41 protein-coding genes and 3 pseudogenes are annotated in these 52,044 nt (G+C 62.8%); 15 read left to right on the top strand and 29 right to left on the bottom strand.

What is annotated here, in order from left to right; all coding sequences use genetic code 11:
* Positions 1 to 107 precede the first annotated feature (107 nt).
* From ABS769_RS14235 to glgA, 8 genes are all read right to left on the bottom strand, one after another.
* Positions 108 to 740, bottom strand: coding sequence for an NAD(P)H-binding protein (locus ABS769_RS14235; protein WP_317063037.1), 633 nt, complete (start codon positions 738 to 740; stop codon positions 108 to 110).
* Between the two features lie 16 nt (positions 741 to 756).
* On the bottom strand, positions 757 to 2,919 hold the full coding sequence (gene glgX / locus ABS769_RS14230) for a glycogen debranching protein GlgX (protein WP_317063038.1): 2,163 nt from the start codon (positions 2,917 to 2,919) through the stop codon (positions 757 to 759).
* A 121-nt stretch (positions 2,920 to 3,040) separates the two neighbouring features.
* The gene (locus ABS769_RS14225) at positions 3,041 to 3,214 is read right to left on the bottom strand and encodes a DUF2934 domain-containing protein (RefSeq protein ID WP_006449754.1); all 174 of its coding nucleotides are present in this window, start codon (positions 3,212 to 3,214) and stop codon (positions 3,041 to 3,043) included.
* Between the two features lie 13 nt (positions 3,215 to 3,227).
* Positions 3,228 to 5,831 (bottom strand): malto-oligosyltrehalose synthase, encoded by a 2,604-nt coding sequence (gene treY / locus ABS769_RS14220; protein ID WP_317063039.1) that lies wholly within the window; start codon positions 5,829 to 5,831, stop codon positions 3,228 to 3,230.
* Positions 5,828 to 7,777, bottom strand: a complete 1,950-nt coding sequence (locus ABS769_RS14215; protein ID WP_317063040.1) for a 4-alpha-glucanotransferase — start codon at positions 7,775 to 7,777, stop codon at positions 5,828 to 5,830. The genes treY and ABS769_RS14215 overlap by 4 nt, the downstream gene beginning before the upstream one ends.
* Positions 7,774 to 9,531, bottom strand: coding sequence for a malto-oligosyltrehalose trehalohydrolase (treZ, locus tag ABS769_RS14210; RefSeq protein ID WP_317063041.1), 1,758 nt, complete (start codon positions 9,529 to 9,531; stop codon positions 7,774 to 7,776). The genes ABS769_RS14215 and treZ overlap by 4 nt, the downstream gene beginning before the upstream one ends.
* 2 nt (positions 9,532 to 9,533) lie before the next feature.
* Positions 9,534 to 11,765, bottom strand: coding sequence for a 1,4-alpha-glucan branching enzyme (locus ABS769_RS14205; protein WP_317063042.1), 2,232 nt, complete (start codon positions 11,763 to 11,765; stop codon positions 9,534 to 9,536).
* Positions 11,762 to 13,345, bottom strand: coding sequence for a glycogen synthase GlgA (gene glgA / locus ABS769_RS14200; protein WP_006449759.1), 1,584 nt, complete (start codon positions 13,343 to 13,345; stop codon positions 11,762 to 11,764). The genes ABS769_RS14205 and glgA overlap by 4 nt, the downstream gene beginning before the upstream one ends.
* A gap of 487 nt (positions 13,346 to 13,832) precedes the next feature.
* Between glgA and ABS769_RS14195 the strand changes: the two genes are divergently transcribed.
* Positions 13,833 to 15,461, top strand: a complete 1,629-nt coding sequence (locus ABS769_RS14195; protein ID WP_317063043.1) for a GGDEF domain-containing protein — start codon at positions 13,833 to 13,835, stop codon at positions 15,459 to 15,461.
* Between the two features lie 112 nt (positions 15,462 to 15,573).
* Here the strand turns inward: ABS769_RS14195 and ABS769_RS14190 are convergent, their stop codons facing one another.
* Positions 15,574 to 16,878 carry a glycoside hydrolase family 10 protein gene (locus tag ABS769_RS14190; RefSeq protein WP_317063046.1) on the bottom strand — a complete coding sequence of 435 codons (1,305 nt, stop codon included), beginning with the start codon at positions 16,876 to 16,878 and terminating at the stop codon, positions 15,574 to 15,576.
* 421 nt (positions 16,879 to 17,299) lie between these two features.
* Positions 17,300 to 18,241 carry a DUF808 domain-containing protein gene (locus ABS769_RS14185; protein ID WP_317063044.1) on the bottom strand — a complete coding sequence of 314 codons (942 nt, stop codon included), beginning with the start codon at positions 18,239 to 18,241 and terminating at the stop codon, positions 17,300 to 17,302.
* Between the two features lie 129 nt (positions 18,242 to 18,370).
* Between ABS769_RS14185 and ABS769_RS14180 the strand changes: the two genes are divergently transcribed.
* Both ABS769_RS14180 and ABS769_RS14175 read left to right on the top strand, forming a co-directional pair.
* Entirely contained in the window at positions 18,371 to 20,095 is a 1,725-nt protein-coding gene (locus tag ABS769_RS14180) for an ABC1 kinase family protein (RefSeq protein WP_317063045.1), read from the top strand.
* 369 nt (positions 20,096 to 20,464) lie between these two features.
* Entirely contained in the window at positions 20,465 to 22,573 is a 2,109-nt protein-coding gene (locus ABS769_RS14175; RefSeq protein WP_317063230.1) for a phosphoglycerol transferase I, read from the top strand.
* Positions 22,574 to 23,371: 798 nt separating this feature from the next.
* Here ABS769_RS14175 and ABS769_RS14170 read toward each other — a convergent pair.
* Positions 23,372 to 25,795: a DUF3772 domain-containing protein gene (locus ABS769_RS14170; protein WP_317063232.1), complete on the bottom strand. Its 2,424-nt coding sequence runs from the start codon at positions 25,793 to 25,795 to the stop codon at positions 23,372 to 23,374.
* A gap of 353 nt (positions 25,796 to 26,148) precedes the next feature.
* Between ABS769_RS14170 and ABS769_RS14165 the strand changes: the two genes are divergently transcribed.
* Positions 26,149 to 26,490, top strand: a complete 342-nt coding sequence (locus tag ABS769_RS14165; protein WP_006451224.1) for an HPF/RaiA family ribosome-associated protein — start codon at positions 26,149 to 26,151, stop codon at positions 26,488 to 26,490.
* 214 nt (positions 26,491 to 26,704) lie between these two features.
* Here ABS769_RS14165 and ABS769_RS14160 read toward each other — a convergent pair whose 3' ends face one another.
* Both ABS769_RS14160 and ABS769_RS22730 read right to left on the bottom strand, forming a co-directional pair.
* Positions 26,705 to 27,388 carry a thermonuclease family protein gene (locus ABS769_RS14160; protein ID WP_317063233.1) on the bottom strand — a complete coding sequence of 228 codons (684 nt, stop codon included), beginning with the start codon at positions 27,386 to 27,388 and terminating at the stop codon, positions 26,705 to 26,707.
* Positions 27,389 to 27,587: 199 nt separating this feature from the next.
* Positions 27,588 to 27,779: pseudogene (locus ABS769_RS22730) on the bottom strand (JAB domain-containing protein); the annotation flags it as partial.
* A gap of 371 nt (positions 27,780 to 28,150) precedes the next feature.
* Between ABS769_RS22730 and ABS769_RS14150 the strand changes: the two are divergent.
* Positions 28,151 to 28,510, top strand: a complete 360-nt coding sequence (locus ABS769_RS14150) for a helix-turn-helix domain-containing protein (RefSeq protein WP_317063231.1) — start codon at positions 28,151 to 28,153, stop codon at positions 28,508 to 28,510.
* Positions 28,511 to 28,631: 121 nt separating this feature from the next.
* Here the strand turns inward: ABS769_RS14150 and ABS769_RS14145 are convergent, their stop codons facing one another.
* From ABS769_RS14145 to ABS769_RS14135, 3 genes are all read right to left on the bottom strand, one after another.
* A complete protein-coding gene (locus ABS769_RS14145) occupies positions 28,632 to 28,946 on the bottom strand; it encodes a JAB domain-containing protein (protein ID WP_434801684.1) in 315 nt (104 codons plus the stop codon).
* A gap of 194 nt (positions 28,947 to 29,140) precedes the next feature.
* The gene (locus tag ABS769_RS14140) at positions 29,141 to 30,094 is read right to left on the bottom strand and encodes a DUF932 domain-containing protein (RefSeq protein WP_350498184.1); all 954 of its coding nucleotides are present in this window, start codon (positions 30,092 to 30,094) and stop codon (positions 29,141 to 29,143) included.
* An 83-nt stretch (positions 30,095 to 30,177) separates the two neighbouring features.
* A complete protein-coding gene (locus tag ABS769_RS14135) occupies positions 30,178 to 30,303 on the bottom strand; it encodes a hypothetical protein (protein ID WP_317062990.1) in 126 nt (41 codons plus the stop codon).
* Positions 30,304 to 30,927: 624 nt separating this feature from the next.
* Here ABS769_RS14135 and ABS769_RS14130 point away from each other — a divergent pair.
* From ABS769_RS14130 to ABS769_RS14110, 5 genes are all read left to right on the top strand, one after another.
* Positions 30,928 to 31,821: an SDR family oxidoreductase gene (locus ABS769_RS14130; protein ID WP_350498183.1), complete on the top strand. Its 894-nt coding sequence runs from the start codon at positions 30,928 to 30,930 to the stop codon at positions 31,819 to 31,821.
* 52 nt (positions 31,822 to 31,873) lie between these two features.
* Positions 31,874 to 32,986 (top strand): glycerol dehydrogenase, encoded by a 1,113-nt coding sequence (locus tag ABS769_RS14125; RefSeq protein WP_317062991.1) that lies wholly within the window; start codon positions 31,874 to 31,876, stop codon positions 32,984 to 32,986.
* A 61-nt stretch (positions 32,987 to 33,047) separates the two neighbouring features.
* Positions 33,048 to 34,010, top strand: coding sequence for a cyclase family protein (locus ABS769_RS14120; RefSeq protein WP_317062992.1), 963 nt, complete (start codon positions 33,048 to 33,050; stop codon positions 34,008 to 34,010).
* A 227-nt stretch (positions 34,011 to 34,237) separates the two neighbouring features.
* The gene (locus ABS769_RS14115; protein ID WP_317062993.1) at positions 34,238 to 34,774 is read left to right on the top strand and encodes a 2,4'-dihydroxyacetophenone dioxygenase family protein; all 537 of its coding nucleotides are present in this window, start codon (positions 34,238 to 34,240) and stop codon (positions 34,772 to 34,774) included.
* 90 nt (positions 34,775 to 34,864) lie between these two features.
* Positions 34,865 to 35,770, top strand: coding sequence for a LysR family transcriptional regulator (locus ABS769_RS14110; protein WP_317062994.1), 906 nt, complete (start codon positions 34,865 to 34,867; stop codon positions 35,768 to 35,770).
* 220 nt (positions 35,771 to 35,990) lie between these two features.
* Here ABS769_RS14110 and ABS769_RS14105 read toward each other — a convergent pair whose 3' ends face one another.
* The 5 genes and pseudogenes from ABS769_RS14105 to ABS769_RS14085 all read right to left on the bottom strand — a co-directional run bounded on the left by ABS769_RS14105 (position 35,991) and on the right by ABS769_RS14085 (position 43,121).
* Entirely contained in the window at positions 35,991 to 36,794 is an 804-nt protein-coding gene (locus tag ABS769_RS14105; protein WP_317062995.1) for an IS5 family transposase, read from the bottom strand.
* Positions 36,795 to 37,205: 411 nt separating this feature from the next.
* Positions 37,206 to 39,022: pseudogene (locus ABS769_RS14100) on the bottom strand (DUF885 domain-containing protein).
* A gap of 749 nt (positions 39,023 to 39,771) precedes the next feature.
* A complete protein-coding gene (locus tag ABS769_RS14095) occupies positions 39,772 to 40,695 on the bottom strand; it encodes an amidohydrolase family protein (protein WP_317062996.1) in 924 nt (307 codons plus the stop codon).
* Between the two features lie 147 nt (positions 40,696 to 40,842).
* Positions 40,843 to 41,589, bottom strand: a complete 747-nt coding sequence (locus ABS769_RS14090; RefSeq protein WP_317062997.1) for an SDR family NAD(P)-dependent oxidoreductase — start codon at positions 41,587 to 41,589, stop codon at positions 40,843 to 40,845.
* Positions 41,590 to 41,654: 65 nt separating this feature from the next.
* On the bottom strand, positions 41,655 to 43,121 hold the full coding sequence (locus ABS769_RS14085) for an aldehyde dehydrogenase family protein (protein WP_317062998.1): 1,467 nt from the start codon (positions 43,119 to 43,121) through the stop codon (positions 41,655 to 41,657).
* 552 nt (positions 43,122 to 43,673) lie between these two features.
* On the opposite strand from ABS769_RS14085, the gene ABS769_RS14080 reads away from it, so the two are divergent.
* On the top strand, positions 43,674 to 44,615 hold the full coding sequence (locus tag ABS769_RS14080) for a LysR family transcriptional regulator (protein WP_317062999.1): 942 nt from the start codon (positions 43,674 to 43,676) through the stop codon (positions 44,613 to 44,615).
* A 25-nt stretch (positions 44,616 to 44,640) separates the two neighbouring features.
* On the opposite strand, the gene ABS769_RS14075 is transcribed toward ABS769_RS14080, so the two are convergent.
* Positions 44,641 to 44,865, bottom strand: a complete 225-nt coding sequence (locus tag ABS769_RS14075) for a hypothetical protein (RefSeq protein WP_317063011.1) — start codon at positions 44,863 to 44,865, stop codon at positions 44,641 to 44,643.
* Positions 44,855 to 45,001, bottom strand: a pseudogene (locus tag ABS769_RS14070) (IS3 family transposase); the annotation flags it as partial. The gene ABS769_RS14075 and the pseudogene ABS769_RS14070, both read right to left, overlap by 11 nt.
* A gap of 465 nt (positions 45,002 to 45,466) precedes the next feature.
* Here ABS769_RS14070 and ABS769_RS14065 point away from each other — a divergent pair.
* The 4 genes from ABS769_RS14065 (at position 45,467) to ABS769_RS14050 (ending at position 48,369) form a co-directional block, all read left to right on the top strand.
* Positions 45,467 to 45,652 carry a hypothetical protein gene (locus tag ABS769_RS14065; RefSeq protein ID WP_317063000.1) on the top strand — a complete coding sequence of 62 codons (186 nt, stop codon included), beginning with the start codon at positions 45,467 to 45,469 and terminating at the stop codon, positions 45,650 to 45,652.
* 146 nt (positions 45,653 to 45,798) lie between these two features.
* Positions 45,799 to 46,245 carry an Rrf2 family transcriptional regulator gene (locus tag ABS769_RS14060; protein WP_317063001.1) on the top strand — a complete coding sequence of 149 codons (447 nt, stop codon included), beginning with the start codon at positions 45,799 to 45,801 and terminating at the stop codon, positions 46,243 to 46,245.
* Between the two features lie 145 nt (positions 46,246 to 46,390).
* Positions 46,391 to 47,035, top strand: coding sequence for an NADPH-dependent F420 reductase (locus ABS769_RS14055; protein ID WP_317063002.1), 645 nt, complete (start codon positions 46,391 to 46,393; stop codon positions 47,033 to 47,035).
* Positions 47,036 to 47,490: 455 nt separating this feature from the next.
* Positions 47,491 to 48,369: a pirin family protein gene (locus ABS769_RS14050; protein WP_317063003.1), complete on the top strand. Its 879-nt coding sequence runs from the start codon at positions 47,491 to 47,493 to the stop codon at positions 48,367 to 48,369.
* Positions 48,370 to 48,574: 205 nt separating this feature from the next.
* Here the strand turns inward: ABS769_RS14050 and ABS769_RS14045 are convergent, their stop codons facing one another.
* The 6 genes from ABS769_RS14045 to ABS769_RS14020 form a co-directional block, all read right to left on the bottom strand.
* Positions 48,575 to 48,715: a hypothetical protein gene (locus ABS769_RS14045; protein WP_317063004.1), complete on the bottom strand. Its 141-nt coding sequence runs from the start codon at positions 48,713 to 48,715 to the stop codon at positions 48,575 to 48,577.
* An 84-nt stretch (positions 48,716 to 48,799) separates the two neighbouring features.
* Complete coding sequence (locus tag ABS769_RS14040) at positions 48,800 to 49,315, bottom strand: MgtC/SapB family protein (RefSeq protein WP_317063005.1); 516 nt, start codon at positions 49,313 to 49,315, stop codon at positions 48,800 to 48,802.
* A 36-nt stretch (positions 49,316 to 49,351) separates the two neighbouring features.
* Complete coding sequence (locus ABS769_RS14035) at positions 49,352 to 50,404, bottom strand: LLM class flavin-dependent oxidoreductase (protein WP_317063006.1); 1,053 nt, start codon at positions 50,402 to 50,404, stop codon at positions 49,352 to 49,354.
* An 11-nt stretch (positions 50,405 to 50,415) separates the two neighbouring features.
* Positions 50,416 to 51,513 (bottom strand): 12-oxophytodienoate reductase, encoded by a 1,098-nt coding sequence (locus tag ABS769_RS14030; RefSeq protein WP_317063007.1) that lies wholly within the window; start codon positions 51,511 to 51,513, stop codon positions 50,416 to 50,418.
* Between the two features lie 31 nt (positions 51,514 to 51,544).
* Positions 51,545 to 51,715 (bottom strand): hypothetical protein, encoded by a 171-nt coding sequence (locus tag ABS769_RS14025; protein WP_317063008.1) that lies wholly within the window; start codon positions 51,713 to 51,715, stop codon positions 51,545 to 51,547.
* 42 nt (positions 51,716 to 51,757) lie between these two features.
* A partial coding sequence (locus ABS769_RS14020) for a transposase (RefSeq protein WP_317063009.1) occupies positions 51,758 to 52,044 on the bottom strand: 287 nt, incomplete at its 5' end.

The raw sequence follows: 52,044 nt of genomic DNA, 5'->3' as shown, positions 1-52,044 counted from the left end.
CTTGCGCGCGATGAGGCGTTACCGATAACGCCCCATCGCGCGCAAGCGCGCTCCTACGAGGAAACGGACAACCATCGGCTATCGCGTGACGAGGCGGCGACACCTCGTCAGCCAACCAACTCCGCCGCCTCGACGCTGTGCTCCCCACGCGCCGGTGCCAGCGCGGCGCTCACCATTGCCGCAGCGATCCGTTCGGCCGGGTTGATGCGATAGCGGCGTGGTAGCAGCGGGCCGAGCGCGCCCAGTACGAGGCTGCCGATATGTTCGCCGGTACGCCGCTCTTCGCGCTCGCCGCCGATCAAACCGGGGCGTACGAAGGTGAGCGAGGGGAAGCCGACTGCGCGCAGGTCGCGTTCCAGTTCGCCTTTGACGCGGTTATAGAAGATGCGCGAGTGCGCATCGGCGCCGGCCGCCGAATTCAGGACGAACACCGAGGTGCCCTGCGCGCAAGCGGCGCGTGCCAGCGCCATCGGGTAACCGTGATCGATGCGATAGAACGCCTCGCGCGAGCCGGCCTGTTTCAGGGTGCTGCCCAGGGCGCAGATGGCTGCTTCCATGCGCGGCGCGGTCCAGTTGTCCAGGCGATCGAAATCGATCACCTGGTTGCGCAGCTTGGGATGGATCTGCGTCAACGGCCGACGCGTGATCGCAACGACGCCGGTGCAGCGCGCGTCGGCCAGTAACTGTTGCAAGACGTGTTTGCCGACCAGGCCGGTCGCCCCTGCCAACAACACGTCCATCAGTACGCTCCTGCCATCAGCGTGCGCCCTCGGAGACGATGCGCGCACTGCTGGCGATGCGATCGCGCTCCACCGCCAACAAGGTCAACGAGTGCGCTGGCGCCTTCCATTCGCTGCCACCGGCCACCACGCGGCCGCCGTGGCGTGCGGTGTCGACAAGCACGCGCCAGTGTTCGTCGTGCATCGCCGGCAGCGTGAACGCCACGCTGGTGGAGGCGGCATTGATCAGCATCAGCAAGGTCACGTTGGCGGCGATTTCGCGCAGGCCGGTGGTCGGCGAGCGGCCATCCAGGCGCAGCATCAGCGCGCGCGCTTCCGGGTCGTGCCAGCCGGCTTCGTCCATTTCCTGGCCGTTGGGCGCCAGCCAGGTGAGATCCTTCAGGCCCAGCGCTTCGTCGAACTTGCCGTCGAAGAAGCGGGCGCGATGCAGCAGCGGATACCGCTGACGGATGCGGATCAACCGCCGCACGAACGCGGCCTGATCGGCGGCGGCGGCCTTGGTGGCAGCCGTCCAGTCGATCCAGGTCAGTTCGTTGTCCTGGCAATACGCGTTGTTGTTGCCGTTCTGGCTGTGGCCGAATTCATCGCCGGCCAGCAGCATGGGCGTGCCTTGCGACAGCAACAGCGTGGCGAGCAGATTGCGCATCTGCTGACGCCGCAGCTGCTTGATCGCCGGGTCGTTGGTGTCGCCTTCGACGCCGTAATTGGCCGAGATATTGTGGTCGCTCCCGTCCCTGCCCTCTTCGCCGTTGGCAAAGTTGTGCTTGCCCTCGTAGCTGACCAGGTCGCGCAGGGTGAAGCCATCGTGCGCGGTGACGAAATTGACCGAGGCGGTGGGGCGGCGACCGCTGTGGTTGAACAGATCGGCCGAGCCGGTCAGGCGCGTGGCCAACTCGGCCAGCTGGCCGCCATCGCCGCGCCAGAACGCGCGCACGTTGTCGCGGAACTTGTCGTTCCACTCCACCCAGCCCGGCGGGAAATTGCCGACCTGGTAGCCTCCCGGGCCGATGTCCCAGGGCTCGGAAATCAGCTTGGTCTGGCTCAGCACCGGGTCCTGGCGCACCGCATCAAGAAAGCTGCCCGAGGGATCGAAGCCGTAACGCTCGCGGCCGAGGATGGTGGCCAGATCGAAACGGAAGCCATCGACGTGCATTTCCTGCACCCAGTAACGCAGCGAATCCATCACCATACGCAGCGCGCCAACGTTGGTCAGATCGAAGGTGTTCCCGGTACCGGTGTCGTTGATGTAGAAGCGGCGATCGTCGGCCAAGCGGTAGTAGCTGGCGTTGTCGATGCCCTTGAACGAGAGCGTTGGCCCGAGCTCGTTGCCTTCGGCGGTGTGGTTGTAGACCACGTCCAGCAGCACTTCCAGCCCGGCGTGATGCAGGCGCGCCACCATCTGCTTGAACTCGGCCACGGTGCGCGTGGACATGTAACGCGCCTGCGGTGCGAAGAACCCCAGCGTGTTGTAGCCCCAGTAATTGCGCAGGCCTTTTTCCAGCAGGTATTGATCGTCGACGAAGGCGTGCACGGGGAGCAGTTCCACCGCGGTGACGCCGAGTGAGCTGATGTGGTCGATCAACTCGTCGGTCTTCAAGGCCGAGAACGTGCCGCGATCTTCCGGCGGCACCGCCGGGTGCAGCATGCTCAGCCCGCGCACGTGCGCTTCGTAGATCACCGTGCGGTTCCACGGCGTCTGCGGCGGGCGGTCCTGGCCCCAGGTGAAGGCCGGGTCGATCACGGCGGATTTGGGCATGAACGCGGCGCTGTCGCGACGATCGAAACTCAAATCCTTGTCGCGATGGCCGATGGTGTAGCCGAACAGATGCGGCGCCCATTTGAGCTCGCCGACGATCTGCTTGGCATACGGGTCCAGCAGCAATTTGTTGTGGTTGAAGCGATGACCGGCATCGGGCGCGTAAGGCCCGTGTACACGGTAACCGTACAACTGGCCGGGGCGCGCGTCGGGCAGATAGCCGTGCCAGACCTCATCGGTGTATTCGGGCAGCGCCAGGCGCTCCTGCTCGCGGCCACGCTCGTCGAACAGACACAGTTCCACGCGGGTGGCGTTGCGCGAGTACAACGCGAAGTTGACGCCCAACCCGTCCCAGGTGGCGCCGAGCGGATTGGGACGGCCTTCGCGGATGCGCGAGCGTTGCGTGAACTTGCGAGTGGCCATCGATAACTCCTGAAAACGGTGAACTCAAAACCAGTGAGCGAATACGAATGCGTGCGGGTGCACGTTCAACCCTGCATGGCGCGGCCAGCAGGGTGCACCATGCAAGATGACAGAGGCACCGTTACTGACGTGCAGTGACGGGCGGGTTGGCCTGTTCGGCGGCGCGTTCTTCGGCGTCCACCAGGCGCTCGGCCATGGCCCAATGACGGGCCGCATGCCCGTCCGGGCGGCCTTCGGCCTCCCAGATCTCCTGTGCCAACTGGCGAAGTCGCGCCTGCCGTTGCGTGTCGTTCATTGCGTACGTTCTCTTAGGGGGTCGTCAACACTGCCACCGGCGCGCGTGCAAACAGCGTGGATAGCGCCAGGCGGCCTTGCTGCGGCTGCAACGTGCTGCCATCGAGCACATTACGGTATGTGCCTTGCGGCAATGCCAACGCCGCCTGACCCCAACGTGCCGGCGGCACCAGCAGCGGCAGATCGCCCTCGGCCTGGTCACCGGCACCCAGTCGCGTGACCGCCACCACCAGCGACTGGCCGCGGTACTGACGACGGAACGCCAGCACCTGCGCATCGCCACTGACCGCAACGTTGAGCGGCTGATAGTCGCCCTGCGCGAACAACGCCGGATGTTCGGCACGCAGCTGCAACAGCAGCGCAGTGAGACGCGCCTTGACCGCGCCATCGCGCCAGCTGCGCAGCAGCGTGTTCCAGTCGCGCGCCTGCGCCAGCCATTGCTGGCGCTGCACATAATCGACCGGACGGCGGTTGTCCGGATCCACCAGCGACAGATCCCAGCCTTCGGTGCCCTGATACAGATCGGGCACGCCCGGCACGGTCAGGCGCAACGTGGTTTGCACCAGCGCATTGCGCGCGCCGGCGGCGGCCATGTGGTTACTGGCACGCAGCAGCGCACGCCGCAGCGGCAGCCCGGCGCGGCTGCACAACACCTGCTCCACGGTGGCTTGCACGGCCTGTTCGTAGGCCGGCGAGCCGTCGGTCCAGCTGGTGTGCAACTTGGCCTCGCGCACGGCCTTGAGCAGCCATTGCGCGATGCGCTCGGCGTACGCGGCCAGCGGTTCGGTCTGATCGGCGCCCAGGCCGATCGGCCAAGCGGCCACCAGGGTCTGCCACAGCATCTGCTGGTCGCCACCGGCCAATGCAGGCGATTCCAGTGCCTCGGTCAAGGTATCGAACTGCGTGCTCTGTTCGATCCACCAGCGCGGTTGCTCGGACAGCACCGCCAACCGCATGCGCAGGTCTTCGCCGCGCTTGTGGTCGTGCGTGGCGGTGGCCAGCAGCGCGCGTGGGAAATGTTTGGCGCGCTCTTGATTCTGCGCATGGAACTCGGCCGCTTCATTGGCGAAGTGGGTCGGATGGCTGCCGACCTCGTTGCGCGACAGCAGCACGCCGTGCCGATAGAACGCGGTGTCTTCCACCGACTTGGCATTGAGCGGTGCGGACAACTGCTCCACGCGACGACGCAGGATGCGCCGCAAGGCGATCTGCGCGCGATCGGCGCCGGCATCGTCGAGCAACCAGCGCTCGATCGCATCGACTGCCGCAACTATGGATTCCGGCATGCCCTCGCGCGCGCGCGCGGCAGTGGCGCGCAGACGCTCGGCTTCGCTGCCGGTCACGCCCTTGGCACCGGCGTAGGTGCGGTACACAGGGAACCAGCGCAGCAACACGCACAGGCCGCGCGCCAGCATCTGCGGGCTGAACTCGCGCGTTGGCGGGTCCAGCCGTGCCAATGCCGACAGTGCACCCACGGCGCGATTGAACTCTGTCTGCAGCGGGCCACGCAGGATCTCGTCGCGTGCTGCGCGTTCTTCCTGGGCGAAATCGCCACTACGTCCGCTCACCTTCTGCCAGGCACGCGCCAGCGGCTTGAAACCAGCCGCGTCGTGCAGCACGCCGCCCACCTGGTCCATGAAGTCGTAACCGGTGGTGCCATCGCAGGGCCAGTCGGCCGGCAAGGCTTCGCCGGGGGCCAGAATCTTTTCCAGATACAAGGCCAGCGTGCCGGGCTTGAGCCCGCGCTGACGACCGGCCGCATCCAGCCGGCTACGCAGCTTGCGCACATAACCGGTGGGGTCGGTGAGGCCATCGACGTGATCGATACGCAAGCCATCCAGATGGCCCTCGGCCACCAACCGCAGCGGCAAGGCATGCACCGCGTCGAACACCGCCGGCAGCTCCACCCGCAATGCCACCAACGAGGTGATATCGAAGAAGCGGCGGTAGTTGAGCATGTCGTTGCCAACGCGCCACCAGTTCAAACGATATGGCTGGCGTTCGATCAGCTTGTGCAGGCGGCCATCGCCGCGTTTGGCGCCGTCGTTGTAGTCGCGCAACCACTGCGCACGCGCGGCCTTTTCCGGCACCTCCAGCGTCTGCGGACGGATCGGGTAACGCTGGTCGTAATGCGCCAATGCGGCACTGCCGTCTTCCTCGACCACCAGCGTGATGAGGCCTTCGGCCAGTGCGGTGGCATACGGGCGATCCAGCACCGCCAGCCACAATTTGCCATCGCGGCCCGGGGCGCGCCAGTCGATGTCGAACCAGTCGGCATGTTTGGCGCTGCGGCCGTTGCGCAAGACATCCCACCACCACGCATTGTGCGCATGCGTGGCCATGTGGTTGGGCACGATATCGGCAATCAGGCCCATGCCGTGTTCGCGCGCGGCCTGCGACAGGGCGATCAGCGCGTCTTCGCCGCCGAGTTCGGGATTGACCACGGTCGGGTCGATATTGTCGTAGCCGTGGGTCGAGCCCGGCACCGCAGTGCCGATCGGCGACAGGTACAGATGGCTGATGCCGAGGCCGGCGTAATACGGCACCTGCGTGAGCGCATCGTGCAGGGTGAAGCCGACATGCAGCTGCAGGCGGGCGGTGGCGCGAAGGTCGATCATGGATGCGGTTCCGAAACAGCCGCGACGCGACGCGCCTCGGCAAAGCCCTGCAGCGCCGTACTCAGGCGCGCATGCGGCAAGGGATCGGGCAGGCGTCGACGCCAGTTGGGATGGACCTCGACGGTGCCCGGCAGATTGGGTTGTTCTTCCAGCGCCAGCGCGTCTTCCACCGGCAGCAAGGCCAGGGGCGACACGCTGCTGGCGGTGAAGCGCAGCGCGCCCAGCAGCGGGTCGTCTGCCGCGGTCAGGCCGGCGTGTTCGACCGCCGCATCCAGACGTGCAAGATCCTTGCTGCGCGCGGTGGCATCGTCGCTCGCCTGCGCGGGCTTGATCAGTTCCAGCTTGCGTCGCCAATCGATATCGCGGCCTTCGCGCCAGCCGGTCAAGGTGGGCAGATCGTGCGTGGTGGTGGTGGCCACCGCATCCGGCCGCCACAACGCCGGCGACACAAAGGCGCCGTTGTCGTCGCGGGTGAACATCAACACATCGATGCCCATCACTCCCCTTCGCGACAGTTCTTCGCGGATGCCGGGCGGCACCACGCCGAGGTCTTCGCCGATCACGATCGTGCGATGCCGCCACGATTCCAGCGCGAGCAGATTGAGCAGATCGTGCAGCGGATAGGCCAGATACGCGCCCTCATTGGAGCTGGCGCCTTCGGGCACCACCCACAGCCGCAACAGCCCCAGAATATGGTCGATACGGATGCCGCCACGGTCGCGCAATACCGCGCGCAGCAGCGCGATATACGGCGCGTAGCCGCTGCGTCGCAATGCGGTGGGCGAGTACGCGCCGATGCCCCAATGCTGACCATCGGCATTGAAGGCATCCGGCGGTGCGCCCAGCACCAGGCCACGCAACACGGTATCTGCGGCGGCCGCAGCTTCGGCACCATTCGGGTCGAAGCCCACGGCCAGATCGGCGATCAAGCCGATCTTCATGCCACGCTCGTGCGCCTCGCGCTGTGCATCCGACCAACTGCGTGCTGCCAGCCATTGCGTGAATACATGCAGCTGCGGATCGCCATCGCCGAAATCCTGCGCGGCAAAGCGTGCAAAGCCCTCCAACGCAGCGCCGCCCTCGGTACGAAACGCGACCAGGTCGGCGTGATCTGCTGCGACGCGTGTGTACAGATGACGCAGCAATTGCCACTTGGCTTGCGCAGACGCCGGCCAGTCGATCAATGCACTGTGATGCAGCGTATCGAAACGCTCGCGCAGCCCAGGCACTTCGTTGATTGCATCCAGTGCCAGTTCGCCCAGTACGCGCACGGGCGCGGCATGCAATGGATCCAGAAAGCGACGGTCGCTGGGCGAATACGGGCTGTAGCCGCTGGTGACCGGGCGCGAGGCATGCACCGGGCTCAATGCCAATGCATCGGCACCAGCCAGCGCGGCATGCCGCACCCACTCCACCGTGCCGGACGCGTCACCAATACCACCGTCGTCGATGCTGCGCGCCGAATACACCTGCAGCGCCATGCCCCAGGCACGCGGTGCCGGCAATCCGCAGGCATCGGCCACGCTGAAGCAGCGTTGCGGCGCCACTGCGACCTGCTGGGTCAGCTCGCCGATCTGCAGCGTCCAGTAACCGAAACGCTGCGGTGCGCGCACCTGTCCTTGCGCATCCGCACGCGCTTGCTCGCTGGCACCGCTGTCGTCCACCCAACGGCCGCTGGCATCAGGGGCAACCGACACGGGCAATAGCGCGGCCACCTGTACGGTCAACAACGGTGCAGGCTCGATCGCCTGGGCCTTGCAGCGGCGCAGGCTGTCTTCGCGTTGCGCAGCGGTGGCGGCAGGCAGTTCCAGCGCAGTGAGCACCGCATGCAGCGACTGTTCGGACACCTGCCGTGGCTGGTCGCTGGCATCCACCCAATCCACCATCACCCCGGCCGCTGCGGCCAGCGTGTGCAGATCCGCCCTGCTCAGATCGCGCGTACTCATGCGCGCTCCTCTTGCCAGGCGATGAAGCCATCGACCGGCAATTCCTGCGCATCGGCAGCGACGTTTTCGACATGCGCCACGCGGCCGCGCAGCGGCGGCATCGGCACCGCCGAGGCACCGACGTTGAAGGCGATATGCCACAGCCCGTCGGGCAGTCCCCAGCTGGCGGTCACTGCGCCATCGGCCAGCACGCTGGCGCCCAGCGCGCGCGCCTGTGCAAGCCCCGGTACCAGCCACTGGCGGCGCACGCCCAGCAGCGCCTTGAACCAGGCTGTCCACTGCGCGCCTTCGCCCTGCGCGGCGTCTTCGATCGGCGAGCGCGAAGCGGCGAAGGTGGCGTGGCTGTTCGGATCGGGAATGGTGGCGCGCTGCGCTTCGTCGGCGAATGCGGCGAAGTGGGCAAACTCGCGGCGACGGCCTTCGCGCACCGCATCGTCCAGCGGCGGGCCGAAATCGGTGAAGAACAGGAACGGCTGCGTGGCGCCCCACGGTTCGCCCATGAAAAACAGCGGAATCATCGGCGTCAGCGCGGTCAACGCCAGTGCGGCGCGCAAGCGTTGTTGCGACACCAGCACGCTCAGCCGCTCGCCACGCGCACGGTTGCCGATCTGGTCGTGGTTCTGCGCAAAGATCACGAACTTGTGCGGCGGCAACGCCCCGCTCGGCTCGCCGCGCACATGTCCACGCGGATCCGGCTGGCCTTGATAGGCGAAGCCTTCGCCCAGCACCCGCGCCAGATGCTGGGTCGGTTGATCGGCGAACGCGGCGTAATAGCCTTCTTCCTCACCGGTCAGCAACACATGCAAGGCGTTGTGGAAGTCGTCGTCCCATTGCGCGGTGTAACCGCGTTGCAGCTGCGAGGCCTGGTTGAATTCGTTCTCCAGCACCAGATGCACATGGCGACCGGCCGGCAGACTGGCCTGCACGGTCTCGCGCAAGGTGTCCAGGAAGGCGTTCGGGGTGATCGCATGCACCGCATCCAGACGCAGACCGTCGAAGCCATACTCGTGCAACCACATCAGCGCGTTGTCGAGAAAGTAACGCTGCACCTGCGGCTTGCGGAAATCGATCGCCGCGCCCCATGGGGTGGGCTTGTCCTCGTTGAAGAACGGGGCGGCGTAGCTGTGCAGATAATTGCCGTCCGGGCCGAAGTGGTTGTAGACCACGTCCAGCAACACCATCAGGCCATGCCCGTGCGCGGCATCGATCAATGCCTTCAATTCGTCCGGCGTGCCATAGGCTTCCACCGGTGCGTACGGCAACACGCCGTCGTAGCCCCAGTTATGCGCACCCGGAAACGCGCTCAACGGCATGAGCTCGATCGCGGTGATGCCCATCGCCGCCAGCTGTGGCAATTGCGCCTGCACACCGGCATAGCCGCCGCAGGTGCCGACATGCAGTTCGTAGATCACCGCCTCGTCCCACGGCCGTCCCTGCCACTGGGTGTTCTGCCAGGCGTAGCCATCGCTGCGCTGCACGGCGCTGGGGCCATGCACGCCCTCGGGCTGCCAGCGCGAGGCCGGGTCCGGCACCGGCTCGCCGCCATCGACGCTGTAGCGATAGCGCGCATCGGCGGCGCAGTCGATCAGCGCAGTGAAAAACCCATCCTGCCCGGCGTGCAGCGCGCGACGCACGCCGTCGTCGAAGACCACATCCACGCCCTTGGCATCCGGTGCCCAGAGCGCAAAGCGCACCTGTCCCTCACCCGCTGGCCATGCGCCCCATGCCGGCAGGGTGTCGTTGCGCTCGTTCATTGTTATTTCTCCGCTTGCAGATAGATCGTGGCCAGCGGCGGTAAGGTCAGGCGCAGGCGTTGTGCGTGCCCGTGCATGCCCATCGGCTCGGTCGCAAGGCGACCGCTGTTGCCGAGATTGCTGCCGCCGTAATGGGCACTGTCGGTGTTGAGGATTTCGCGCCAGCCGCCGGCACGCGGCACGCCAACGCGATAGTCGTGAAGCGGTTGCGGGGTGAGGTTGCTCACCGCCAGCAAGGGTGCGCCGCCATCGGGATCGTGGCGGATGAAGGCCAGCACGCTGTTGCGCGCATCGTCGGCCACGCTCCAGTCGAAGCCGTCGGCGCGATGGTGGCCGCGATATAACGCCGGCACGCGACGCAAGGCCGCGTTGAGATCGCCCACCAGTTGTTGCACGCCTCGATGCGGGGCGCCATCCAGCAAATGCCAGTCCAGCGATTGGTCGTGATTCCAGTCGCGCCATTGGCCGAATTCGGCACCCATGAACAGCAGTTTGTCGCCCGGATGCGCCCACATCAGCGCCAGATAGGCGCGCAGATTGGCGAAGCGCCGCCAGTCATCTCCCGGCATCTGACCGAGCAGACCACCGGTGCCATGCACCACTTCGTCATGCGAGAGCGGCAGCACGAAGCGTTCGGAGAACGCGTAGACCAGGCCGAAGGTCAGCTGGCTGTGGTGCTGCGCGCGCTCGGCCGGATCGCGCTGCATATAGCTCAGCGTGTCGTGCATCCAGCCCATGTTCCATTTGTGCGTAAAGCCCAGGCCGCCTTCGCTGATCGGCGCGGTCACGCCCGGCCAGGCGGTGGATTCTTCGGCGATGGTCAGCACGCCGGGAAAGCGCGTGGCGATCTCGCTGTTGAGCTGGCGCAGGAAAGCGACGGCCTCCAGATTCTCGCGGCCGCCATGCGCGTTGGGCACCCATTCGCCTTCGGCGCGGCCGTAGTCGCGGTACAGCATCGAGGCCACCGCATCCACGCGCAGACCATCGAGGTGGTAGTGGTCGATCCACTCCAGCGCGCTGCCCAGCAGGTAGGCGGTCACTTCCGGCCGGCCGTAGTTGTAGATCAGCGTATTCCAGTCGCGATGCATGCCTTCGCGCGGGTCGGCATGTTCGTACAGGGCGGCGCCATCGAACTGCGCCAGGCCGTGCGCATCATCGGGGAAGTGCGCGCTGACCCAATCCAGGATCACGCCGATGCCGGCGCAATGGCAGGCGTCGACGAATTGGGCAAACCCATCCGGGCTGCCATGCCGCGCGGTCGGCGCGTACAGGCCCAGCGGTTGATAGCCCCACGAGCCACCGAACGGATGCTCGGTGATCGGCAGCAGCTCGATATGGGTGAAGCCGAGCTGCTGCACATACGGAATCAGTTGTGCGGCAAGTGCCGGCCAATCCAGCGGCTGGTCATGCCCATCGCGGCGCCAGGAGGCGGCGTGCACTTCGTAGATCGACAGTGGCGCCGGCGCCGCACTCGCATCGCGCGAAGCGATCCAGGCAGCATCGGTCCACGCGAACGCTGCGGCGCCCGGTACCACCGAGGCCGTGGCAGGCGGCAATTCGCTTTGACGCGCCACCGGGTCGGCCTTGAGCAGCACGCGGCCGTCGGCGGCAGTGATGGCGTACTTGTAGCGGGTACCGGCTTCCACGCGCGGCAGGAACAGCTCCCAGAAGCCGCCGATCCGCTGGCGCATCGGATGCCGGCGCAGGTCCCAGCCGTTGAAGTCGCCGACCACTGCCACACGCTGCGCGTGCGGCGCCCACACGGCGAAGCGCACGCCCGGCACGTCGTTGCAGTGCAGATGCCGCGCGCCCAAGGCGCTGCGCAGCGCCTGGCCATCGCCTGCGGCAATCTGCAGCAGCACCGACTCATCCAGCGTGGCGGCAAACGCGTACGGGTCTTCGATCTCCTGCACCACGTCCGGCCAGACGATGCGCAGCCGGTAAGGGCCCTCCACCGCCAACATGCCTTCGAACACACCCTCGATCGCGCCGGGCTGCATGCGTGCCAACAACTTGCCGCGCGGATCGATCAGCCCCATCGCCTCGGCCCCGGGTGCCAGCACGCGCACCAGGCGGCGGCCGTCGGCCTGCGTGTGCGGGCCCAGTACCGCGAAGGCATCGGCGGGCAATCCATCGGCCAGCGCCTGCACGCACCGCATGACTTCGGACGCCTCTTCCATGCTCACCGCCGCTGCTTCCGTCTCCTGCCCCTGCACGCCCAACCGTTCGCTCATGACACCGTCGCAAGCGCGGGCGCGGTGGCGGCGGTGCGTTCGTAGAGGGAGAGGTACTTCTTGCCCGCCACATCCCAACCGCTGGGGCGCAGCATCGCGGCGCGGCGCATCGCCGACAGCAGGCTGGGCAGGCGGAAGGTGCGGAAGGCGCGCTCCAGGCAGCGGCGCAAGGCCTCCACACTCGCCTGCTGGAACAGGAAGCCGGTGACACCGTCATCCACCGTGTCGATCAGGCCGCCGGTGGCGTGCGCGATCGGCAGGCAGCCGAAGCGCTGCGCGTACATCTGGCTCAGCCCGCAGGGCTCGAAGCGCGAGGGCATCAGCAGGAAGTCGGCACCGGCGAACATGCGCCGCGCCAGGCCTTCTTCAAAACCGATGAAGGCACCGACCTGGCCGGGATAACGCCGGGTCAGCTCGGCAACCTGTTGCTCGATCTCCGGCTCGCCGCCGCCGATCACTGCGATCTGGCCGCCGGCCGCCACGATCTGCGGGGCGACCTCGCAGATCAGGTCCAGACCTTTCTGATGCACCAGCCGCGAGACCACCGCAAACAACGGGCCGGTGCTTTCACGCAGCCCGAAAGCCTTGCGCACCTGCGCGGCGTTGGCCTGACGGCCCTGCCAATGATTGACGCTGAAATGCGCATCCAGATGTGCGTCGGTACGCGGATCCCAGCTGGCGTCGATGCCGTTGACGATACCGGTGAGCGCGCCCTTGGCTGCACGGCCGGCCAGCAGGCGATCCAGCCCGCAGCCCTGTGCCGGGCCAGTGATCTGCTGGGCATAGCTGACGCTGACGGTGTTGACGTGGTCGGCATGCACGATGCCGCCGCGCAGGAACGACATCTGCCCGTAGAACTCCAGCTCGGCTACCCGCTCGGCGGGGATACCCAGCGCGGCGGCCATCGAATACGGCACCAGGCCCTGATAGGCCAGGTTATGGATGGTCAACAGGCACGGCGTGGTGCCGCCGGACCAACGCACATAGGCTGCCGCCAACGCGCACGGCCAGTCGTTCAAGTGCAGCAGGCGCGGCTTCCAGCCCAATCCGGCATGGCCGGCGGCAATCTGCGCGGCGGCATGCGACAAGGTGGCGAAGCGGATCGCATTGTCTTCGAACTCCGAACCACTGGTGCTCACATACGGTGAGCCGTCGCGTTCGAACAGTTCCTTGGACAACAGGATGTAGATCGGCAGGCCATCGGACTGCACGATGCGGCCGATGTCGCAGGCCGGCAGCGCAGCATGCGCCAGCACCCGGCCGACGATCTCCACCTTGCCGGCGCGTGCCAGCACCGCGCGATAGCCGGGGATCAACACCCGCACGTCGTAACGGTGGCGCAGCGCGCGTGGCAGCGCCGCGGCCACATCGCCCAGACCGCCGGCCTTGATGAAGTCCGCCATCTCCGACACCACGAACAGCGCACCACGCGTGTCGGCCAGCGAGACCGGCAGGCGCTCGTGGTGCCGGATGAAACGCCCGCGTGCATCGCGCGGTCGCCCGCTCTTCTTCAGAGTAGGGATCATCGTGCTTCGCTCTAAGCGTGCGGTAGTAGCGTGCAGCGGCATCATGGCAACCATCTAAACGTCCGTCGTAAAGTGGGTGGAGACGGAAAAACAGCGAAGCGGAAACCATCGTCTGCCACTACGGCCAGGCGACCTGCTGCGAATGAGGAGCGGGGATGACGCGCGTACTCCACGTTGTCCTTGGAGATGAATCTACACCCCAACCAAATAAAAAATGCGTGAATACGTGCTGACTTTTCTGCGACAACCGACATTCCGTTGCGCATGGTTGCGCATGCACGCAGGCATAAGCCGCACATTGCAGGGCGATGACGTGCCTCTATCGGTGCACCAGCACTGCAATGCACCGAAAGCGGGATCTCTCGGCGGCGCCCGCCCTCACTTACATGACTTGTTCATTCGCATACTCGCAGCAGCTGGCGTACCACTGCCAGGCGGAGGCGCGCATGCTGGTTGGGCGCACCCTTGTCCAGTCTGCTTAAGCGCACCGCCTGCGCGCCGATAACGAGCGATAGCACTACGACTTTCGAGACCCTGGCGCATGGCAGACCAGCCTGAACTCCCAAGCCGCCCGCGTGGCGGGCTGCGCCGCCTGTTGCCCTGGGGCGGGGCGGACAGCGCGCGCCCGGCTGCGGCCTTGCCGGCAGTGCTGAGCGGCGAGCGCGGTGGGCAAGGCCTGGCGGCGCATCAATTGGTGCCGGCCAAGACCAAATCCGGCGCGCACGATCCTGCCGCCGCCACTGCCTTGCTGATACGCCTGTTCTCGCATGCGTCGCATCCGGAAGCCTTGTTGCTGTCGTTTGCCGAAGGCATCGCCAGCCTGCACGGCGAACTCGGCGACATGGGTGTGCGCCTGAGCGCGGCCTACGCGGCCGGCGACTGGCCTGGCTACGGCCGCGGCCTGCGCCAGTTGATCGACAAGTACATCCGCACCGTCGACACCGGCGATTCGCTGGCCGAAGGCCGCACCGAGGCCGAACAGCTGCGCGATCTGTTGCGGCATGCCTTGGGCAACGCACTGGCCACGCTGCTGCAACGCAGCCCCGAGCTGGCCGAAGAGGCGCAGACGCTGGCCTCGGCGCTGCGCCACTGGCGCCCGGGGCATGAGCTGATCACGCTGGAACAGCGGCTGCGCGAGCTGAGCCACCAGATCGGCCTGCGCGCTGAAGATGCCAGCGAGCAACAGAACCTGTTGCTCGGCCTGTTCGACCTGTTGCTGGAGAACGTGGGCGAACTGCTCGACGACCGCAGCTGGCTGCAGGGCCAGATCTCGGTGGTGCGGCAACTGATTTCCGGCCCGCTGGACGTCAACTCGATCGAACAGGCCCGCGGCACCTTGCGCGAGGTCATCTACAAGCAAGGCCTGCTCAAGCAAGGCATCGCCGATTCCAAGACCGCCATGCGCGAGATGATGGTGTCCTTCGTCGACCGGCTCGACGGCATGGCCACCAGCACCGGCGAATACCACGATCGCGTTGCCGGCTATTCGCAGGCGATCGGCGACGCTCGCGGCATTCCGGACCTCAATCGCCTGTTGCAGGATCTGCTGCAGGACACCGCCGGGGTGCAGGCGCAGGCGCTGGCCGCACGCGACGAACTGCTGGCGGCCCGTCGCCAGGTCGAAGACTCCGAGCAACGTATCGCCTCGCTCGAACAGGAACTCAAGGACGTGGCCGGGCTGGTGCGCGAAGACCAGCTCACCGGCGCGCTCAACCGACGCGGTTTCGAAGAGCTGTTCCAGCGCGAGGCCGCACGCACGCAGCGCGGCGGGCAACCGCTGTGCGTGGCGATGCTGGATCTGGACGATTTCCGCCACCTCAACGAGACCCACGGCCATGCCGGCGGCGACGCCGCGCTGCGGCATACGGTGGACGTGGCCAAGTCGGTGCTGCGCACCACCGATGCCATCGCCCGCTTCGGCGGTGAAGAGTTCGTACTGCTGCTGCCGGACTCCACCATCTTCGAGGCAAGCGCGGCGGTGATCCGTCTGCAGCGCGCCCTGGCCCAACGCTCGCTGCTGCACGACGACGTGCGCGTGTTCGTCAGCTTCAGCGGCGGCGTGGCGCTACGCCATCCCGACGAAGCCCAGGACGATGTGATCCGCCGCGCCGACCGCGCCATGTACGAGGCCAAGGCCGCCGGCAAGAACCGGGTGATCAGCGCGGATTAGCGGCCAGGTGCCCACGGGCGCGTCCCCGCATCGGGCCCGACGCCGGCATGGGACAAGCCGATTCAGCGGCCTCCGTCCGTTCATCGGCTGGGCAGGCGCTTGGCCGGTCGCTTCAAGGGTGCTGCCAGCGCAGGGTGAGATAGTCCACCACCTGCTGCGTCTGGGCTGCGGCGAGAAATCCGTGGCGAAACAACATGCAGCCGCCAACCTCAGGTAGCGATGCATTCACGTCCAGCTGGCGGGCGATCTCGGGCACACCGCCATCTACTGTCCAATCCGGCTCCAGTGCGTTAGCAGTGCCGACCTTGTACAACGCCATGCCGATATAGAGTTGCACGCGCCGACCGCGCACGGTGTCCGCCCACCAGCGTGCGATGGTGTCGTAGCGCACTGCCTGGCGTGCCAGCGGCCAGTAGATCTGCGGCACGATGTAGTCCACGAGTTCTTCGCGAACCCAACGGCGGGTATCGGCGTAACTGGTATCGAATGCGGGCGCACCGGCCTGTGTGTCCGAGCCCAGCGGATCATCCTGACGATTGCGCCACACCCCGGCCGGGCTGACCCCAAATGCCACCCCTGGCCTGATCGCCCGAATGGTCCTGGCCACCTCTCGCATCAATCGATAGGTGTTGTCGCGGCGCCAATCCCCTTTGTCGGCAAATCCGGCCCCATGGGCGGCGTAGGTCTGTGCATCGTCGAGGGGAGACTGCGCCGATTCGGTGTAGAAGTAGTCATCGAACTGCACCCCGTCCACGCGGTAGAACGCCACCAGTTCAGCGACCACACCACAGATCCAGCGACGCACGGCCGGAATGCCGGGATCGAGCACCAGCCGATTGGCCGCCACGCCCACCCAGTCGGGGTGGCGCAGATAGACGCTCTGCGGCGAATCGTTCGACGCAGTGGCAAACGCATCCAGCGTGGCCTGGTCCAGGCCGGTCGAAACACGATAGGGATTGAGCCAGGCATGCACCTGAATGCCCCGCGCATGCGCATGCCGCAGCAAGAATGCCAGCGGGTCGAAACCCGGGTCCTTGCCTAGAACGCCGGTCATGACCGGCGACCATGGCAGGATGCGCGAGCGGTACAGCGCATCGGCACAGGGCTTGACCTGAAAGACCAATGTATTCAGATGCAGCGCCTGGGCCTGATCGACGATTGCCAGCAGTTCCCGCTGCTGCACCGCGATGCGTTCGGCGGGGTCGACGATCCGTGCGGACGCAGCGCTCGGCCAGTCGAGATTGAACACGCTGGTGATCCAGGTCGCGCGCATCTGAGCGCTCGCGGGCGTGGCTGCGCTGGCTGGAACGCCCACGATGGCCGCAGCCATTACTGCAGAGCCCAAACCGAGAAAGCGCCGCCGACCACTGCCGGGGGAGCCGCCGGCAGGTGCCGCATCCCGATCCGCTGCAGACATTGCCTGGCGCGCTTGATCCGGCTGCTGCACGGCAGGCCGCGCCGCATGCGTGTTGTCTTGTTCTTCAGCCGTTTTCTTCACGCATCCCTCCTGCATCGCGCTGCTGCAGTCGTGGCCCGGTCTCTACGTCAGGCTGCCGTCATGCAGCACATTCCGATACCACCCACGAAGCACACCCTAGCAATGGCGACCGCCGGAAGACGCGCGCAACATCGGAATCACGAACTTCGCTTCGTCAGGTACGCAGCCGCCGTGACGCAATGCCCGAAACGGCGGCGCCATCGTGCAGATGGACACTCGCAAACGGCCGACAGTCACTGGCGGATCGTTGGCAGCCATTGCCATTGCGCTCGACCGACGCCAGCCAACGATGCCACACCGGTGCCGAGTTGCCTCCCAACCCGGTGGCCGTGATGCGGCGTCAATGCGCCGGTTTTTTCCCGCGCAGCTTCTGGAACAGCATTACCGCGCCCAGCACGATCGCGCCAGCGACCACGCCAACCAGCATGTTGCCCAGTGCATCGACCAACCACCCCATGCCGCCAGCCGACTTGGTCAGGTCCTGCACGACGTGGTGCAGCGCCGGGATGTTGTGCACCAGGATGCCGCCGCCGACCAGGAACATCGCCAGCGTGCCGGCCACCGACAGGAACTTCATCAGCCACGGTGCGGCCACCAGAATGCCGCGACCCAACGCCGCCAACGCCGCGCCCTTGCTGGTCAGGTACAACCCCAGGTCGTCCAGCTTCACGATCGCCGCGACCAGGCCGTACACACCGACGGTCATCGCCAGCGCGATCGCCACCAGCACCGCGACCTGCTGGCCGAACGACACCCCGGCCACCACGCCCAGCGACAGCACGATGATCTCTGCCGAGAGGATGAAGTCGGTGCGGATCGCGCCCTTGACCTTGTCCTTCTCCAGCGCCACCACGTCCACGCTCTCGTCGGCCAGCACGCGGGTGCGTTCGGCATGCCGCTGCGCTTCTTCTTCTTCGTTATGCAGGAACTTGTGCGCCAGCTTCTCCACGCCCTCGAAGCACAGGTAGGCGCCGCCGATCATCATCAGCGGCATCACCAGCGGCACGTTGTAGCCGCGCCCGCGCAGCCAGGCTTCCAGCGCGCTGATCGCCAGCGCCGCCGGCACCAGGATCACCTTATTGACCAGCGAGCCCTTGGCCACCGCCCACACCACCGGCAATTCGCGGTCGGCGGTCACGCCGGTCACCTGCTGCGCGTTGAGCGCCAGATCGTCGCCGAGCACGCCGGCGGTCTTCTTGGCCGCGACCTTGGTCAGGATGGAAACGTCGTCCAGCAGGGTGGCGATGTCGTCGAGCAGGGTGAACAGGCTGGCACCGGCCATGCGGGAGTCCTTCGTGGGTGGCGCTGGATTCTCGCCGATCCAGCGCCCGCATGGGGTGATGGCTTGCGTCGGATTCACCACGTCACCACCCAGCGCTGGCCACACTCAGCGATTGCACGAGTGCCGGAGATGGCCTTGAGTCCGAACGATCCTTCCCGCACGCCGGCCCAGGCCGCGATCCCGGCCGATAACGCCGTGGTCGGCGGCATGAGCCGGCGTACCCAGATCCTGCGCCTGTTGCTGCGCTATCGCGGCTCGGGCGTGTTTGCCGGCATGAACCTGGACCCGGCGGCGATCAACGAGTACGAAGTGCCTGCCGAAGGCACCCCGGACCAATTCGTCTCCGATCTGGAGGCACTCGGCCCCACCTTCGTCAAACTGGGCCAGATGCTGTCCACGCGCCCGGACATCGTGCCGCCGGAATTTGCCACCGCGCTGGAGCGCATGCAGGAAAACACCAATTCGGTGCCGGTGGAGCGCATCCGCCAGATCATCGAAGAGGAACTCGGCGTCTCGGTCAACAAGGCCTTCTCGTTTTTCGATCCGGTGCCGCTGGGCTGCGCCTCGCTGGCGCAGGTGCACCGCGCCGCCTTGCGCGACGGCACCCCGGTGGCGATCAAGGTGCAAAAGCCCGAAGTGGCCGCACAGGTGCGCTCGGACCTGGACGTGCTCAAGAGCTTTGCCACCGCCGCCGACCGCCTGACCGGCATCGGCCGCCGCGTGCGCTTTGCCGACTGGCTGGGCGAATTCGGCAAGACCCTGCGCGCCGAACTCAATTACGAGGACGAAGCCGAAACGCTGGTGCGCTTCGGCAAGCACCTCAAGCCGTTTCCGATGCTGTGGATCCCGCAACCGATCTGGGACCTGAGCAGCCGCAAGGTGCTCACCATGCAGCTGGCCGAAGGCGTGCGCGTGGACAAGATCTCCGGCCTGCGTCGCACCGAACAGCCGATGGACACCCTGGCCGCGGAGCTGGTCAAGGGCTATCTGGACCAGATGTTCGTGCATGGCGAAATCCATGCCGACCCGCATCCGGGCAACCTGCGCGTGCTGCAGGACGGGCGCTTGGCGATCTTCGACCTGGGCATGGTCGCGCACGTGCCGCCGCGCCTGCGCGAGCGCTTGCTCAAGCTGCTGTTCGCCGCCGTCGATGGCCGCGGCGAAGAGGTCGCCGAAGAGACCATCGCGCTCAGCACGCGGCTGGAGGATTACGACGAAGACCGCTACCAGCGCGAGACCGGGCAGATGATCGCCCGCTACGCCGCCCACGACGCCACCTCAGAAGGCCGCGTGGTGCTGGATCTGGTGCGCATCGCCACCGCCAACGGCCTGCGCACGCCGCCGGAGTTGAGCCTGCTCGGCAAGACGCTATTGAATCTGGAAGGCGTGTGCCGCGCGTTGTCGCCCAACCTGGATACGCGCCGCATCGTCGAGCGCCATCTGCAGCACGTGATGCGTGCGCGCCTGAAAAAATCCCTGTCCGCCGCCAACCTGGCCAGCGAGGCGATGGAACTGCAGCATCTGGTGCGCGAAGGGCCGCGGCGCATGTCCGAGATTCTCTCGCTGGCCGCAGAAAACCGCCTGCAGATGCGCGTCACCGGGCTGGAAGAATCGCATCTGATGGAAAGCCTGCAGAAGATCGCCAACCGGGTGGCGGCCGGCATCGTGACGGCGGCGCTGATCATGGCCTCGGCACAGATGATGCGCATCGAAACCGGGCTGAAACTGTGGGGCTATCCGGCGATTGCGATGGTGCTGTTCCTGCTCGGGGTCTTCCTGGGTCTGGGTATCGTGCTCAGTGCATTGTTCTTCGACCGCCGCGTGCGTGCACGCGAAGAACGCGGGCATCGATAGCGCCCCCCCCCCCCCCCCCCGCGTAGGAGCGCACCCGGGCGCGACATGGCTCCACCCGGCGTCGCTTGCCAAGACGCCGCGTCCAGCGCTCGGGCGATGTGGCGCTATCGAGACGTCTCCCATGTGCGAGAAGCACGCCAGGTGCGGAATGCAGAGACCGCGAGTCTCCAGCGAGCGCCACCGCGACCAGGTGATCGTCAGCACGCGCGCTGCGCCGCGTTGCGGCAGGCGCTCGACTCCAGCAAACATTTCAGTCAGCTTCAGCGCGGCATAGTCCGTCATTCGGGTGTCACATTGCAGGTGGCGCACAGGACAGGCGAGCAAGGCGTCCGGTACGCGCTCGCATCATTCCCCCACGGACGCTGCCGCATGCATTGGATGTTGTTGTTCTCGTTGTTGCTGTTGCTTTGGTTGTTGGTCGCCTCGCCGCGTCTGGCGTGGTTGAAGGCTGGCCTGCTGTCGTTGCTGTTGCTGCTGCTTAGCGCCTGGGGCCTGGTCGACCGGCTCAGTGGCGATGGCATCAACGCCGCAACGCTGTACCACCTGCGCGCCGACATGGACGGCGCCGGGGTCAGCGATTTTTCCGGCTACATCGCCGTGTTCATCGGCATGGTGCTGCTGTCGCTCAGCCCGCTGGTGCTGCTCAAGGTGCGGCGTTTCCGTCGCCCGCGCGGTGGTGGTGCGGTGTTCGCTGCCTTCGTGGCGATGTTGCTGGTCAGCATCGCGGTCAGCCCGCTGTATCGCGATGGCAAGCGCCTGTACTACCAGTTGCGCCCGGTGGATTACGCCACCGTGGTGCCGGAATATCTGGTGCCGCAGCAGCCGTTGCAGAAGCGCAAGAACATCGTGTGGATCTACGGCGAAAGTCTGGAACGCACCTACTTCGACGAAGACGTGTTTCCCGGCCTGATGCCGAACCTGCGCGCGCTGGCCACCGAAGCAGTGGACGTACGCAACCTCACCTCCACCGAAGGCAGCGGCTGGACCATCGCCGGCATGGTCGCCTCGATGTGCGGCGTGCCGCTGACCACCGCGCCCGGCGATGAAAACAGCATGGGCCGTATGGGCCTGTTTCTGCCGGAGGCGCGCTGTCTGGGCGACTATCTCAAGGATCAGGGCTACCGCAATCACTATGTTGGTGGTGCCGATGCCAGCTTTGCCGGCAAGGGCAGTTTTCTGTCCAGCCATGGCTTCGATGTGGTGCACGACGTCAGCTACTTCCGCGACAAGGGCGTGGCGCCGAAACATTTTTCCGCCTGGGGCGTGCACGACGATGTGCTGTTGGACGATGCCTGGGACAGCTTCCAGACGCTGTCGCGCGCCGGCCAGCCGTTCATGCTCACCACGCTGACCATGGACACCCACCACCCTGCCGGGCACTTGCCACTGGCATGCAAGGGCCAGCACTACGACAGCGCGCTGGGCGACATCGGTTTGTTGCATGCGCTCAAGTGCAGTGATCGGTTGATCGGCGAGCTGGTCGCGCGCATTCGCAACAGCCGCTACGGCAAGAACACCATCATCGTGATCGCCTCCGATCACTTGGCGATGCCCAACGATCTCAGCGATGTACTCGCCAAGCAGAAGCGCGAAAACCTGCTGCTGTTCCTGGGCAAGGACATCGCGCCGCAGCAAGTGGTCACGCGCGCCGGCAGCACACTGGATTCGGGTGCAACGCTGCTGCAGTTGCTGGAACCTGGTATGCGCACGCTGGGCTTCGGCCGTTCGCTGCTGGCCAGTGATGCGCCGCCCAGCGCCAGCGTTGCGGCCAGTCGCGACAGCGGCAAGGACTACCCGCGTTATCTGGCCTACGCACGCACGCTATGGACCGGGCGCAGCACACGCATGCTGCGCATCAACGGCAATGGCGATGTGGTGGTGGGCGTGCAGCAGGTACGCCCACCGGTGCTGCTGGAATACGACGAGGACACCAATCTGAAAACGGTGTATCTGGAAAACACTTCGCGCCAGTTCGATCGCACGCATACCGAAGGCACGCTGGCGTATGTGGACCGCTGCACGGCATTCGAAGACGGCTCAGCCGACGGCGATTGGTGCGCACTGGTGGTCGATCGCCAGCAGAGCATGAAGCTGTATCGCGATCCGGACCTGACCCGCGGCATCGCCGTCGATGCGCCATTGGATGCCAGCCAGCAAGGTCCGCGCCCACGCGTGCGTCAGCCGATCATGCTGACTCAAGCTGCCCGCAAGACCGAGGCCGGTCGCTACATGCTGGAGCTATACGCTAAACGCCGGCCCACGCGTGCGTTCTGGGTCGAAGCGGTGTCGTCCGAGCGCAAGGTGGTGCTGGCCCAGCAATGGGTGGTGCCCGATGCGGCCGGACGCATCCGCATGCCGGTAGGCCTGGAACACGCGGTGGAAGACCTGGAAATCCGTGCCTGGCTGGATTACACCGAAGACGTCAGCGTGGACGATCTGGCACTGGTCAAGGAAACGCCTGTTGCAGGCCGCTCCTGAGTTGCGGCGCTGTACGGCCATCAAGCGTGTGCCGCTGTTGCTCGGTGCAGCTGCTCAGCGCCGGTTGCTCGGTGCGGTATGTACCACGCATACATGCCGGTTCTGAGCGTACCGTCCATAACCGTGTTGCCAATTGCGCGCGACGTTTTGTCGGCCACTTCAAGACCGTGAGATCTCGGTCGTCTTGAAACGATTGGAGGATGTGATTGGACGATGCTCATAGATCAGCCGTAAAGCCGCTGATCTGCTTGTTGGCTGCAAGGCCCTTGCCCGCCCACCATCGCGGGACACGCCGCAAGTACGTCCGTGTAGGCTCTTACGCGGCATCCATGCCGCGTAAGGTCCCGCGACGGTAGGCGGGCAAGGGCCAGGCGAGAGTGTCGGTGTGCATGGTGCAAGCAATGCACGATGCATGTTGTTCGGATAACGGTGAGTTCGGTCAGCTTTCCAACGCAAGCCGAGCAACCAACAGGCTTTTAAGAAAGCAACCGACTAACTCTCTGGTGCGGTGCCCTTACCGATTGCGGGACCGTGTGGCGGCATGGATGCCGCCACCGAGCCTACATGGACGTACTTGCGGCGTGTCCCGCGAGCGGTGAGGGCACCGCACCCTCGACTCGACTCGACTCGACTAACCAAGCTTTTGACCTCATCGTTCGGCTTTATCCAAACAACGCAAAGCCTAGACATCCCGGTTATTTTGGAGCACTTGGACAGTGCGGATAGATCAGTCGTACAGCAGCTGACCTAAGGCGTGGCTGCAGTGCCCATGCTCGCGCACTGCGTGCACTCGCCGGCTCAGTCTTCCGATGCAGGCGTGCCATCGCCTGCATCGCGCGCCACCGCCGCGCCCGCACGGCTGAAACGAATCTCCTGCGGCGATTGCAGCGCAATGCCCACGGTTTCCATCCGCTGCAGCAGCGCAAAGAACAACTCGCTGCGCACGCCATATGCATCGCGCGGGCTGCGGACATAGGCGAACGAATTGAAGTTGACGTGGCCGCCGGCCAGCGAATCGATGAACACCGCCGGCGCCGGCTCGGCCAACACCTTGGTGTGCTCGGCGAACAGTTCCAGCAACATGTCGCGCACCTTGCCCACCTCTGCTTCCAGCGGCACCGAGAACTGCAGCTGCACCCGGCCCATCGGGTTGGACAGCGTCATGTTGCGTACGCTCTTGGTGATCAATTCCGAGTTGGGCACGATCAGGGTGGAGCGGTCGCCGACCTGGATTTCGGTGGCGCGCACGCTGATCTTGCGCACATCGCCCTCCTGGTCACCAATGCGCACCCAATCGCCGATCTTCACCGGCCGCTCGGCCAGCAGAATCAAGCCAGACACGAAGTTCTGCGTGATCGCCTGCAAGCCGAAACCGATACCCACCGACAATGCGCTCAACACCAGCGCCAGCCGCTTCAGATCCAGCCCCAGCGCGGTCAGGCCCCAGATCGCCACGATCAGCCAGCCCAGATAGCGCGCCACCGTACTGATGGAGTTGCGCGCACCGTCATCCAGCTCGGTCTTGGGCAGATAGGTGTTGAGCAGCCACTGCTGCACCACGTGCACCAGCCCCATGCCGAGCAGGAACACGCACAGCGCCCTGAACACATCGCTGGGGGTGATCACCAGTTCCTTGCCAATGGGGATGCCGTGGGTAATGTTCTCCGCCCAGCCGGTCACCACATTGATATTGGCTCCATAAGGCGTCAGTAGCACTGCGATGCCCAACAGCACCAGCAGCACCCGCGTTGCTGCGGACATCAGCAGCCCCAGCTGGACCAGGCGGCCGCTCCCGATGCTCAGCGCATGCGACAGCGCGCGGCTGAAACGGCCGTCGGGATTGAACATCCAGCTCATCAGATCGTCGGCAAACACCACCAGCAAGCCGAGCAGGCTGCAGATCAGGGTGATCCAGATGATCTGCCGCTCCACGAACAAGGCCAGATTGAGGTAGCCGAACAAGGCCGATATCAGGGCGAAGATCACCGCCAGATGGCCCAGCAGCCGAATCAGCACGATGAAGCCGCCGCCCCGCGACACCACCGGCGTTGGCGCATCGCTGTCGGGATCGACCGCGCCCGCAGTCGCCGCCTGCGCCCGCAACGACAGGCTCAGGCCAGCCAGCGCCGACAGGATCAACCCCGCATACAACAATGCGGCGACCGCATCGGTGGCGGTCGTCAGCGCAGGGCTGCTGCTTGCGGCTTCACTGATCTTTGCGGCCATGCCGCTGAGCCAGATGACCGCGGCGGTAGCCAGGCAATGCACGCGCAGGCGGTCGACGGTGGCATCGTCCAGCGGAAACAAGCGCCAGCTGGGTTGGTGCTTCATCAACAGGCTTGCACTGAGCGAACCGACGAAGGCGGCCACCAGACTGACGGCGACAAACCCGGTCAGCAGTTGATCCAGATCGTCCGGCAGCTCGCCAAGCGCGCGGATGCCTTCAACCAGCACGAACGCCGCAATCCCCAGGCTCAGCGTACCGACCAGCAAGAACCACAGTGCCAGCCCGGAGCGTCGCAGGCGTCCGCCGGGCGCACGCGAGGCTGCGTAACGGCGCCCCAGGTGGCGCAGGAAGATCCGCATCGGGAGTGCCAGCAGCAACGCGATCACGGCGGCGGTGATCAGCCCGCCCACGCCGTTGGCTGCAGTTCCCGCCTGCACCATCTGCACCGTCTTGGCGGAAAGCGCCTGCAGACGGGCACGATCGTCAGGCCATTGCTGTGCGATCTGGTTCCACAATGTCGGCGACAGCGGCGAGGCGACACGCGTGGAGAGCTGCACGCTGAAGCGTTGCACCCGTTCGCGTTCGAGCCGATCGGCCAGGTCCTTGGCATTGGAGACCAGCAGTGTGGCGCGCTTGAACTCGGCATCCAGCCGATCGCGCTGCTTGGTCAGCGACTGGCGCTGCTCGCGCAAGTCGGTCGGTTCGTTCTTTTGAGCGACGCCCAGCCCCTCCAGCCGCACGTTGAGTTCCTTCAACGGCGGCTCCAGCGTGCGGACCAGATCCTGCGCCTGCCGCTGCGCGCCGGTGACGTCGTCGGTCAGCTTGCCGAGCTGGTCCTTATCGGCCTTGTCCATGCCGGTGTCGGCCTGGCTCAGCACCTTCTGCATGCTGTCCAGCTGGGTCTGCGCGTTCTCCAGCAGCGTGTCGTCGTCCTGCGCCACTGCGGCGCCCACGCACACCATCCATAACGCAGCCAGCAACAGCACACGCCGCAACACGCCGCGATGGGCACCCAGAACAAATCGGAATTCAGACACAGGCAGGCATTGGACAAGCGCGGACTACCGCAGTGACGGCATCTTAATCCACTGCTTCGGGTACAGCCGATCGCTGCTGCCGTGAGGATTCAGTCTGGCAGAGCTCGCCAGTGTGGACTGGCAATCCGCGATTGGCGGTTCGTGCGCGACAGCCGCGGCACAGCTGGCAGCCGCAGGGGGATGGACGCCCCACCCATCCCGACCTGCGCATGAACGCGGTGCAGCTTGTCACCTCGCGGCAACGGTGCGCTGTCGCAGAATCGAGTCACCGCTACGGCAGACGCAGCGGATGACCGCGAAGGAGACACTCTATGCAGATTCAGATCCAGACCGACAAGCACGTGCCGCATGACCCCTCTGTCGTGCAGCATGTCGAGAAGACCTGCTCCGCCCAGCTGGCGCATTTCGCCAACGACATCACCCGCGTCGAAGTGCATTTGCGCGATGAAAACGGTCAACGCGGCGGCGCGGCGGATCGAACCTGCAGCATCGAGGCACACGTCGCCGGCCTGCCGCCGATCGCGGCCACCAATAGCGCCGAAACCACCGCGTCCGCCGTCACCGGCGCCGCGCGCAAGCTGCGCACCGCCATCGAACATGCGCGTGGCAAGCAGCACGCCAAGGCGACCGCACCGCCGCCGGACATGCTCTGATCTGAGCATCCGAGCTACAGCAGGGCCGCATTGCGCCCTGCCGTGCCAAACCGGAAAAGACATCGGCCCGCTGCAGTGACACTGCAGCGGGCCGCTTTGCTAAGCGAGGTGGAGGCACCAACCACTGCAGCGAGCTGGCGCTTGGACGCCGTCGTTTACGGCACTACTTGCCGCAACCATGCGTGATGACCTGCGCTTGCCCAACAACGCGGCATCAACGTTTTGCCGGCTGCCATCCGGCCTCCAAGGCTTCTCTGGAACTGCAGAACATCCGCTCGCCACGTGCGGTGGCAATGGAGGTGCGTTCGTAGTCGCGCTGGCCGGGCATGTGGAAAATCTTTTTCCCCTTGCCAGAGATATTCCCTTTGATCTTGCAACCTGCGATGACAACAGTCGATACGTGGGATGAAGCCTTCACCGAAGACGCGCGTTTGGCGCGTCGGAAGTCCGATGGCATCTGGAAGGATCCGCTCCAGATGTTGCGCTCCTGCTGCTGGGCAATGCGTTCGTCTGCGACGAAGGAGGTGGCGTATTGGCGATACGCCACTGCCCAACCCGAGCGGACCATCCAGCCGTTGAGGGACTGTCCCTGGACGAAGCACTCCGCAACGACCCTTCCATAGCGATCCATGTCGTGCGGTTCACAGCGCACGGTCTTGTCCAGCAGATGGCTGTCCAGCGCTGCGGCTGAGCGTCGGCCACACGGCCAGGCGCGCCCGTCCTTGGCTGTGTACTGCTGTGCGCTTTCCGGGGCATCGATGCCCCAAAGACGGATGCGCTTCTGAGCGACGGTAATGGTGTCTCCGTCGGTCACCGTCGCGCGGCCGCTGAGCTCTTGTGCAAAAACGGATGAAGCAATCAACGCAAGCGAAAAAAACAACGCACATCTGAACAACATCAACAGCAATTTCCTTCAATAAATCGGCAACGCGCGGTCCTTTCTGCTCGCCTTGTTGGCAACGTTTCAGCCGGTTGGCTGTGTCAGGTCGGCTCCGTCGGCCTGATCGCCGGGCAAGCAATGGATGCGTGCCAAAACGGCCCGGCACTGTAGCGGGAAGCGGCTGCGAAAGGGAGCGCGATCCCGATCCCCTTGCCGCCAGGCTGACGTTCTTCTGGCCGCCGATGATCAGATGGTCAAGCGCTCCGATGTCGAGCAGGTCCGGTGATTGCTGCAGGCGCTCAATGAGCTTGCGGTCGGCTACGGGTTGAGCGAGCGGACAACAACCAGCCGGCCGCCGGCGCTGTCTGGCGGGGGTGAGGCCGGCGCACCTGCGAAGGTGGATCCGCATACTCGTCCCTGTCCTGGCGCTAGCGCCCTCATCCATGCCCCCAATCCCGATGGATTCGAGTGAACCGAGGTGGACACACAAGGACCCACAGGCAACAAAAAAACCCCCGATTTCTCGGGGGTTCTGGACTTTCTTGGATGTCCCTGGAGGGACCATCTGGTGCGCCCGGAGGGATTCTAACCTTTAGAACAAGTCCATGATCTAAAAGAAATTAAGATCAAGAAAGCCACGAAAATGCCCCCATTAATGCCCCAAATTACGTGGACGCTCATGGACATAATTGGATAGTTAGTAGAAGTCAAAACAGGAGCTGAACAAGCGCGCATCGTCGAAATCTCAGCTACTGTCTGTGATGTCGGCATCGACTTCACATGGCAAATAGCCCGTCAGCGACCCTGCCGAATCAACTGCAGCCATGGTACCCCTTGCCCATAGCGAGATGCAGCGCATTTGAACGCGCGAGCGTGCTCGAAACTAACCGTAGACGGAGTAACGCAGAAAGCCAAAGTCATGCCAGACATGATGTCCAGAAAGAACTGACCGGCAAGTCCACCTATGCCCCAATGGCAGGACTGACGGCCTTCATCGCAACGGAAGACCTTGCCGAGGCAGCCGGCGTCCACAGGACCTACATCGGCATGCTCGAGCGCGGCGAGAAGAATGTGACGATCTACAACATCGAGCGCATTGCACTGGCGCTTCGGGTTCGCCCCGGGTCACTTCTCGACTGACGGCAATTCAGTGGCCGAGCCCTGAAGGGCTCGGCCACTGAACACGTGGGACAAGACGAGTCGATGTCCGGCCTTGGCCGGGCGCGTTGTGCCGAGACCGGCCCCAGAGCGGATGTCAGCCCTACACCCATCCCCGGGTAGCCATCGAAACCGCCTGGTGAGCCGTGACCACGAAATGGTCCAGCAGCCGAATCTCCACCAACTGCAAGACTGTCTTCAACTGGACCGTGACAGCCCGGTCGGCTGCTGAAGGTTCAGTGTGGCCACTTGGGTGGTTGTGAGCCACGATGACTGCTGCAGCGTTCAGGGCCAACGCGCGCTGGACGACGATGCGCGGGTGCACCTTCGCGCCCTCCACGGACCCGGAGAACAAACGCTCTACCCCGATAAGCCGGTGCTGGTTGTCGAGGAACGCAACTTCGAAGTGCTCCCGTATCTCACCGCCCAACCGCAGCCGGAAGAACGCACCGCACTTGGAGACGTCACCTAGTCGTGGCCCTGGTTCGCAGGCACGCTGTTCGAGGATGCGTAGGGCGCGCGCGACGATCTTGTCATCCCGTGCGCGGATGACTTCCTGCGATGGTGCTGGCCCGCCATCAGGTGGCGCACATGTGCGTGTCTCAGCCTGCATCACGCCACCATCCCCATCACTTCGTCCCACGCGCGCTGCTTGATCTTGGCTCCGTGCCCAAACCAGGCCGCATCCCGGCGGTGGTCATCACTTCGAGCACGCCGATGATGATCAACGTGCTCGGTGATGGCATTGAGCAGACCCCAAGCCGTTGCTCGGCTGGAAGCAAGCCTGGATCCTCGCCCATCGCCCTCATACAGCGCGCGCACTTTGGCCACCGCCTGTTCGTTGACCACATGAGCCACATCGGGAGTGGTGTAGGTCAACACACGGCGCAACAGGGCATCGGCAGCGTCTGGGTCTACGGGGGATTCGCACAGAGCCTTCATTCGGTCGACGAAACCGCCCCAGGCCGAAACCGTAATCCCAAGCTGACGCTTCACGAGGTCCGGATCGAAGTGGCTTAGGTGCGGCACCTTGATGGCGCCACCACTGTCTCCCAGGGCAACCGCCAGGGTGTTGTTGCAGACCACCCTGATGGATGTGAATTGCGCTGTTGTGGCCAGCGTCCCATCACAGGCAGTGGCCAGGAGAAGATAGCCGTCCACTCTATCCCTCCCCCGAAGCACGGTGCTCTGACCTGTCCTGGCCAGCGCCCAGAACTTGCGCCCCTCACGCATGACGCCGGCCGTCTCCAGCTCAAATCCGTTGTACGCCGTCAGATCCCGGTAGAACTCCAGGATCTCCCCTGGCTGGACGACCTGGAAGCGCTTTGAAACCACTGCCAAAGGTGCTTTGTTATCAGAGCGATAGAGGACCTTGTTCCCTGGAAACGCATTGATGGCTCCAACGTTCTGGCTGCCGGTGCTGTATCGAACCTCGGATTCCTCGATCTTCCAATCCATCCCAGCCTGCTGCTTCCACGCTTCGATAGGCTGCTGTCGAGCGAGCTGAGTACCCAGCCCATGCCAGGGCTTTTGGCCAACATAGGCCATTGATTCAAGCAAGTGCATTGTTGATTCTCAATAGTTGAGGGCATAAATGCACAAGGCCCGGACGAGCCGGGCCTTGTGAGAGGTAACATTGGTCGTGCTGATCAGTGATCGAAGAAATCACTACAGTTAGGGCAATTCGCCGCCACCGTGCATTTGACGATGCCCGCCATGACGGCTGTGGCCACGACCATGATGCAGTAGATCAATTCGACCTTGCTCTTCATCATTACGTGCATCCTAAGCTGGCACTGCAATGCGGAGCGCCGGACGCGAAGCAAGAGAATGCCCTGCTTCTTGTCAGTAATATAGTTTTGAGAATATTTTAATTAGAGCCTCCGTTTTGCATGCGCCCTTCTGACCGGCCCCACGCTGGCGCATCCGGCGGCCACGCACAATCGGCAGATCGACGGTGGCATCACTCCCGCCAACGCTTCGATATCGGTATCGGCACCGACGGAGCCACTCAATGCACCTACTGCGATCAATGCTGGAGACACTCCAACTCCAGCCCTGCACTACACGCCAATCCACACGCACTGCATCGGTAGTCGTAAGCCAAACGATCCATTCCTCCGCGGCACATGAGCTTTGACATATCGGAACAGCGACCCGTTTTGCAAGGCTGACCCCAGCGCGCACCCTCTCCTCGACACCAGCACGTGCAGCCTAGTATCCCAATATGTATGGGCATATTTCAGTCACTCGCCGGTACCACCAGCAACCGTGCACATCCCTGTCCACCGCAATTTTTGAGCTTCGATGTGGCTATGGATTTTTTACATCGGCAGGCTCTACCTTAGGCACGCAGTTTCCAAAAAGAACGTGTCGGCCTACTTCCACTCCGCAATCAGATGTCGAGTCTCCAACAACTACGACAGCTGATCGGCTCAAGACTGCATGCGGAATACGCTGCCAACCAAAAGGCTACCAAGCGACATCTGCGTCGCTCCCATACCTGCAAGCGAGCACCTGAAATGACAAGTTACAGACATACCGGTCGCGTTGTTCTGGTGACTGGCGCCGGCAGCGGCATCGGCGCGGCCATCGCCCAGCAGTACTGCCGTGAGGGTGCGAGTGTCGCTCTATTGGACGCCGACGCAGCCGCTGTCGAGCAACATGCCGAGACGTTGCGTACCGCAGGGTCGACGGTGCGTTGGGTACAGGCTGACGTAGCCGACCATGCAGCCTGCGCGCAGGCATGCGTGCAGCTGAGTCAGGCCTTGGGACCGATCGATACCCTGATCAACAACGCAGGCGTCTCACCCAAACACAATGGTGCGCCAGCGCCTATATGGAGCATGCCGCCGGACGAGTGGCAGCGTGTGGTCGACATCAACCTCACCGGCACGTTCAATCTTGTGCGAATTCTGAGTCCATCTATGGTAGAGCGCAGATTCGGGCGCATCGTCAATATGTCCTCCGTTGCCGGCAGTGCATTTCTGCCGCTGGTGGCGGCCCATTACAGCGCGACCAAAGCAGCCATCATCGGTTTTACCCGTCACTTGGCCGGTGAGCTTGGCCCGTTCGGCATTACCTCCAACGCATTGGCACCGGGACGGATCGAAACACCCCTGCTCAAGACAGTCTCGGCACAGGCCAACCAGGCGGTGATCGAAGAGACACCGCTACGCCGGCTAGGATCTCCGCTCGAAGTGGCCAAGGCGGCATGCTTTTTGACGTCGAAGGAAAGTGCATTCATTACTGGCCAGGTCGTCGATGTGTCGGGCGGGTGGTTGATGCGTTGAGTAAGCATGGCATGGTTGTGAACCTGCCACACATTCTGCGGAGGGACAGAGCATGATGAAAGTAATCGGATTTCCCGGCCGTTACGCACAAGGGCCTGGGGCGTTGAAACAGCTGGGTAGCGTACTGAGCGATATGGAGCGCTCGCGCCCACTGGTGCTGTGCGATGCGTTTGTCGCCGAACACGTGTGGCCCGATGTTGCCTTGTCCCTGCAGGCGAGTGGTTTGGAGGCGACGCATATCATGTTTCCCGGTGAATGCACGCGGGCGACGATTGCCCAACTCTCCAGCCAGGCCAAGCCGCTGCTGCCCGACACCATTGTTGCGCTCGGCGGTGGCAAGACGATCGATACCGCCAAGGGCTTGGCAGCCGATCTCGGCCTACCCATCGTGATCTGCCCCACCATCGCCTCGAGCGACGCCCCGACCAGCAGGCTGATCGTGCTGTATGACGACAACCACAAAGTAGTTGGCGTGGATTATCTGAAGATGAATCCTTCGGCCGTCATCGTCGACACCCGGATCATTGCCCAGGCGCCGGCACGACTGTTTGCAGCAGGTATCGGCGATGCCATCAGCAAGAAATTCGAAGCTCGCCAGTGCCGCGCAGCCGGCGGCACAAACTCCTTCGGCACGCCCGCCCTGCATACCGCACTGATGCTGACCGACATGGTGTTCGACACATTGATGCGATACGGCATCCCCGCCTATCAGGCCGTGTGCCGCAATCAGGTCACCGACGACGTGGAACGTGTCGTCGAAGGTACTGTCCTGATCAGCGGCGTCGGTTTTGAAAGCGGTGGCCTCTCGCTGTCTCACGCACTGGTACGCGGCCTGACCTCTATCCAGACCATGGCCGCAATGCTGCACGGCGAGTTGGTTGCCTTTGGCACGCTGGTGCAAATGGCTGTCGAGCTACGCACGACCGAGGAGATCCGTAGCGTCGCCCGGTTGCTGCAGGCGGTCAAACTGCCCATCACGCTCGCGGAACTCGGCCAGCGCCTACCGCTCACTGCTACGGAGGTGGACAGGCTGGTGGAAGCAACGCTGTCAGCCGCTTACGCCAGGAACATGCAACCCGCGTTGACCCGGGAACGGTTAATGACAGGTCTGGTAATGGCTGATCACGTTGGGGCCGGCCTGGCTGCTACGCAGCCGGCCGCATAACGCTACTGCTGACATCCCCATCCCTGCCTACTGATGATGACGACTACGTCGAGGGCGAGAAATGACCGAAAAAAATGTTCCCCATGTTCATGACCTGCTCAAGGATTGCCCGAAGAACTGGGGCAAATGGGGCCCCGATGACGAGGTAGGAGCACTAAATTACCTCACGAACGTTGAGGTACTAAGAGGTATCTCACAAGTCAAGCAAGGCAAGACCTTTACCTTGCAGGTGCGCATCGGCGATCCCAAGGGTGACCCGGTCTGGCCCGGTCGCTCACAAGCCAGGCGAATCAACATCATGGACCGCGGACACTACAATTGCGGCAAGGGTCCGCACTTCCCGGGATCTTACGAATATGCAGACGACGTGATGTTTTTCCACCTGCAGGGTTCCACACAATACGACGCACTCGGCCATGTGTGGTACGACGACCAAATATGGAATGGATACGACGCCGACACCACCATTGGCTCGCTGGCCAAAGCAAGCGTGGCACCGATCGGAGAGCGAGGCGTTGTGGGCCGAGGCATCCTCATCGATATGGCGCGCTATCGTGGTAAGGACGTCCTGGATTCCGGCGAAACCTTCGACCATCTCGACCTGATGCAAGCCGCGCAAGCCCAGGGAGTCACCATTGATAAACGCGACATTCTCATCATCCGCACCGGTTGGATTGGCTCCTTCTATAAGCGCGATTCAGAGGAATTCTACAAGGACTTTATCGAACCGGGACTCACCTACAGTCCCGCGCTGGTTGATTGGTTCCACGAAATGGAAATCCCCAACATCGTGACCGACACGATTGCTAACGAAGTCACCGTGGACCCGGTTTCCGGCGTGGCATTGCCGCTGCACAACGCACTGATGCGAAACCTGGGCATCACGCTGACAGAAATTGCGTTGCTGGATCCGCTAGCTGCTGATTGCGCCTCCGATCAGCAATGGACATTTCTCTATACAGCTGCGCCGTTAAAAGTGGTTGGAGGAACCGGTGCACCGGTCAACCCGGTCGTCATCAAGTAACCCGACCCTGAGCCCGTCCCAGAGCGCGTCTCTGGGACGTGGCGTCTAGTCATCTGATATCGCCTACGTGTTCATCCGTGCAACTGGCCTGTGCCGGCGTGTCACAACAGATGTGCTGGTAATCACCATTTTCAGGGCAAGCGGCCTGCCCTACCCTTGAATCAGCCGACTACGGCGTTCCTGCAACTCCGTTGCAGCGACTCCGCCAGCCAACAAGAGGAACGAATATGAATACTCCTGCAAAGCCCGATGAACTTGCAATTCCGTACCAGCTTCCACAGGTGCCCTTTATGACAGCTGACATGGTTCATCCAGGTGTCATGACCCAGTGGCTTGAAGATGATGAACTCTGGGTGCCGGTGACCAAGTCGGTGTCCTTCAAGCCTTTGCTGCTCAACACGAGCGGCGGTTATTACATCAATCTTCTGCGCGTCCGCCAAGCTGGCGTGCTATCGCGGCATCGACACACTGGTGGTGTGCATGCCATCGTGCTGAAGGGGCGCTGGTTCTATCTCGAACATGACTGGGTTGCCGAGCAGGGATCGTTTGCCTATGAACCCCCAGGCGAGACCCATACGCTTTTCGTCCCCGAAGACGTCGAGGAAATGATCACTTGGTTCCATGTGCAGGGCGGTTACACTTACGTAGATCCCCAAGGCGTTGCTGTAGGGTATGAAGATGTTTTTACCAAACTCGAAACCGCCCGTACCCATTACAAGTCGCTCGGCTTGCCGGACGACTATATCGAGCAGTTCATTCGCTAGGTGTTGCCGCAGAACAGAAGCGCGCTACGACGCGTTCTTCAACTCGTGCACTCAGGCGAGGAAATTTCGGACAACAGCCCTGGATAGTGCATGGATAATTACTCCCAGCTATTGGCATTCATATGGTCCGTAGAATGCGGTAGTTTTTCCGCAGCTGCTCGCATCCACAAGATGACACCTTCGGCGGTGAGCAAACTGATCACAAGGCTGGAGAATCGGCTGCAGGTGCGGCTTTTCCAGCGCGGTTCCAGGGTCCTCACATTGACCGAGGAGGGTGCGGCCTATCTACACAGCGCCAAGGCGGTGGTGGATGCCATGCAGGAAGCAGACTCCCTGGCCGAAGCACTTCCATCCAGAGTCAGCGGCACACTGCGACTCCACACCATGACATCGTTTGCCAAACACCAGATCTTGCCTTGGTTACCGGAGTTCCTGGATTTGTATCCAGCTCTGGACGTTGACATCCAGGTGGGCGCGCAGTTTGTCGACCACTTTGAGCAGGGGCTGGATATCGCAATCCACAGCGGTGTATTGCAGAGCTCATCGCGCATCGCCAAGCGCATTGGCCAGACACAGTGGCTGATCTGTGCTTCCCCACGCTATCTGGCAGCACATGGAAGCCCCTCGGTACCGGCAGATCTAGCTACCCACCGCTGCTTCAACTTCAGCTTCATCAGCCCATGGAACAAATGGTCGTTCCTGCAAGATGGTGAAGGTGTTTCGGTGCCGATCGCAGCCCGAGCCTCTTTCACTCAAGGCGACCTGTTACGCGACATGGCGTTGTCAGATGCGGGCATTGTAAAGCTCGCCGATTTCCACGTTGGGTTGGACATCAAGGCCGGCACGTTAGTCCGTCTGCTCGAAGCGTTCAGCCCGAACGTCGTGGAGCCAATCTATCTGCTCTACGCGGACAGGAAACACCTCAGCCCTCGAATTAGGGTATTTGTCGATTTCTTTCAGGAAAAATGGCAAAAAAATCCTTGGCAAATTACTTAAAAAACACAATGTCTTCCAGCGTTGAGCCAGATAGTGTTCCCAATATCTAAACCTGTTTGGATGGAGGGCTTTCCGAATGGATGGACTTGAAGTACTGGCTCGCACCACTACGCGCGGCCGCTATTAAATAGACGCCAATGATGATTGGCGTCTATTTCCTCAATCAGGACGATTTACGCATTGGCCGCTCTCGACAAGTCGCTATTCGAGTAAGAGCGCGTTATGAAATTTGAAATAGCGTGGCTGCATTTCCAAGCATCAGAATCGTAAAAACAAAAAAGTGCAAACCATCTAAGGCCTCCGGTAATCGCTCATAGTCAAGTGCTAGCCGTCTGAAACGATTGACCCATCCGAAGCTGCGCCCGACGACCCAGCGGCGCGGCAGCAAGACAAAGCCTTTCTTCGCTTCCTGCAGCTTGATGACGTGCAACTCGACACCTTCTTCCTTGGCCGCCTGCGCCGGTTCTTGACCGGTGTAGCCCTGATCGACAAAAGCGATCTTGACCGTTTCACCGGTCACGTGTTGTACCTCCTGTGCCAACGAACGCACCTGCGCACGTTCCTGCTCATTGGCTGGCGTGACCTGGACGGCGAGTAGATGTCCCAGCGTATCGACCGCCATATGTACCTTGCTTCCCTTCTTGCGTTTATAGCCATCGTATCCAGCACACTGCCCACTTTCACAGGTGGACTGCAACGTACGGCCATCGAAAATGACCGCGCTCGGTTGGCCTTTCTTATCTGGTGCCACACGCAAGAGTGCGCAGATCGCTGACCATGGCTTCAAGCAGCCAGTCCGCAGCCAGCGTTGCGTTTGCTGATACACCGCCTCCCAACGCGGGAAATCGTTGGAAAGCAACCGCCACGTTGCGCCGGCGCTTGCGATCCGGCGCAGTGCATTGAATATCGCGCGTAACGCGTACTTGCGCTGCAGCGCCTGCGCATCCATCAGTGTCAGATAGGGCGCAGCAAAGGCCCATTCTTCGTCGGAAATATCGGTCGGATAAGGCTTACGTGGCTTCATCCGTATACGTTAGAGTGACAAGAGCAAAGTTCATAACACGCTCTAAGCTGGCCCGGCCATCGACCACCTTCTGCATCGCGCCGCCCAGCGCCTCGACGAATAGCCGCAGCGGCTTATCCGGAAAGACCACGGCCGGGTGCAGCTGCGCCCCCCGACTCAGCCAGATTGCATTGGCCAGGTGGTCCCCGCCGGGGATCGCGATGATGTATCACTTGGGTGCTCAGGTGCTGTAGCGGAAATCGATCAACTGCGACAGGGCTCCGGCAGTGGTCGCGCCCAGTTGCGGTCCCGCCGCTAAGCATTCTTTCCTGCAAAGAGTGCTAGCACTCACGCTCCTCAAGGTGAGCATGTAGCGTCGCGTATCTGCGGTGCGTTGCTAAGAGGTTTCCAGCACCACGGCTAGGCTGTCGCTTATCGGCGCGCCACCTGCTCGGCCTTGGTCTTCGCAATCCACTGGCGCACACGCTGTTGCAAGATTGCCAGAGGCATTGCGCCGTCGGTGAGCACCGCAGTGTGAAACGCGCGGATGTCAAAGCGTTCGCCGAGCTCCTTTTCGGCTTCCTCACGCAGCGTCATGAATTGCAGTTGGCCCAGCTTGTAATCCAGCACCTGGCCTGGCCAGGCGATGTAGCGATCGGTTTCGGCCTGCATGCTGGCCTCGTCGTCGGACGGATGCGCGTGGAAGAAATCCATCATCTGCTGACGGTTCCAGCGCTTGTAATGCACGCCTGTGTCCAGAACCAGCCGATTGGCACGCAAGAGATCAGCAGACAGCCTGCCGTAGTCGCTGTAGGGGTCCTTGGACAACCCGACGTTCTTGCCGAGACGCTCGACATACATTGCCCAACCTTCGCCGTAGGCGTTGTAGTCGCTCTGCTGGCGGAATGGCGGCAAGGGCAGCGTCTGCGCGAGCGAAATCTGCAGGTGATGGCCCGGCACGCCCTCGTGATACGCGATGACCTCGATGTTGATCAGGGTACGTTGAGCGACGTCGCTGGTGTTGACACTCACGACCCCCGGTTTGCTGCTTCCCGGGCTGCTTTGCAGGTAGACGGCGGGCGTGCATCTTCCGCGGAATCCCGGCATCGCCTCGACGTCCAGGGACTTCTTCGGCAGCTGCTCGAACACCTTGGGGAGCTCGCGCTGCATTCCCGCGACGTCGTGCCGGTACCGCTCCAGTATCTGCTCGGCGGACGTGGCGAAGTGGCGCTTGTCGGTCGCTACCGTCTTGCGGAAGCTGGCCAGATCCGCGTAGCCCTGCGCTTTGGCGATGACGGTCATCTCGCTTTCGATGCGTGCGACTTCCTTCAACCCGATCTGATGAATCTCCTCCGGCGACATATCGGTGGTGGACTGGGTGTGGACGGCGTAACGGTAGCGTCGCTCGCCGTCGGGAAGCGACCACAACCCTTCCTGCAGGCGCCCTTGCGGGGCGTATTCATTACAGACGAACACCGAAAGCTTGGCGTACGCCGGGCGGACCTGCTGGTCGATGGCCGCCAGCAGTTGCGTCCTTAGCGCCTCGCGCTGGTCGGCCGGCACCACGCCATCGAGATTCTTCAACGGGAGGCGAACGGGCTCTTCTCTCCAGCCTGGGCCACAATCTTGTCGATCTGTTCGGGCACACGCTCGAGCAGATAGCGCGGCTGCATCAGACCATCCTTTGCGCCCTGCCGCGAGACATCGATGATCTGATCGACCAGCGCGGGAAGCGTCTGCAATCGCTTGATGTAATCCTGATAATCCTTGACGGTCTCGAAGGGGAAACTATCGCCATACCCGGCAAGTGTCAGGTGGATGCCGACGACCGGATCCAACGGCATCTCATAGGTCTTCAGGTCGATGCCTTGCAGCGTGTCGCGCCACTGGCCGAGCATCATCTGCAGGCTGAGTTCACGTTGTTCGTCCAGCGCTCCGGCATCCACCGCTTCGAACTGCTTGAGCAGATCCACCGCGTCACTGCGTTCTTTCTGCACGGCCTGCAGCGAATAGTCGCTCCAGCGATCGTCATAGCGTCTGTCGCCGATGCTGCTGGCGAGCTCTAAGGTTCGTTTCAGCTGGTGCCGCCACTGCGTGTCGAGCAGCGCATCGAAGGCCTCGGCGGCCTGTTCGGCAGTGGGTGCAGGTGTTGCGGTGGCCGCCTTCTCCGCGGCAGGCGGCGCCGGTTTGCAGGCGGTGAACAATGCGGCTGCAAGCAGACCAACGGCAACAGGGCGCATCAGGTTCATGGCGTCATTCCAATCGAGGGCAAGGGTTGGATCGAGTCGTTCATTGCGGCACCTTCACTCCTCTCATGGGGTCGGACCCTGGCCACTGCACTGGAGCGGAGACCAAAAGACAGACATCTGCGACGCGTCCTGCACGATCCGTGCGCGGGTAAACACGGCATAGGCTCATACACATGATTCTTGCCTAGCAAAACCTGCGCATTTCTCACATCTCCGTAGCCCACGTCTGCCTCATGCACAGGCTCGGTCACATCTGCAGATGGTCATAGCACAGTGTGCTTTGTGCGGTTGCGGGAGCTTATATGCACTCGCCGTCGTTTGGTCGGTCACCTCGGCGCAGTTTCGCGTCTGGCGCCATTGACTGCAGAACGCGTCACTTACACGCACTCGCTGCCAAGATCCAAGTTCCCCTGCAATATGTCGATCAGTTGCACCAACGTGAGCATCGCTTCCAGGCGCAGCAGCGATTCCGTCTGAGAAGCGTCGGCTAGGCCCGCGATCAGACTCTTGACTTACATACTCAAACCTTGGAATGTAGACAATGAAATCTTTGATTTCCGAAAACATTAATTGATGGCAGTAAGTGTAAAAAAATCAATCAAATCCGCTACTCCGAGATGGTATCTATCGGCCAAAGCAAAACTTCGCTAAATGGTTCGGATCGTCGGCTGCCCGCTGCCCGCTGCCAGCAGTCAGTCGAGCTTGGCCAGAGCTGGCAGCGGTTGGAAACGGTGTATCCGCCGACACGGTTAGCTCGGACGCCCTAACAGCTGTGCCGCGTTCTCGCGGTAGATTGCCAGGCGCGACAGAACATCGACATCCATCGCCTCCAGCGCTGCACTGAAAGTCTTGATGCCGAAATCGGGTGCCATCGGAAAATCGGTCCCGAACAAGATCCGCGATGGATCCGCAACCTGCGCCAGCGCGGCAAGTGTGGCAGGCCCAGCCGCCAACGCCGTATCGTAGTAAAAGGCACGGAATGCAGCCGCCGGGTCGCCGATCCGCTCAACCACACCCGGCATCATCTGCAGACAAAGCGAAATGCGTGGGAAGAGGAATGGCAGCGCACCGCCGGCATGTGAAAGGATGAACCGGACCCCCGGAAAGCGCGACAGAATGCCAGCGATGATCATGCTAGTAGCGGTTCTCGTCGTATCGAAGGGAAATTCCAACACCGACGCGGGCGCAACTGCCGGCAGGGCGTAGGACGGCTCGTTCGGATGGATGAGTACCACTGCGCCGCGTCGATCGAGTTCTTCCCACAACGGGGTGAAGCGATCATCCCCGAGATAACAGCCCGCATAATTGGTGAAGATGATGAAACCGTCCGCCTGGAGCGTATCAAGTGCGTGGGAAACTTCCGCAAGGCTCGCGTCCATATCCGGTAGCGGCAGACTGGCGAAAGCGCCGAAGCGGCCAGGATATTTCTGGCGAATATCAGCGGCCGCATCGTTGCAGCCACGCAGGACCCTGATTGGGTCGTCAATCGTCGGCACCGAGGATACCGAGAGGATGCCCTCGGCGATGCCCATCTCGTCCATCATCGCGATCGCCTTGCCGGGAGACCATTCAGGCGCGCGCTTGTTAGGCATCTGCGCAGCAAGCACATCCATGCCAACCGCATCGACATAAACCTTTGGAAAGAAGTGCTGGTGAGTATCGATCTTTCCCATTGTCATCGTATCTTGTCCTCGTAACGCCACGCATTGCCGCATCATCGCGACAGCAGCGCAGCCCAGGCTTTAAGGTTGGGTGTTTTTCGCGTGTCGTCCTGTGCGCAGGCTGCACATAAAGTCGGTATTGCGCCCCGCGCGGATTACTTACGAAATTTTGTATTGCCCACCATCTACAGGAAGCGCCTGCCCGGTGATGAACGAGGCATCCTCGCTGGAGAGAAAACAGACCGCACCAGCAATATCGGCCGGCTCGGCAAATCGCTTGATCGCCTGCTGCTGCCAAGTCTGTTGCTTGACATCGTCAGGCATGTTCTGAGTAAGACGCGTATTTGTGATGGCGGGAAGCACCGCATTGACGGTGATGCCCGAGTCGGCGACATCGTTCGCCAGTCCACGAACGAAACCGATAACTCCCATTTTGGAGGCCATGTAGTGACTCATTCCCGGTATCGCGATTCCGATGGAATTGGACGATATATTGATGAATCTTCCCCATTTGTTTGCCCGCATCTGAGGCACGAATTGTTTTGCGCTCAGAAAGTGCGCATCGAGGTTGATGGAAAACGTCTTTTTCCATTGCTCGAATTCCAGTTCGTCGATCAGCTTTTCGCTGCCGATTCCGGCATTGTTTACGACAATATCGGTGCGACCAAATCGATCCCGGACCATCTTGTCGACGCGGCCCCAGTCTGCAGCGTTGGTTACATCGCCAGTGAGGATCAGACTGTCTCCATCGATCATGCGAGCGGTGTCGTGCGCCTCCTCGATATCCAGCAAAACCAGACGCGCGCCATGACCCGCTAATTTCAAGGCGATAGCCTGCCCGATACCGCGGGCCGCGCCTGTCACTACGGCGACACGCCCATCGTGACTTAATTTCGAATCTTTCATCCTCTGTGTCTCCACTAAGTTGAGGGCGCGACGCGGACGCCAGGCCAATCGTCGCGCCCCCGTTGTCAGAACGGATACTGAGCCTGGTTCTCGCTGTGACGGGCGTTGATCCAGATCGTGTCCGTGAAATCGTTCATGCAGTCCGGCCCGGTCCGACCCCAGCCGCTGTCACGCACGCCGCCCAGCGGCACATGCGCCTCGTCGTTGACCGTAGCGGTGTTGATGTTGACAACCCCGGCCTGGATGCGTGGCGCCAGTTCGAGGGCCCGGTAGCTGTCGCCGCTCAGGATCGATGCGACAAGACCGTAGGAGGTACGGTTGGCCACCCGGACTGCGTCTTCGACCGTATCCACCGGCTCGACGATCACCACCGGTCCAAATGTTTCCTCGTTGGAAATCGTCGCTTCGTAGGGAACGTTGGTCAGGATGGTCGGGTGATAGACCTGCCCATCGAACGTTCCGCCCGTCTCGATCCGGGCACCCAGCGACACCGCCTGCTGAACACCCTTGTGGACTTTCTCGATTGCGGCGGTGTTGATCAGCGGGCCGATCAGTGTCTCCGGATTGGACGGATCGCCCATCGGAAGCTGGCGTGCCCGCTTGACGAATTTTTCAAGGAATTCGTCGTGCAACTTGCGCGCGATGATGACCTTGCGCGTGTTCATGCAGATCTGCCCTTGGTGGAAGAACGATCCGAAGACCGCAGTGCGCACCGCATAATCGATATCGACGTCGTCGAGAACGATCAGTGGGTTGTAGCCGCCCAACTCAAGAACCGAACGCTTGAGTGTCCGCCCGGCGCGCTCGGCAAGAATACGCGCCGTGCCGACGCCACCGATCAAGTTGATGCAGCGCACGTGCGACGAGGCGAAGACCTCATCGGCAATGGCGCCGGCGCCGCCGGGCGCGTGGGGAACGACATTGATGACACCTGGCGGGAAGCCGGCTTCTTCCGTGATCCGCGCGACCATCAGTCCCGCCGAGACCGGCGCGAACTCGGATGGCTTGATGACGACCGTGTTGCCGGCCGCAAGCGGCCCGAGCGCGGCGCGCCAGGACAGGATATTGGCGCCATTCCAGGGCGTGAAGCACGCAACGACGCCAAGTGGGCGACGGATGCTAAAGGAAAACCGGCCAGCAACGTCGCTCGCGAACGTTTCGCCCCGTGGGTTGTAGATCCAGCCCGCCGCTGCCTCAAGGTTTTGAACCACAAGACTTTGCTGGAAGCGGGCAAACGAGATCGTGCTTCCCGTTTCACGTGACAGGATATCGGCGATTTCCTCCGATCGGGCGCGGTAGATAGCAGCAGCTTTCAGAAACAGGGCGGCCCTTTCGCCGGGCGCCATCGCTGCCCATGCCGGGAATGCCGAATTTGCCGCTTCAAAGGCGGCACTGGCCTCTTCAGCGCCGCACGATGCCACGCGCGACATCAACTTACCGCTATAGGGCTCCAGCACATCGAACGTCGCATTGCCGGACGCTTTTTTCCATTCGCCACCAGAATAGTAATCGTGGCTTTCGGTATTAGTCATTATCTAGCCTCATAGTTGAAATGGTTAGACGATCCTTCCCGCTAATTCAGGGGCTTGCGTTCACTAAACAGTCATTGATCTTGACGTCGGCGCCTGTCACCAAATAGCTTTCGTCAAGCGTGAGGAACCCACAGTCAGCGACATCCTCTCAATCCACCAGCGTCTTGCCGAGATGTAGTCGGCCCATTCCGTGGTCCTTGCCCTGCTCCATCGTTCGGCTGGTTTCCATCACTCTTTACATATTGGCAAATTCGATTTTTAGATAAGTATTGGTGTGACAGTAGTTTCTTTTGCTGCTTGGCTGCGCGGCATGTTTGCTCACGACCCGATGCTGCGCACTATCGTCGATGAATTTTGGACAATCACGAATCCGCCCACACCTTTTTTTAGGCGTTGTAATAGCCAATGGCTTGATCGCAAATGCATCGACACCGCACTCATCTCCAGCTGCTCTTAGTCAGGCGCGGCGAGACAATGGCATGCTTGCGCAAACAGCGAAAGCCGGTATATTTCGATGGGAACCATCGGCGAATTCGATAGAAGGATAAGGGCGTGCTTGACGGTATCTCTCTTGATCAATTGCGTACCTTTGTTGCTGCGGCCGATGAAGGAAGCTTCTCCGCTGCAGCCCGATACTTGAAGCGAACCCAGTCCGCAGTCAGCGAAGCCATTGCAAACCTGGAAGCGCAACTTGCGGTTATGCTGTTTGACCGCAGCGCTCGATATCCGCAGCTGACGGCAGAGGGTCGCGTCCTCCTTGCCGACGCACGATCTGTCATCGCTGGGGTCGATTGCATGAAGGCGCGCGCAAAAGGCATCTCGGGCGGACTCGAGGCGGAACTCACTGTGGTGATCGACGTCTTAGTGCCGGTCACACCGTTTGCCGAGGTAGCTCATGCGTTTCAGCGGCAATTTCCAACCACGCCTTTGCGGCTCTATGTCGAATCCCTCGGCAGTACGGTGCAGCCCGTTCTGGATCGTCATGCGAGCTTTGGCTTGGTTGGATCCTTGTCAACGCTCCCCCCGGGCCTTCTGGCGGAGCGCGTCACTGACGTTGAATTCGTCATGGTCGCGGCAGTCGGTCATCCGCTTGCGGCGCACACTGGCGTCATCCCGCGTGAGGAGCTTGCGCGACACGTTCAACTGGTGCTGACAGATCGGTCCGCCCTTTCCACCGGGCGAGAATTCGGCGTCATGTCGCCTTTAACCTGGAGGTTGACAGACCTTTCTACCAAGCATGCCCTCTTACTCAACAGCCTGGGGTGGGGGGGGATGCCGCTCCACGCCATCGCAAAAGACATTGCCGAGGGACGGCTGGTCGAACTGTCGATTCAAGATATCCAGCCAGGACTTCGGCTTCCGATTTCGGCCGTCTACCGGCGCGATACGCCTCCCGGACCCTCAGCCCGTTGGATGATCGAGCAGCTGAAAGGGTGCTCGAAAGAGCTACAGGGCGAAATACCTGTTGCCGTCAGCGTGCGCCCTGCCGAGTGACTCACGGAGATAGTGATGTCTGTCTTCAGCTTTTCGCGCCCTCCGGGGCGATAGCGGTCCTCAAGGCTCGGGCGACTTCAGTGCCGAGCAGTTCGGTCGAACGCTGCATCGCCTCGGTCTCGAGCATCGCGGAGCTCATCTGGAAGGTGATGCGGGAGAGGCCGCCGAGTACTTCGTCTGCGCGTAGTATCTTTTTGCGCACCGTATTCGGATCGCCGATCAGAAAGACGTAGCCGTGTGCGCCCCACATTGATGGCGACCGCTTCGTGTGTCGCGTCGTCCACCATCGCCAGGCACTTGATCACTCGGCCTTGGGCGGTGCGGTCGAACACGAAGTCCATCGATCACATCTGATTGGCCTGCGGTGGCAGCAGCAGCGGCTCACGGCTGCAGGCACGATAGTGCTGGCCGACGCGTTGTCGGTCGTCACCAGTGTCGCCTTCATGAAGGCGCGCGCGAAAGGCATCGCGAGCGGCTTCGAAGCCGAGCTTTCGGTGGTAATCGATATTTACTTTCCGATCGATGCCATGCCCAAGGTTGCACATGAGGTCCATACGCAATTTTCGTACACGCCGTTGCGACTTCATGTCGAAGCCTCCAGTGGCGTGGTGTAGCCAGTCGTCGATGGGCGTGCAAGTTTAGCCCTGGTGGTTTACTCGCAGAAACTGCCGACGTGCCTGGTGACCGAGCGTCTTGGCAACATCGAGTTCGTGGTGGCCGCTGCGGCGCTACGTCCGCTGGCCACGCAGCACGGCACGGCACGATCACTGCCGAGACGCTTGCACGGTATGTCCAACGGGTGCTGACCGAGCGTTGCGACCGACCTGTCTGCAGCGCATGGGCGCGAGGTCATGGCGCCGCTCACCTGGCGTCTGGCGGGCCTGTTCACCCAGCATGCCTTGCTGGTCGGTGGACTTGGCCGGGGCGAGATGCCCGTGCATGCCGTCGTGCAGGACATCGCCGAGGGGCGGCTGGTGGCGTTTGCGGTTCAGGGCGTACCGCCAGGTCGTGTCACGCTGCCGCTGCCGGCGATCTAGCGCAATCGGGCGCCTCCGGGGCCAGCCGGCCGCTGAATGATCGAGCGGCTCAAACAGTGCGCCGAACGGCATGCGGAAAATACGGTTGACACTCCGGCAAGTGTGCTTTAGTGTTGTTTACACACACTCACATGAAAGCAGGGTTGATGTCCACCAGCACCCGATTCGTCGTTGCGGTCCACACGCTCACTGCCCTGGCAATGAGCGACGGCAAGCCGCTGCGTTCCGAAGATCTGGCCTACTCGGCGAACACTGGCGCGGTGGTGATCCGCTCGCTGCTGTCGCGTCTGTCCGAGGCCGGCTTGACACGCTCGCAGCTCGGTGCCGGCGGCGGTGCCCTGCTGGCCAAACCGGCCAAGAGAATACGGTTGCTTGACGTGTATCAGGCGGTGGAGGACACCGAGCTGTTTCTGACGCACCGGACGCCGCCGTGTGAGAATTGCGCAGTGGGCGGCAACATCCTCGAAGCGCTGGCTCCGCCGCTGGCGCGGGCTCGCAAGGCGCTTGAAGATGAGTTGGCCAAGACCACCATTGCCGATATCGCCGCAGAGGTGGCAAGGTTGGGGAAGTTCTCCATCCCGCTGGTCTGGTGATCATTTGTTTATAAATGTAATTGTGTCGATGACATAAAACCAACCCGCAATATCGTTGCAGCACTGCCGTTCCAAGACTGCGTAGCCCTCGGGGCGCTGCCGGTCCCCTCTTTCCAAGCCCCTAGACATCTATCAGGAGAACATCATGCGTATTGGTATTATCGGTTCCGGCGCCCTTGGCTCCAGCGTTGCACGTGTTCTGGCCAAGCACGGCATTGCGGCCACCATTTCCAACAGCCGCGGCCCGGCGTCGTTGGCATCGCTTGTGCAGGAGCTGGGTCCTTCCATCAAGGCGGGCACGGTCGCAGAGGCTGCGAGCGCCGACATCGTCTTTGCGGCGATTCGCTGGACCGATATCGAAAAAGTGCTGGGTGGCCTGCCTGCATGGAACGGACGCATCGTCGTCGATGGCACCAACCCGGTGGAATTCCTCGATCCGGATTCGCCCGATGCCAACGACGCCAGCAACCCGCTTGCCGCGTATGGCATCAAGGCCGTCGATCTGGGCGGGAAATATTCCAGCGAGGTGTTCAGCCAATTCGTGCCGGGCGCACGTGTGGTGAAGGCGTTCAACCATCTGGACGTCAACGTGCTGTCCGAGCCCGAGGTTGCCGGTGGCAAGCGCGTGCTGTTCTACTCGGGCAATGATGCCGCCGCCAAGGCCGAGATCCACAAGATAATCGACGCCACCGGCTTCTTCGCGGTCGATCTGGGCACGCTGGATGTGGGTGGACCGCTCGCCTCGCTGCCGTTCGGCGCACTGGCCACGCACAACTTCATCAAGCTCTAAGCGCACGTCAGCCACATGACCGAACGGCGCGCCGTCGGCCGCCGTTCGGCTACAGGCGGCGCCAGGCTGACCCGAACGATGGTGTCCAAGTCTGGCGGCGCACCATGTGGCTTTATCTGGTGCGATGGGGTCTGGCCTCATTGGATTGCCCCGGCACTTGGTGGCCGCATCCGGGCCGTCGCATGCCGATGCAACGCTGCAGTGATGCAGCAGGCAGGTGATGTGCCGTTGCAACCGCGGCTGCCGCATGCCCGTTGCACAAGATGTCCAAGCGGCCGCGTGGCGGACGTGTCTCTTCGCCGCTACTACAACTCCATAACTGTCATTGCGATCGACCAGACGGCACCGCCATGGTGGCGGCGTTGATCGGTCGGTTCGTCCAACCATATAGCTGGCGATGTCCGGATTGTCGCAGCGGAGCATCGCCCCTATCACTTCACCAAGAGCACATTGCGATGAAAGCACAGCGTGCCTCCAGGCAGGCAGACCAACACGCCTCACGGCCGTCGTACGATGTCCCGCGCCCATTGGCCATGCGCACCCGCGGGCGCGGGCATGGTCCGATCACGCGCCTGGCAAGCCCAGGCGACCTGGGCCAGCTGCTCAAGCCATTCGTTTTCCTTGATCTGTTCGACATTCAGCCCACGGCGGTGGGCCGTGGTTTCGACATGCATCCGCACTCCGGGATCGCCACGTTGACTTATCTGATGCACGGCGAGGTCGGCTACGAGGACACCACCGGCAAGAAAGGCGTACTGCCCGCCGGTGGTGTGGAGTGGATGCGCGCCGGCAACGGGGTGTGGCATTCCGGACTGCCGGTGGGTATCGCATCGGCCAGGGGGTTCCAACTGTGGGTGGCGCTGCCCCCGGCCGAGGAAAACGCACCAGCGCAAAGTATGTATCTGCCGCCTGACAGACTGCCGGTGGAAGGACCGGCAACAGTGTTGCTTGGACGCTACGGCTCAGCCCGGAGCCCGATCCCGATCCGGGCGGAGATGACCTATCTGGCTGTGCGCCTGAAGGATGGCGAGCGCTGGCGCTATACGCCGCCAGCCGGTCACAGCGTGGCCTGGCTCGCGCTCATCGATGGCGGTTTGGACGTGGGCCAGAACATCGACGCCGGCGAATTGGTGGTGTTCGAGGAATCGGAGCAAGCGATCCAGATGCTGGCCAAGGGCGATACAGCATTCGTGCTTGGTTCGGCGGTGAAACATCCGCACGACTTGGTGCTGGGCTATTACTCGGTGCACACCAGCGAGGCGACGCTGGCGCAGGGAGAGGCGGAGATTCGTCGCATCGGCGACCGATTACGCCGCGCCGGCCGGTTGCCGTAAGCGGGCGAGCGTAAACCCGCGTCGCTGGCATGATGGTATCGCGCAAGCCGACCGTGGTTCTACTCCAACGCCGCGACTTGGAATGCGCGACGGCACCCGGGCCTTACCGCGCTCTTCGGAAGTTCATAACACACTCTAAGCTAGAGCACTGGCATAAGATCGCAGACTTACTGCTTCACGGTAGTAGCTGGCCTTCGTCGTTTCTTCAGTTCCGGCGATGTGCCAGCTGGAAGCTCTCTATTCTTTCATCCGCACCGAGCACCCGAGCGATTTCAGCCATCGGCAAGTGCTTTTCTCGTGTTGCGGCGGTGGCGATGAAGTGCCATTCCGCCAAACTGTCGTTCATGCTGATCGACAGCGTGCCCGGTGCAATCTCGTATCCCTGTTCGTGAACCGAGCGTTCGAGCGTCTCGGCCAGTGGTGCCGCACCCTACTTGAAGCGCACCACGACAGCAATTCCGGCATGTGTCGGAAGCCACTTCTCAAGACGATGCCCCCACATCATGCAGGCCAGTGAGAGCGCCGACAGGGAGATGGCGGCACCATAGAAACCGACGCCGACCAGGATGCCGATCACGCTCGACGACCAGACCGAAGCTGCGGTCGTCAGGCCACGAATATTCAGACCGTCCTTGATGATGATCCCGGCGCCGAGAAAACCTATGCCGGTGACAACGCCCTGCACCACGCGCATTGGATCAGCCAATGCAGGCGCCGATGCGTGGCCGCCGTGCCAGAGCGACGGATAAGTGGTCAGAGCGGCCGACGCCATGCAGACCAGGCCGTACGTGCGCAAGCCAACGGCACGTCCGTTGAACGTTCGCTCGTAGCCGACGATCAGGCCAAGCAGCAGCGCCCCTGCCAGGGTCAGGAAAACCGTGACGTTGGCCGAAACCGCAGGGGATGAACCGTAAGCAGACCAGATGCCGTCCCAGAATTCACTCATTTTTGATCATCTCCGTTTCCCACGCCTGAGAGCTGCCTACTGATGGCGAGGCTTCTCGCGCAGCACCGTCTTCACGGCAGGGACAACCTCGGTGCCAAGCAACTCGATCGAGCGCTGCATCGCCTCGGTCTCGAGCATCGCGGAGCTCATCTGGAAGGTGATGCGGGAGAGGCCGCCGAGCGCTTCGTCGGCAGCGAGAATTTTTTCGCGCACCGTGCGCGGCTCACCGATGAGGAAGGCGCCTTCGGGGCCGCACATCGCGTCGAACTGGGCGCGTGTTGCGGTCGACCAACCACGCTCGCGGCCGATCTCGGTGAACATGTGCGCCCATCCGGGAAAGAACGCGTCCCGCGCGCTGCGGTCGGTGTCGCCGACGAAGCCCATCGCATGCATGCCGACCTTGAGCGTTTCCGGTGCATGGCCGGCCTTTTTGCCCGCTTCGCGATACAGGTCCACGAGCGGACGAAAGCGACCGAAACCGCCGCCGATGATCGCAACCATCAAGGGCAGACCGAGTGTGCCGGCGCGGACGAACGACTGCGGCGTACCGCCGACGCCGAGCCAGATCGGTAGCTTGGCCTGGTGCGGCCGCGGGTACACGCCCTGGCCCTGCAGCGGCGGCCGGAAGCGGCCGCGCCAGGTGACGTGCGTGTCGGCGCGCAGCTTCAGCAGAAGATCGAGTTTCTCTGCGAACAGGGCGTCGTAGTCCTCCATCGCAAAACCGAACAGCGGATAGGCTTCCCCGAAGGAACCGCGCCCGACGACGATCTCGGCACGCCCCTTGGCGATGAGATCGATGGTGGCGAACTCCTGGAAGATGCGCACCGGGTCGGCCGCACTCAGCACCGTGACCGCGCTCGCGAGCCGGATGCGCTGGGTGCGGGCCGCAGCCGCCGCCAGGATGACGACGGGCGCGGAATCGAGAAATTCCTTGCGGTGGTGTTCGCCGATGCCGAACACGTCGAGCCCGACGCGGTCCGCGGTTTCCACCTCTGCGAGCAAAGCTTCCATGCGGTCGGTCGGAGACACCATTAGGCCCGTTGCCGGGTTGGGAATGGTTGCCGCAAAACTGTCGATGCCGATTTCCATGTCGGGTCCTCTTAGTCGAGCTTCGCCAGCGCGCTGGCCTCAAACGACACCATCGGCTGACCGCTGCGCGCTTTCTGTGGCCAGGTCGGGTTGGCAATCAGCGCGCGTCCTATGGCGACGAAATCGAAGTCGCCACGCGCCATCATCTCGCGGAGCTGAGGAAGATTGTCGGCCGCATCGCTGCCCGGGCCTTCGCGGCTCTCCATGAGGTCGCGTTTGAGCGTCACCGAGCCGACGCTGATGGACGGCTTGCCCGACAGTTTTTTGGCCCAGCCTGCGAGGTTGAGGTCGGCACCGAATTCACCTTCCCAGAACCGTCGCTGCGACGCGTGAAACGCATCCACGCCCGCGTCGACGAGGGGATGAAGAAACGCCTCCAGTTCGGCAGGAGTCGCGAATGGCTTTGCCAAAAAGTCATGCAGCTTGAACTGCGAAAAGCGCAGCGTGACCGGAAAGGCCGCACCCGTGCGACGCTTGATTTCCTGGACGATCTCGACGGCCAAGCGGGTGCGCTGGGCCGTGTCGCCGCCGTAACGATCGGTGCGCAGGTTGGATTCCGCCCAGAAGAACTGGTCAAGCAGGTAGCCATGGCCGCCGTGCAACTCGACACCATCGAAGCCGAGTTCCTCTGCGGAGAGGGCAGCCGTGGCATAGGCGTCGATCACCTCGTCAATCTCTTTCTGCGTCGCCGGCTGGTCGAGGCGCCTGGGCATGATGCCGAAGCCGCCAGTCATGCCAGAGGGACCGACCAGGTGCCCACGCGAGCTGCCGTCGACCTCCTTGACCAACTGCCCGACGTGCCAGAGCTGCGGCATGATCTTGCCGCCCGCTGCGTGGACTTCGTCGACCACATGCTCCCAGCCGGCCAGCGCGTCGTCGCCATAGAAGCGCGGTGCGGCCGCGTCGTCGGAAGCGCTCCAGTGCGGCACCCAGGTGCCCTCGGTCACGATGAGGCCAACGCCGCCTTCCGCACGCTTGCGGTAGTAGGCGGCCACGTCGGCGCCCGGCACGCCGCCGGGCGACAGGGAGCGCGTCATCGGCGCCATGACGATGCGGTTCTTGAGTTCGAGCGATCCGATACGGCCGGGCTCGAAGAGGATGTCTGTCATTGGGTTTCTGAGTGAGTGGGGTGTGTTTGGCTCAATGCGCGAGTTGAACGCCCGCATGGGCGACCAGCACGTTCGATGCGGCGATGAGTTTGTCGACGTGGCTCGGGGTCATGCCTGCCGACGGCTGGATGACGCGGCCGCGGCTGTCGAACATGGCACCGCTGTGCATGTCGGTGTCCGCCGAAAGCAGCTGTGGCGCCATGCGTGCGGCGTAGGTTGCGGCACTCTTGGAGACTAGGGCCTGTTAACACATCCGAAGCCCATCAACGACTAGGACGAAGCTGAGGAATCCAAGGAACATGACATCCAGCTTCTCGAAGCGCGAGAAAATCCGGCGGTAGCCTTTCAAGCGACGGAACAGTCTCTCCACTTCGTTGCGCCGCTTGTACATCTGCCGGTTGTACTCCCAAGGCTCGACCCGATTGGATTTCGGCGGGACCACCGGCACGAAGCCAAGATCGAGCGCTAACTGGCGGGTTTCGTTGCCTTCGTAAGCACGGTCCATCAACAAATGAATCGGCCGCTCCACTG

Origin of the sequence: Xanthomonas hortorum (assembly GCF_040279205.1) — a bacterium.
Classification (GTDB): Bacteria; Pseudomonadota; Gammaproteobacteria; order Xanthomonadales; family Xanthomonadaceae; genus Xanthomonas; species Xanthomonas hortorum_F.
The sequence above is the reverse complement of the archived record's forward strand: the minus strand, read 5'-3'. Positions and strand labels throughout refer to the sequence as shown.

What these genes read in the sequence shown, in the direction of transcription:
- glgX (WP_317063038.1), bottom strand. Translation starts at nt 2,919, where the DNA reads ATGGCCACTCGCAAGTTCACGCAACGCTCGCGCATCCGCGAAGGCCGT.
- ABS769_RS14185 (WP_317063044.1), bottom strand. Translation starts at nt 18,241, where the DNA reads ATGGCCGGTGCCAGCCTGTTCACCCTGCTCGACGACATCGCCACCCTG.
- ABS769_RS14135 (WP_317062990.1), bottom strand. Translation starts at nt 30,303, where the DNA reads ATGATGAAGAGCAAGGTCGAATTGATCTACTGCATCATGGTCGTGGCC.
- ABS769_RS14050 (WP_317063003.1), top strand. Translation starts at nt 47,491, where the DNA reads ATGAAAGCACAGCGTGCCTCCAGGCAGGCAGACCAACACGCCTCACGG.
- ABS769_RS14115 (WP_317062993.1), top strand. Translation starts at nt 34,238, where the DNA reads ATGAATACTCCTGCAAAGCCCGATGAACTTGCAATTCCGTACCAGCTT.
- ABS769_RS14065 (WP_317063000.1), top strand. Translation starts at nt 45,467, where the DNA reads ATGGCGCCGCTCACCTGGCGTCTGGCGGGCCTGTTCACCCAGCATGCC.
- glgA (WP_006449759.1), bottom strand. Translation starts at nt 13,345, where the DNA reads ATGGTTGCCATGATGCCGCTGCACGCTACTACCGCACGCTTAGAGCGA.
- ABS769_RS14215 (WP_317063040.1), bottom strand. Translation starts at nt 7,777, where the DNA reads ATGAGTACGCGCGATCTGAGCAGGGCGGATCTGCACACGCTGGCCGCA.
- ABS769_RS14165 (WP_006451224.1), top strand. Translation starts at nt 26,149, where the DNA reads ATGCAGATTCAGATCCAGACCGACAAGCACGTGCCGCATGACCCCTCT.
- ABS769_RS14085 (WP_317062998.1), bottom strand. Translation starts at nt 43,121, where the DNA reads ATGACTAATACCGAAAGCCACGATTACTATTCTGGTGGCGAATGGAAA.
- treZ (WP_317063041.1), bottom strand. Translation starts at nt 9,531, where the DNA reads ATGAACGAGCGCAACGACACCCTGCCGGCATGGGGCGCATGGCCAGCG.
- ABS769_RS14090 (WP_317062997.1), bottom strand. Translation starts at nt 41,589, where the DNA reads ATGAAAGATTCGAAATTAAGTCACGATGGGCGTGTCGCCGTAGTGACA.
- ABS769_RS14180 (WP_317063045.1), top strand. Translation starts at nt 18,371, where the DNA reads ATGGCCTTGAGTCCGAACGATCCTTCCCGCACGCCGGCCCAGGCCGCG.
- ABS769_RS14150 (WP_317063231.1), top strand. Translation starts at nt 28,151, where the DNA reads ATGGCAAATAGCCCGTCAGCGACCCTGCCGAATCAACTGCAGCCATGG.
- ABS769_RS14035 (WP_317063006.1), bottom strand. Translation starts at nt 50,404, where the DNA reads ATGGAAATCGGCATCGACAGTTTTGCGGCAACCATTCCCAACCCGGCA.
- treY (WP_317063039.1), bottom strand. Translation starts at nt 5,831, where the DNA reads ATGATCGACCTTCGCGCCACCGCCCGCCTGCAGCTGCATGTCGGCTTC.
- ABS769_RS14130 (WP_350498183.1), top strand. Translation starts at nt 30,928, where the DNA reads ATGTCGAGTCTCCAACAACTACGACAGCTGATCGGCTCAAGACTGCAT.
- ABS769_RS14120 (WP_317062992.1), top strand. Translation starts at nt 33,048, where the DNA reads ATGACCGAAAAAAATGTTCCCCATGTTCATGACCTGCTCAAGGATTGC.
- ABS769_RS14075 (WP_317063011.1), bottom strand. Translation starts at nt 44,865, where the DNA reads ATGTGGGGCGCACACGGCTACGTCTTTCTGATCGGCGATCCGAATACG.
- ABS769_RS14055 (WP_317063002.1), top strand. Translation starts at nt 46,391, where the DNA reads ATGCGTATTGGTATTATCGGTTCCGGCGCCCTTGGCTCCAGCGTTGCA.
- ABS769_RS14110 (WP_317062994.1), top strand. Translation starts at nt 34,865, where the DNA reads ATGGATAATTACTCCCAGCTATTGGCATTCATATGGTCCGTAGAATGC.
- ABS769_RS14140 (WP_350498184.1), bottom strand. Translation starts at nt 30,094, where the DNA reads ATGCACTTGCTTGAATCAATGGCCTATGTTGGCCAAAAGCCCTGGCAT.
- ABS769_RS14025 (WP_317063008.1), bottom strand. Translation starts at nt 51,715, where the DNA reads ATGGCGCCACAGCTGCTTTCGGCGGACACCGACATGCACAGCGGTGCC.
- ABS769_RS14235 (WP_317063037.1), bottom strand. Translation starts at nt 740, where the DNA reads ATGGACGTGTTGTTGGCAGGGGCGACCGGCCTGGTCGGCAAACACGTC.
- ABS769_RS14205 (WP_317063042.1), bottom strand. Translation starts at nt 11,765, where the DNA reads ATGAGCGAACGGTTGGGCGTGCAGGGGCAGGAGACGGAAGCAGCGGCG.
- ABS769_RS14125 (WP_317062991.1), top strand. Translation starts at nt 31,874, where the DNA reads ATGATGAAAGTAATCGGATTTCCCGGCCGTTACGCACAAGGGCCTGGG.
- ABS769_RS14060 (WP_317063001.1), top strand. Translation starts at nt 45,799, where the DNA reads ATGTCCACCAGCACCCGATTCGTCGTTGCGGTCCACACGCTCACTGCC.
- ABS769_RS14095 (WP_317062996.1), bottom strand. Translation starts at nt 40,695, where the DNA reads ATGGGAAAGATCGATACTCACCAGCACTTCTTTCCAAAGGTTTATGTC.
- ABS769_RS14190 (WP_317063046.1), bottom strand. Translation starts at nt 16,878, where the DNA reads ATGTCTGCAGCGGATCGGGATGCGGCACCTGCCGGCGGCTCCCCCGGC.
- ABS769_RS14045 (WP_317063004.1), bottom strand. Translation starts at nt 48,715, where the DNA reads ATGAACGACAGTTTGGCGGAATGGCACTTCATCGCCACCGCCGCAACA.
- ABS769_RS14195 (WP_317063043.1), top strand. Translation starts at nt 13,833, where the DNA reads ATGGCAGACCAGCCTGAACTCCCAAGCCGCCCGCGTGGCGGGCTGCGC.
- ABS769_RS14030 (WP_317063007.1), bottom strand. Translation starts at nt 51,513, where the DNA reads ATGACAGACATCCTCTTCGAGCCCGGCCGTATCGGATCGCTCGAACTC.
- ABS769_RS14175 (WP_317063230.1), top strand. Translation starts at nt 20,465, where the DNA reads ATGCATTGGATGTTGTTGTTCTCGTTGTTGCTGTTGCTTTGGTTGTTG.
- ABS769_RS14040 (WP_317063005.1), bottom strand. Translation starts at nt 49,315, where the DNA reads ATGAGTGAATTCTGGGACGGCATCTGGTCTGCTTACGGTTCATCCCCT.
- ABS769_RS14225 (WP_006449754.1), bottom strand. Translation starts at nt 3,214, where the DNA reads ATGAACGACACGCAACGGCAGGCGCGACTTCGCCAGTTGGCACAGGAG.
- ABS769_RS14105 (WP_317062995.1), bottom strand. Translation starts at nt 36,794, where the DNA reads ATGAAGCCACGTAAGCCTTATCCGACCGATATTTCCGACGAAGAATGG.
- ABS769_RS14160 (WP_317063233.1), bottom strand. Translation starts at nt 27,388, where the DNA reads ATGTTGTTCAGATGTGCGTTGTTTTTTTCGCTTGCGTTGATTGCTTCA.